Source organism: Xanthomonas sp. 3793 (assembly GCF_024806835.1).
Lineage (GTDB): Bacteria > Pseudomonadota > Gammaproteobacteria > Xanthomonadales > Xanthomonadaceae > Xanthomonas > Xanthomonas arboricola_F.
Genome location: NZ_JANTYU010000001.1, coordinates 114,731 through 172,401 on the forward strand (window position 1 = coordinate 114,731; position 57,671 = coordinate 172,401).

Annotated in this window: 44 protein-coding genes, 4 tRNA genes and 4 pseudogenes (2 of these 52 running past the window's edge); 32 read left to right on the top strand and 20 right to left on the bottom strand. The window is 64.0% G+C overall.

From position 1 onward, the window contains the following. Window positions 1-879, bottom strand: the 5' portion of a protein-coding gene (locus FHY18_RS00520; RefSeq protein ID WP_259149284.1) for an SDR family oxidoreductase. Its footprint begins 186 nt before the window's first position; only the first 879 of its 1,065 coding nucleotides appear in the window; its start codon is at window positions 877-879; its stop codon lies off the left edge, out of view. 382 nt (window positions 880-1,261) lie between these two features. Between FHY18_RS00520 and FHY18_RS00525 the strand changes: the two are divergent. The 13 genes and pseudogenes from FHY18_RS00525 to FHY18_RS00585 form a co-directional block, all read left to right on the top strand. Beyond that, window positions 1,262-3,793, top strand: a pseudogene (locus FHY18_RS00525) (DNA internalization-related competence protein ComEC/Rec2); the annotation flags it as partial. Beyond that, entirely contained in the window at window positions 3,687-4,349 is a 663-nt protein-coding gene (locus tag FHY18_RS00530) for a MotA/TolQ/ExbB proton channel family protein (protein ID WP_259149288.1), read from the top strand. The pseudogene FHY18_RS00525 and the gene FHY18_RS00530, both read left to right, overlap by 107 nt. 3 nt (window positions 4,350-4,352) lie before the next feature. Beyond that, window positions 4,353-4,808 carry a biopolymer transporter ExbD gene (locus tag FHY18_RS00535; protein WP_046964075.1) on the top strand — a complete coding sequence of 152 codons (456 nt, stop codon included), beginning with the start codon at window positions 4,353-4,355 and terminating at the stop codon, window positions 4,806-4,808. After that, entirely contained in the window at window positions 4,805-6,574 is a 1,770-nt protein-coding gene (msbA, locus tag FHY18_RS00540; RefSeq protein WP_259149292.1) for a lipid A export permease/ATP-binding protein MsbA, read from the top strand. The genes FHY18_RS00535 and msbA overlap by 4 nt, the downstream gene beginning before the upstream one ends. Then, complete coding sequence (lpxK, locus tag FHY18_RS00545; RefSeq protein ID WP_259149293.1) at window positions 6,571-7,608, top strand: tetraacyldisaccharide 4'-kinase; 1,038 nt, start codon at window positions 6,571-6,573, stop codon at window positions 7,606-7,608. Before msbA ends, lpxK begins: the two co-directional genes overlap by 4 nt. 343 nt (window positions 7,609-7,951) lie before the next feature. Beyond that, complete coding sequence (kdsB, locus tag FHY18_RS00550; RefSeq protein ID WP_259149295.1) at window positions 7,952-8,731, top strand: 3-deoxy-manno-octulosonate cytidylyltransferase; 780 nt, start codon at window positions 7,952-7,954, stop codon at window positions 8,729-8,731. Then, window positions 8,728-9,192 carry a low molecular weight protein-tyrosine-phosphatase gene (locus FHY18_RS00555; protein WP_259149297.1) on the top strand — a complete coding sequence of 155 codons (465 nt, stop codon included), beginning with the start codon at window positions 8,728-8,730 and terminating at the stop codon, window positions 9,190-9,192. The genes kdsB and FHY18_RS00555 overlap by 4 nt, the downstream gene beginning before the upstream one ends. Window positions 9,193-9,215: 23 nt before the next feature. Next, entirely contained in the window at window positions 9,216-10,634 is a 1,419-nt protein-coding gene (locus FHY18_RS00560) for a hypothetical protein (RefSeq protein ID WP_259149300.1), read from the top strand. Beyond that, window positions 10,631-12,487: an excinuclease ABC subunit UvrC gene (gene uvrC, locus FHY18_RS00565; RefSeq protein WP_259149303.1), complete on the top strand. Its 1,857-nt coding sequence runs from the start codon at window positions 10,631-10,633 to the stop codon at window positions 12,485-12,487. Before FHY18_RS00560 ends, uvrC begins: the two co-directional genes overlap by 4 nt. Then, on the top strand, window positions 12,487-13,119 hold the full coding sequence (pgsA, locus tag FHY18_RS00570; RefSeq protein ID WP_046964068.1) for a CDP-diacylglycerol--glycerol-3-phosphate 3-phosphatidyltransferase: 633 nt from the start codon (window positions 12,487-12,489) through the stop codon (window positions 13,117-13,119). Before uvrC ends, pgsA begins: the two co-directional genes overlap by 1 nt. A gap of 36 nt (window positions 13,120-13,155) precedes the next feature. Continuing rightward, window positions 13,156-13,231: transfer RNA gene (locus FHY18_RS00575), tRNA-Gly, on the top strand. 68 nt (window positions 13,232-13,299) lie between these two features. After that, window positions 13,300-13,373: transfer RNA gene (locus FHY18_RS00580), tRNA-Cys, on the top strand. A gap of 80 nt (window positions 13,374-13,453) precedes the next feature. Next, window positions 13,454-13,529, top strand: a tRNA-Gly gene (locus FHY18_RS00585). A gap of 649 nt (window positions 13,530-14,178) precedes the next feature. Here FHY18_RS00585 and FHY18_RS00590 read toward each other — a convergent pair. Then, a tRNA-Leu gene (locus FHY18_RS00590) sits at window positions 14,179-14,262 on the bottom strand. A 139-nt stretch (window positions 14,263-14,401) separates the two neighbouring features. Here FHY18_RS00590 and FHY18_RS00595 point away from each other — a divergent pair. Beyond that, a complete protein-coding gene (locus FHY18_RS00595) occupies window positions 14,402-15,694 on the top strand; it encodes a nucleotide sugar dehydrogenase (protein ID WP_259149307.1) in 1,293 nt (430 codons plus the stop codon). Here the strand turns inward: FHY18_RS00595 and FHY18_RS00600 are convergent. Together FHY18_RS00600 and FHY18_RS00605 are read right to left on the bottom strand one after the other, a co-directional pair. Next, a complete protein-coding gene (locus tag FHY18_RS00600; protein WP_259149310.1) occupies window positions 15,678-16,940 on the bottom strand; it encodes a TIGR03862 family flavoprotein in 1,263 nt (420 codons plus the stop codon). The two genes, FHY18_RS00595 and FHY18_RS00600, sit on opposite strands and share 17 nt — an antisense overlap. 11 nt (window positions 16,941-16,951) lie before the next feature. After that, window positions 16,952-17,383, bottom strand: a complete 432-nt coding sequence (locus FHY18_RS00605) for an FKBP-type peptidyl-prolyl cis-trans isomerase (protein WP_259149314.1) — start codon at window positions 17,381-17,383, stop codon at window positions 16,952-16,954. Window positions 17,384-17,442: 59 nt separating this feature from the next. Here FHY18_RS00605 and FHY18_RS00610 point away from each other — a divergent pair, with 59 nt between their 5' ends. The 3 genes from FHY18_RS00610 (at window position 17,443) to FHY18_RS00620 (ending at window position 19,592) form a co-directional block, all read left to right on the top strand. Continuing rightward, window positions 17,443-17,808 (top strand): DUF6164 family protein, encoded by a 366-nt coding sequence (locus FHY18_RS00610; protein WP_259149324.1) that lies wholly within the window; start codon window positions 17,443-17,445, stop codon window positions 17,806-17,808. A gap of 159 nt (window positions 17,809-17,967) precedes the next feature. Further along, window positions 17,968-18,729 carry a sulfurtransferase gene (locus FHY18_RS00615; protein WP_259149326.1) on the top strand — a complete coding sequence of 254 codons (762 nt, stop codon included), beginning with the start codon at window positions 17,968-17,970 and terminating at the stop codon, window positions 18,727-18,729. A 215-nt stretch (window positions 18,730-18,944) separates the two neighbouring features. Then, the gene (locus FHY18_RS00620) at window positions 18,945-19,592 is read left to right on the top strand and encodes a response regulator (RefSeq protein WP_104615660.1); all 648 of its coding nucleotides are present in this window, start codon (window positions 18,945-18,947) and stop codon (window positions 19,590-19,592) included. A gap of 440 nt (window positions 19,593-20,032) precedes the next feature. Here FHY18_RS00620 and FHY18_RS00625 read toward each other — a convergent pair whose 3' ends face one another. After that, window positions 20,033-23,773, bottom strand: coding sequence for an Rne/Rng family ribonuclease (locus FHY18_RS00625; RefSeq protein WP_259152440.1), 3,741 nt, complete (start codon window positions 23,771-23,773; stop codon window positions 20,033-20,035). A 411-nt stretch (window positions 23,774-24,184) separates the two neighbouring features. Here FHY18_RS00625 and FHY18_RS00630 point away from each other — a divergent pair, with 411 nt between their 5' ends. After that, the gene (locus FHY18_RS00630) at window positions 24,185-25,171 is read left to right on the top strand and encodes an RluA family pseudouridine synthase (RefSeq protein WP_039409108.1); all 987 of its coding nucleotides are present in this window, start codon (window positions 24,185-24,187) and stop codon (window positions 25,169-25,171) included. A gap of 165 nt (window positions 25,172-25,336) precedes the next feature. Here the strand turns inward: FHY18_RS00630 and FHY18_RS00635 are convergent, their stop codons facing one another. The 4 genes from FHY18_RS00635 to FHY18_RS00650 all read right to left on the bottom strand — a co-directional run bounded on the left by FHY18_RS00635 (window position 25,337) and on the right by FHY18_RS00650 (window position 29,277). Then, a complete protein-coding gene (locus FHY18_RS00635) occupies window positions 25,337-27,130 on the bottom strand; it encodes a DUF3300 domain-containing protein (protein ID WP_259149337.1) in 1,794 nt (597 codons plus the stop codon). A 329-nt stretch (window positions 27,131-27,459) separates the two neighbouring features. After that, complete coding sequence (gene zupT, locus FHY18_RS00640; RefSeq protein WP_259149339.1) at window positions 27,460-28,278, bottom strand: zinc transporter ZupT; 819 nt, start codon at window positions 28,276-28,278, stop codon at window positions 27,460-27,462. A 223-nt stretch (window positions 28,279-28,501) separates the two neighbouring features. Next, window positions 28,502-28,924 (bottom strand): energy transducer TonB, encoded by a 423-nt coding sequence (locus FHY18_RS00645; RefSeq protein WP_259149340.1) that lies wholly within the window; start codon window positions 28,922-28,924, stop codon window positions 28,502-28,504. Further along, entirely contained in the window at window positions 28,921-29,277 is a 357-nt protein-coding gene (locus FHY18_RS00650) for a 4a-hydroxytetrahydrobiopterin dehydratase (protein WP_259149342.1), read from the bottom strand. The genes FHY18_RS00645 and FHY18_RS00650 overlap by 4 nt, the downstream gene beginning before the upstream one ends. An 88-nt stretch (window positions 29,278-29,365) precedes the next feature. Between FHY18_RS00650 and FHY18_RS00655 the strand changes: the two genes are divergently transcribed. Further along, on the top strand, window positions 29,366-29,965 hold the full coding sequence (locus tag FHY18_RS00655) for an NfuA family Fe-S biogenesis protein (protein WP_228324774.1): 600 nt from the start codon (window positions 29,366-29,368) through the stop codon (window positions 29,963-29,965). A gap of 13 nt (window positions 29,966-29,978) precedes the next feature. Then, window positions 29,979-31,790, top strand: coding sequence for a transmembrane repetitive protein (locus FHY18_RS00660; protein ID WP_259149344.1), 1,812 nt, complete (start codon window positions 29,979-29,981; stop codon window positions 31,788-31,790). Window positions 31,791-31,972: 182 nt separating this feature from the next. Here the strand turns inward: FHY18_RS00660 and FHY18_RS00665 are convergent, their stop codons facing one another. Beyond that, a complete protein-coding gene (locus tag FHY18_RS00665) occupies window positions 31,973-32,842 on the bottom strand; it encodes an NmrA/HSCARG family protein (RefSeq protein ID WP_259149345.1) in 870 nt (289 codons plus the stop codon). Between the two features lie 160 nt (window positions 32,843-33,002). Between FHY18_RS00665 and FHY18_RS00670 the strand changes: the two genes are divergently transcribed. Together FHY18_RS00670 and FHY18_RS00675 are read left to right on the top strand one after the other, a co-directional pair. Beyond that, window positions 33,003-33,878: a LysR family transcriptional regulator gene (locus FHY18_RS00670; protein ID WP_259149346.1), complete on the top strand. Its 876-nt coding sequence runs from the start codon at window positions 33,003-33,005 to the stop codon at window positions 33,876-33,878. Window positions 33,879-34,111: 233 nt separating this feature from the next. Then, window positions 34,112-34,738 (top strand): SMI1/KNR4 family protein, encoded by a 627-nt coding sequence (locus FHY18_RS00675; protein WP_259149349.1) that lies wholly within the window; start codon window positions 34,112-34,114, stop codon window positions 34,736-34,738. A gap of 260 nt (window positions 34,739-34,998) precedes the next feature. Here FHY18_RS00675 and FHY18_RS00680 read toward each other — a convergent pair whose 3' ends face one another. The 4 genes and pseudogenes from FHY18_RS00680 to FHY18_RS00695 form a co-directional block, all read right to left on the bottom strand. Continuing rightward, entirely contained in the window at window positions 34,999-36,243 is a 1,245-nt protein-coding gene (locus tag FHY18_RS00680; protein ID WP_259149350.1) for a DUF418 domain-containing protein, read from the bottom strand. 26 nt (window positions 36,244-36,269) lie between these two features. Continuing rightward, the gene (locus FHY18_RS00685; RefSeq protein WP_053069772.1) at window positions 36,270-36,827 is read right to left on the bottom strand and encodes a TetR/AcrR family transcriptional regulator; all 558 of its coding nucleotides are present in this window, start codon (window positions 36,825-36,827) and stop codon (window positions 36,270-36,272) included. A gap of 660 nt (window positions 36,828-37,487) precedes the next feature. After that, window positions 37,488-38,105 (bottom strand): annotated as a pseudogene (locus tag FHY18_RS00690) (hypothetical protein); the annotation flags it as partial. Between the two features lie 388 nt (window positions 38,106-38,493). After that, window positions 38,494-39,348, bottom strand: a complete 855-nt coding sequence (locus tag FHY18_RS00695) for an SDR family NAD(P)-dependent oxidoreductase (protein ID WP_259149355.1) — start codon at window positions 39,346-39,348, stop codon at window positions 38,494-38,496. Between the two features lie 255 nt (window positions 39,349-39,603). Here FHY18_RS00695 and FHY18_RS00700 point away from each other — a divergent pair, with 255 nt between their 5' ends. The 7 genes from FHY18_RS00700 to FHY18_RS00730 all read left to right on the top strand — a co-directional run bounded on the left by FHY18_RS00700 (window position 39,604) and on the right by FHY18_RS00730 (window position 48,078). Then, entirely contained in the window at window positions 39,604-40,500 is an 897-nt protein-coding gene (locus FHY18_RS00700) for a LysR family transcriptional regulator (RefSeq protein ID WP_259149357.1), read from the top strand. A gap of 277 nt (window positions 40,501-40,777) precedes the next feature. Further along, window positions 40,778-41,827, top strand: a complete 1,050-nt coding sequence (locus FHY18_RS00705) for an aldo/keto reductase (RefSeq protein WP_259149359.1) — start codon at window positions 40,778-40,780, stop codon at window positions 41,825-41,827. A 56-nt stretch (window positions 41,828-41,883) separates the two neighbouring features. After that, window positions 41,884-43,011, top strand: coding sequence for an NADH-dependent flavin oxidoreductase (locus tag FHY18_RS00710; RefSeq protein WP_259149362.1), 1,128 nt, complete (start codon window positions 41,884-41,886; stop codon window positions 43,009-43,011). A 105-nt stretch (window positions 43,012-43,116) separates the two neighbouring features. After that, window positions 43,117-43,608 carry a (2Fe-2S)-binding protein gene (locus FHY18_RS00715; RefSeq protein WP_259149365.1) on the top strand — a complete coding sequence of 164 codons (492 nt, stop codon included), beginning with the start codon at window positions 43,117-43,119 and terminating at the stop codon, window positions 43,606-43,608. Then, window positions 43,605-44,600 carry a xanthine dehydrogenase family protein subunit M gene (locus FHY18_RS00720; RefSeq protein ID WP_259149366.1) on the top strand — a complete coding sequence of 332 codons (996 nt, stop codon included), beginning with the start codon at window positions 43,605-43,607 and terminating at the stop codon, window positions 44,598-44,600. Before FHY18_RS00715 ends, FHY18_RS00720 begins: the two co-directional genes overlap by 4 nt. After that, window positions 44,597-46,984, top strand: coding sequence for a xanthine dehydrogenase family protein molybdopterin-binding subunit (locus tag FHY18_RS00725; protein ID WP_259149368.1), 2,388 nt, complete (start codon window positions 44,597-44,599; stop codon window positions 46,982-46,984). Before FHY18_RS00720 ends, FHY18_RS00725 begins: the two co-directional genes overlap by 4 nt. Before the next feature lie 47 nt (window positions 46,985-47,031). Beyond that, window positions 47,032-48,078 carry an XdhC family protein gene (locus FHY18_RS00730; RefSeq protein WP_259149372.1) on the top strand — a complete coding sequence of 349 codons (1,047 nt, stop codon included), beginning with the start codon at window positions 47,032-47,034 and terminating at the stop codon, window positions 48,076-48,078. 136 nt (window positions 48,079-48,214) lie between these two features. On the opposite strand, the pseudogene FHY18_RS00735 reads toward FHY18_RS00730, so the two are convergent. Continuing rightward, window positions 48,215-48,709 (bottom strand): annotated as a pseudogene (locus FHY18_RS00735) (integrase core domain-containing protein); the annotation flags it as partial. A 298-nt stretch (window positions 48,710-49,007) separates the two neighbouring features. Between FHY18_RS00735 and FHY18_RS00740 the strand changes: the two are divergent. Beyond that, window positions 49,008-49,637 carry a lysozyme inhibitor LprI family protein gene (locus FHY18_RS00740; RefSeq protein WP_259149374.1) on the top strand — a complete coding sequence of 210 codons (630 nt, stop codon included), beginning with the start codon at window positions 49,008-49,010 and terminating at the stop codon, window positions 49,635-49,637. A gap of 24 nt (window positions 49,638-49,661) precedes the next feature. Beyond that, the gene (locus tag FHY18_RS00745; RefSeq protein WP_259149375.1) at window positions 49,662-52,034 is read left to right on the top strand and encodes a peptidoglycan-binding protein; all 2,373 of its coding nucleotides are present in this window, start codon (window positions 49,662-49,664) and stop codon (window positions 52,032-52,034) included. 283 nt (window positions 52,035-52,317) lie between these two features. Here the strand turns inward: FHY18_RS00745 and FHY18_RS00750 are convergent. The 3 genes and pseudogenes from FHY18_RS00750 to FHY18_RS00760 all read right to left on the bottom strand — a co-directional run. Further along, window positions 52,318-53,049, bottom strand: a pseudogene (locus FHY18_RS00750) (IS3 family transposase); the annotation flags it as partial. A 149-nt stretch (window positions 53,050-53,198) separates the two neighbouring features. Continuing rightward, window positions 53,199-54,191 carry an aldo/keto reductase gene (locus tag FHY18_RS00755; RefSeq protein ID WP_259149376.1) on the bottom strand — a complete coding sequence of 331 codons (993 nt, stop codon included), beginning with the start codon at window positions 54,189-54,191 and terminating at the stop codon, window positions 53,199-53,201. A 10-nt stretch (window positions 54,192-54,201) separates the two neighbouring features. Then, window positions 54,202-54,798 carry a flavodoxin gene (locus FHY18_RS00760; protein WP_259149378.1) on the bottom strand — a complete coding sequence of 199 codons (597 nt, stop codon included), beginning with the start codon at window positions 54,796-54,798 and terminating at the stop codon, window positions 54,202-54,204. A gap of 74 nt (window positions 54,799-54,872) precedes the next feature. On the opposite strand from FHY18_RS00760, the gene FHY18_RS00765 reads away from it, so the two are divergent. Beyond that, window positions 54,873-55,766 (top strand): LysR family transcriptional regulator, encoded by an 894-nt coding sequence (locus tag FHY18_RS00765; RefSeq protein ID WP_259149380.1) that lies wholly within the window; start codon window positions 54,873-54,875, stop codon window positions 55,764-55,766. Between the two features lie 3 nt (window positions 55,767-55,769). Here FHY18_RS00765 and FHY18_RS00770 read toward each other — a convergent pair whose 3' ends face one another. Both FHY18_RS00770 and FHY18_RS00775 read right to left on the bottom strand, forming a co-directional pair. Continuing rightward, window positions 55,770-56,780 carry an aldo/keto reductase gene (locus FHY18_RS00770; protein ID WP_259152441.1) on the bottom strand — a complete coding sequence of 337 codons (1,011 nt, stop codon included), beginning with the start codon at window positions 56,778-56,780 and terminating at the stop codon, window positions 55,770-55,772. A 155-nt stretch (window positions 56,781-56,935) separates the two neighbouring features. Beyond that, window positions 56,936-57,671, bottom strand: the 3' portion of a protein-coding gene (locus tag FHY18_RS00775; RefSeq protein ID WP_259149382.1) for a carboxymuconolactone decarboxylase family protein. 362 nt of this gene lie beyond the right edge of the window; the window shows 736 of its 1,098 coding nt (coding positions 363-1,098); the start codon falls outside the window, past its right edge; its stop codon occupies window positions 56,936-56,938.

A 57,671-nucleotide genomic window follows, 5' to 3' on the forward strand; every position in this document is an offset into this window, starting at 1 on the left:
ATTGTGCTGCGCGGCCAGCTCGGCCCACAGCTCTGGTGCGGTCTTGGTCAGGCGCGCCTCCAGTGGCTGCGGCGTGTCGGGGCAGGGGGCGGCATCGAGCTCGAAGAACGCCGCGATCTCGCCCCACATCCAGCGCCAGCGGAACACATCGCCATTGACGGTGTTGAAGGCCTGGTTGCGCGCTGCCGGGCTCAGTCCCGCCCAGGCCAGCTGACGGCCAAGCAGGCCAGCGTCGGTCAGGTCGGTAAGGCTGTTCCACTGCGCTTGCGAACCCGGGAACACGAATGGCTGCCCGGTGTGTTTGCACAGCGAGGCGTAGACCGCGAGCGTCACGCCCATGTTCATCGCATTGCTGCCGTTGGCCATGCCGATCATGGTGTGCGAGCGATGCACGCTCCACCCAAAGCCGTGCCGCTCGGCGTGCGCGAACAGCAGGTCTTCGAGCGTGTAGTAGAAGTTTTCGCCCGGCTGGCGCGGCTCGCTCTCGCGGAACGGCGTTTCGGCCTTGCCGCTACCGTAGTTCTCGAAGGCGCCCAGGTAATGCTTGGTGCCGGTGACCAGCGCCATGTGCTGCAGCGGCGCGTCGCTCAAGGCATCGCACAGGTGCCGCATCATTGCGCCATTGGCCTCGACGTTCTCGCGTTCGGTGTCGCGACGCGTCCAGGTACAGAAAAACACGTGGGTAATCGGCAGGCCACGCAACGCGTTGTTGGTGCTGTCGGCGTCCAGTAGATCGGCGGCGACGGGAATGACGCCGTCGTGCTGCAGCGGGCGGCGTGCCAGGCCGTAAACGGTCCAGCCATCGGCGACCAGCACGTTGGCCAGGTTGTAGCCGGAGATGCCGGTCACGCCGACAATCAATGCAATGCCTTTACGCATGTGGGGGAACTCCTCAAAAACAGCGTCGAACATAGTCGCTCGCTCATGAAATCGAGGCGAATGTGGCGCCGTGCGATCTGTTGGGGTGATCTGGCGATTGTTGCATCGGCCACGTTTCATCGTTCTACGCGGTTTTTTCGTGCGGCCCGACCGACGGGATGCGCGGGGACGATCGAGCTGACCGCCAGCTTCATCGCTGATGCTCCTGGCCGAAACCCGTTGGCAGCGTTGAGCATGCGCATCGAATCGCGGCATGCCGGTAACGCGCTACAGCAGATGCGGTCTCTTCTGACCGTGTTGTGCGCAAACCACCGCTGCCTCCAACCCACCGGTTTGTTTAGCGTTGCTCTTTGGATCAGGATGATCGGGATTGAGCGGCAACATGGATGTGTCAGGTCACGCAGCCCCGTCGCCGCGGCTTGCATCGGCAGTGCCTGTCGCAGGCGCGTTGCTGCTGGGCGTGGTCGTTTGTGCATGGTCGCCGGCGCTGTTGCCGCAGGCGCTGTATGCCGCCTGTCTGTTTGCGGGCGTGCTCGGCACTGCGCTCACCCTGTGGCTGCGTCCGCGGCCAGCGTGGTGGATGCTGGCACTTGCAACGGCGACGGTAGGCTTCGGGCTGACTGGCTGGCAAGTGGCCGAGACCTTGCAGTCGCAATTGCCGCCACGTGACGAAGCGCGCGAGATCAGCGTTCGCGGCCGCATTGTCGGGCTGCCGGTGGCCGAGCAACGGCGTACGCGGTTCCAGTTGCGCGTCGATCACGATCAAGCGCAGCCGGTGGCCCTGCGCGGCAAACTGTTGCAATTGGCCTGGTACGACTCCTTCGGTGCCGACCAGATCGGCCCGCGCGCCGCGCTGCGGGCGGGGGCACATTGGCAACTGCAGCTCAAGCTGCGTGCACCGCGCGGTCTTCGCAACCCGGGTGGGTTCGATGCCGAACGTCAGGCGTTGGCGCAGCGCATCGTCGCCACCGGGTATGTACGCGACCTCGGCGCTGCGCGCGAGGTTGTCGCTCCGCGTGGCGTGGATGCCTGGCGCGACCGGATGTCGCTGCGGATTGCTGCGCAGGTCTCCGGCCCTTCTGCGCCTTACCTGCGCGCCCTTGCACTGGGCGACACGCGTGGACTGGACGATGCGGCATGGGCGACCCTGCGCGCGACCGGGCTGAGCCATCTGATCGCCATCTCCGGATTCCATGTCGGCCTGGTTGCCGCGTTCTTTGCACTGATGGTGGCCGGGCTGTGGCGATGGCGGCCGGGTCTGGGTCTGGTGATGCCACGCGTGCATGCCGCAGCCATCGCCGCGCTGCTCGGCGCCGCTGCGTACGCGGTGGTTGCAGGATTGGCGCTGCCCACGGTACGCACTGTGCTGATGATCGCCGTCGTGGCACTGGCGCGGGTTGCGCGGCGACGCGCCACAACGGCGCAGATTCTTGCGCTGGCGCTGCTTGCAGTGCTGGCATGGGACCCATTGAGCGTGCTGGTGGCAGGCTTCTGGCTCAGTTTTGCCGGTGTCGCCTGGCTGGTGTGGTGCCTGCCCGCAGATGACCGCAGCCTCCTGCGCGGCTTCCTGTCTGCGCAGACCGTCGCCACCGTCGGCTTGCTGCCACTGACGGTCAGCTTGTTCGGGCAGGCATCGCTGGTGGGGCCGTTGGCCAATCTTGTCGCCATTCCCTGGTGGACCTTTGTCGTGGTGCCGCTGTGCCTGCTGGGAACAGCGCTTGAAGCGCTGCATGCCGGTGCGGGCGTCTGGGCATGGCAATTGGCCGGCTGGTGCTTCGCGTTGACCTGGCCGGGGTTCGTCTGGCTTGGGCAGACCACGGTGGCGTTGTGGTGGGTGCCCGAATCCGACGCGATTGCGCTGATTGCAGCGTTGCTGGGCGCGTTCTGGCTATTGCTGCCGCGAGGCACGCCGGGCAAGGCCGTTGCGATGCTGCTGTGGCTGCCGTTGCTATGGCCGGATCGTGCCTTGCCCGGCGCTGGCGAAGCCGACCTGCAGGTGTTGGATGTCGGGCAGGGTCTGGCAGTGCTGGTGCGCACGCAGCGGCATGCGCTGCTGTTCGACACCGGCCCCGCAGTGCGCGATGGGTTCGATGCCGGCGAGCGCGTGGTGCTGCCCGCCCTGCGTGCGCTCGGGGTGCGTCAGCTGGATGCGCTGGTGCTCAGTCATGCCGACGCCGACCATGCCGGCGGATACGCAGCGGTGCGCGCGGGTCTGCCGGTCGCGATGACGGCTGCACCGCCAGGGGCGCCGCTGGATGTCCGCTCGCGCTGCCAGGCCGGCCGTCAGTGGGAGTGGGATGGCGTGCGCTTTCGCTTTCTGCATCCAGCTGCGGATTTTCCGTATCTGCGCAACCAATCCAGCTGCGTGCTGCGGGTCGAGACGCTGCACGCCAGTGCGCTGTTGCCGGGCGACATCGACGAGCTCATCGAGCGTCGACTGATGCGCGAGCAGGTTGCGGGGCTGCGTGCGGAGGTGGTGGTGGTACCGCATCACGGCAGCGCAGACGGCTCGCACGCCGCTTTCATTGCCGCCACCGGAGCGCAGCTGGCGATGGTCTCCTCCGGGTATGGCAACCGTTTTGGCCATCCCCGCGCACAGGTGGTTCAGCGCTGGACGGGCAGCGGGGCCGAATTGCTCGACACTGCCCAGTCCGGTGCGATCAGGGTATGGCTAGGGGCGGACGGCCTGCAGCTGCGCGAGCGACGACGCTGGCAGCCGCGTCTTTGGGATGCTGCGGAACGGCGGCGGTCGACTGCTATCCTATCGGCCAGCGAATAGGCGGCCGCGTTGCCGGAGGAATCGAATCGTGTTGGAGCTGGTCAAGGCGGGCGGTTGGCCGATGGTGCCGTTGCTGTTGCTGGGTGTGATCGCCCTTGCGATCGTACTGGAGCGTCTGTGGGCCTTGCGCCGCAACGAAGTGACGCCGCCGGGGCTGGGCGAAGAAGTCCGTAACTGGGCCGCGCGCGGCAAGCTGGATCCCACCCACATCGAGTCGCTGCGGCGCAATTCGCCGCTGGGCGCGCTGCTGGCGGCGGCGCTGGATGTGCGCGGTCGTCCGCGCGATCTGGTACGTGAACGCATCGAAGATACCGGTCGCCATGTGGTGCACCGCATGGAGCGCTACCTGAACGCGCTGGGCACCATCGCCTCGGCCGGTCCGCTGCTGGGGTTGCTCGGCACGGTGGTCGGCATGATCCAGATGTTCCTGGGCATCCTCGATCACGGCGTGGGCGATGTGAACCAGCTGGCCGGCGGCATCGGCAAGGCGCTGGTGTGCACCGCCACCGGCATGATCATCGCAGTGCCCGCGTTGATGGCGCATCGCTTCTTCAAGGGGCGCATTGCCGGCTACATCATCGAGATGGAACAGGAAGCCACGCTGCTGCTGGACACCATGGATGGCCGCGCGGCACCTGTGGCGGCGGCGCCGGCAGCGCCGGGCAGCAAGCCCGTCATGGCAAAGGGCTGACGGATGCGCATCGGCAGCGACCGAAGCCAGGACGAGCCGCATATCGACCTGGTGCCATTGATTGACGTCATTCTCGTCCTCATCATCTTCTTCGTGGTGACCACGACCTTCGACGCACGCTCCACGTTGCAGCTGCAATTGCCCACCGCCAGCGACCAGAACACCAGCGCGCCGCCGCGCTCGCTCAGCGTGCTGGTCAATGCCGACGGGCATTACTTCATCAACGACCAGGAAGTCCTGCGCGCAGATGTGGAGTCGCTGAAGCAGACCATCGCCCAGATCGCCGGCGACGACCGCGAGCAGACGGTGCTGATGCGTGCCGATGCGCGTACGCCGTATCAGGCCGTTGTCACCGCGCAGGATGCGTTGGGGCAGCTCGGCTTCCGGCGTATCGCCATTGCGACCGCGCCCCAGACCGGCACTGCCGGCAAGACAAGCAAGAACGGAACCCGCCAGTGACCGCTATCAACGACCGCCCGGCGCCAGTCTCGTCCTGGCGCACGTACCGTCGCCTGTTGGGCTTCGCCAAGCCGTATCGGCTGTTGCTGATCGCCGCGCTGATTGCCGCGTTGGTCGAAGCGGCAGGCACCACCGGCTTCCTGGCGTTGATGAAGCCGATCACCGACGAGACCTTTATTTACAAGAACGCCGAAGTCAGCCGCTGGCTGCCGGTGCAGATCATCCTGCTGTTTGTGGTGCGTGGCGTTGCCGGCTATATCACCGACATGGCGATGGGCAAATCCGCGCGCAGCATTGCGCGCGATCTGCGCGTCAAGGTGATGTCCAAGTATCTGCGTCTGCCGGGCTCGCGCTTCGATTCCGAGCCGGTGCCATCGATGTTGATACGCCTGGGTTCGGATTCCGATCAAGTCGCACAGGCCGCGGTGGATGCGGTCAAGGTGATGATCCAGCAGTCGCTGCAGGTGATCGGCGCACTGGCGCTGATGCTGTGGCATAGCTGGCAGGTCACGCTCACCATCGTGGTACTGGCGCCGGTGCTGGCCTGGGTGATGGACAAGGTGGCGCGGCGCTATCGGCGCATCAGCCACAGCATCCAGGAAAGCGGTGCGCACCTGTTGCAGGCCGCCGACCAGACCTTGTCCAGTCACCAGGAGGTCAAGATCTACGGGGCCCAGCAGACCGAAATGGAGCGCTACGGGGCGCTGGCCGACCGCAACCTGCGCCTAGCGATGAAGGTCGAATCCACCCGCGGCATTTCCACCGCCACCGTGCAGATGATCGGCGCGATCGGGCTGTCGGCGCTGCTGTTCGTGGCCGGTGCGCAGGCCTTGGCCGGGCGCCTGACCGCGGGCGACTTCGTGGTGTTGATGACTTCGATGCTGACGATCATTCCAGGCCTCAAGCAGCTCACCAATGTGCAGAACATGGTCCAGCGCGGCCTGGCCTCGGCCGAGCGCCTGTTCTCGGTGCTCGACAGCCCGGACGAGCCGGATCAGGGCGCGGAGCCCTTGACCCGCGCGAAAGGCCTGATCGAGTTCCGCGATGTCACGGCCCGCTATCCAGGCCAGGTGAATCCGGCGCTGGCCGATGTCAGTTTTGTCGCGCAACCCGGCACAGTGACCGCGATCGTCGGCCGCTCCGGCAGCGGCAAATCCAGCCTGATCAAACTGATTCCGCGTTTTTATGAAGCCGAGGCCGGGCAGATCCTGCTCGATGGGCGTCCGGTACAGGCGTACGCCTTGGCGGACCTGCGTCGCCAGATCGCGCTGGTTGGCCAGCAGGTCATGCTGTTCGACGGCAGCATCGCCGACAACGTCGCCTATGGCGAAATGCGCACCGCAGATGCCGGCCAACTGGAGCGCGCGATCCTGGGCGCCAATGCGATGGAGTTCGTGGCGCAACTGCCCGAGGGCCTGCAATCGCACGTCGGCACCAAGGGCGGGCGGCTGTCCGGCGGGCAGCGGCAGCGTCTTGCGATCGCGCGTGCGATGCTCAAGGATGCGCCGATCCTGATCCTGGACGAAGCCACCGCCGCGCTGGACAACGAGTCGGAGCGACTGGTGCAGGACGCCTTGCACAAACTGATGCCGGACCGCACCACGCTGGTGATCGCGCACCGGCTGTCCACCATCGAGCATGCCGACCAGGTGCTGGTGATGGATCAGGGCCGCATCGTCGAGCGTGGTACCCACACCGAATTGCTGGCGCAGGGCGGGTTGTATTCGCACCTGCACGGCATGCAGTTTCGCGAACGGCAGGCATGAGCAAGCATGGCGCCCGTACGCCGGGCTATTGGTACGACAACGCGCCGATTCCGCTGCCTGCACGCGTACTGGCACCGATCTATGGCGCGGCCATCGCGCTGCGGCGTAGCCTGTACCGCCGCGGCTGGCGTAAACGGCATGGCGTGCCGGTGCCGGTGATCGTGGTCGGCAACGTCACGGCGGGGGGCACCGGCAAGACCCCCCTGACCATCGCACTGGTGTCCAAGCTGCAGGAAGCCGGCTGGACACCTGGCGTTGCTAGCCGTGGCTATGGCCGCGACGACTCCGGCACTGCACGATGGGTGGACGCAGACACGGCGGTGGCGCTCGGTGGCGACGAGCCGGTGTTGATCGCCTGGAAAACCGGCGCACGCGTGCGTGTGGACAGCGATCGCGTGGCCGCTGCGCGCGCGCTGGTCGAGGCCGGTTGCGACATCATCGTCTGCGATGACGGCTTGCAGCATTATCGGCTGGCACGCGACGTGGAAATCGAGGTGGTCGACGGTCAGCGCCGCTACGGCAATGGCCGCCTGCTACCGGCCGGGCCGCTGCGCGAACCGGCCGCGCGCGCGCGCGATTGCGATTTCCGCGTGGTCAATCTCGGGCAGGCCAGCGCCACCACTGCCGCACAGACCACGGACGATGCCGGTTTCGGCGAATGGCAGATGCGCCTGAGCATCGACAGCGTGCAGCCCATGGACGGCAAACGGGCGCAACCACTGAGCATGCTGGCCGGGCAGCGCGTGCATGCCGTGGCAGGTATCGCGCACCCCGAACGCTTCTTCGCCATGTTGCGCGCGCGCGGCATCGGAGTGGTGCCGCATGCCTTTCCCGATCATCACGTGTACCGCGCTGCAGATTTCAGTTTCGGCAGTCGTCTGCCGGTGTTGATGACCGAAAAGGACGCAGTGAAGTGCCGTCCTTTCGCCGATGAGTGGCTGTACAGCGTGCCGCTCAAGGCGGAGTTGCCGGCTGCATTCTGGGTGAGCCTGCTGGATCGGTTGGACAAGTTAGCCAGCCGGCAGAGCGTTTGATCCTGGCCGCTTGTTGCGCGTGCGTGTGCTGCCTGCGCACGTCTCGGTTGCACGTCATCCTGGAGGCTGGCTGGATGCGGGATACCGCTTTAAGCCGGGTCGCAATCGGTTTGCAGAGACACTTCGCCGGCGCGCCTGGCGCCGCTACATCGACGACCTCAGCGTTCTCTTACAGTCGCGCCAGCGACAGCCGTTACACGGCACAGGCGCCATGCTGTGCCACTGCAACTGTTGCGATCCGTCGCAACGTCTCGATCGACACGCAATGCTGCCGATCCAGGAACGCCACACCTGCTCGACCGTCCGGCCGCTCCAACACCCTTGCTGCAGAGAACGCGACCCCATGACCAACAACCCGTCTGCCGATTTCGTCGTCGCCATTCCGGCGCGTTATGCATCCACCCGTTTGCCGGGCAAGCCGCTGCAGTTGATAGGCGACCGCCCGATGATTCAGCACGTGGCCGAGCGGGCACTGGCCGCAGGCGCGCGCGAGGTCTGGGTGGCAACCGATGATGTACGGATTGCCGACGCGATCGAGGCACTGCCCGGCGTTCATGTCGCGATGACCGGCAGCGACCATGTTTCCGGCACCGATCGTCTGGCCGAATGCGCGCGTATCGCCGGCTGGGACACCGATGTGTGCGTGGTGAATCTGCAGGGTGACGAACCGTTTGCGCCGGCTGCGGGTATTCGCGCGGTCGCTGAGCTGCTACTGCGCTCAGGCGCGGAGATGGCGACGCTGGCCGCGCAGGTGGAGAGCGCACACGATCTGTTCGACCCCAATGTGGTCAAGCTGGTGCGCAGCGCAGGCGGGCACGCGCTGTATTTCAGCCGCGCGCCGATCCCCTGGCATCGCGACAGCTTCGCCAGCCAGCGCGACCGCTTGCCCGAGCACGGCCAATGGCTGCGCCATATCGGCATCTACGCCTATCGCGCCGGATTCCTGCAGCAATTCGCGGCGATGCCGCCCGGCCTGCTGGAGCGGATCGAATCGCTGGAACAGCTGCGCGCGATGGAAGCCGGTCATCGCATCGCCGTTGCGCTGACGCCCGAGCAGTTTCCGCCGGGCATCGATACGCCGGACGATCTGGCCCGGGCACAAGTGCGCGTGGCATCGGCATGAAGGTCCTGATCGTGTGCCTGGGCAATATCTGCCGCTCGCCGATGGGCGAGGGTGCCTTGCGCGCACGGCTGCATGAGGCACGCCTGTCGCGACGCATCGAGGTCGACTCGGCCGGCACCGGCGACTGGCACGCCGGCGATCCGCCAGACCCGCGTGCCATCGGTTGCGCGCGCGGCCATGGGGTGGATATCTCCGGCCTGCGCGCACGGCAGGTGCGCCAGGAGGATTTCGAACACTTCGACTGGCTGCTGTGCGCAGACGGCAACAATCTGCGCGATCTGCAGCGTCTGGCGCCGGCAGCGCGACGCGACAAGGTCGCCCTGTGGTTGCCGTGGGCCGGCGTGGACGCGCGTGACGAAATACCCGACCCGTACACCGGCGGCAGCAAGGAGTTCGAGCAGGTCTGGCAGCTGGTCGATACCGCGGCGCGACAGACGGTCGCCAGACTCACCCGCGGCTAATCACGCTTGGGCATAATTACGCCATGACTGCCCAGCTCACCCAGGAACTGCCGGAATTTCCCACCTGGCTCAATGCCAGGCCATCCACCTTGCAGGAGCATCGCGGCCGCGCGCTCGTGCTGGCGTTCGTCAATGCCAGCTCGGTGTGGTGCGCAGAGCGTCTTGCCGAGCTGGCGCAGTGGCAGGCGCGCAGCCCCGGGCGGCTGCAGGTGATCGTGGTGCAGACGCCGCGTTTCGATAGCGAACGCCTGCCGCAACGCTCGCTCAAGCAACTGCGCGGGCATGGCGTCAGTGCACCGATCCTGCTCGACAAGGACTGGGAAACCTGGCGCCGCTTCGGCATCGAGTCCTGGCCCACGCTGGTCCTGCTGGATGCCTATGGCCGCGAGCGCCAGCGTCTGGTGGGCGTCACCGGTGATCTGGACAAGGCCCTGGCCGCATTGTGCGAAGGCCAGCAACCGCCCTCCGACGCCGACCTGCAGGGCATCGCGGAGCGCGAACCCGAGCCGCGGCTGGCGCTGCGTTTTCCGACCGGGCTGGCCGCCACCGAAGACCGTCTGTATATCGCCGATACCGGGCATCACCGCGTGCTCGAATGCACGCACGGCGGCCGGGTGTTGCGGCAATTCGGCCACGGCAATGCCGATCTCATCGATGGCGGTACCGGCGAGGCGGCTTTTCGTCGCCCGCAGGGTCTGGCGCTGGAGCGCGATCAGCTGTACGTCGCCGACACCGGCAACCACGCGCTGCGGCGCATCAACCTGCGCAGCGGGCAGGTGGACACCTTGTGCGGCACCGGCCGCTCCGGCGAGCCTGTCGAGGGGCCGCTGGCGTTCGCCGGTGCGTCCGCCTTGAACTATCCGCAAGGGCTGGCCATTGCCGACAACCAGGTGTTGATCGCCATGGCCGGCGACAACCGGATCTGGAGTTACGACCTGGGGCGCGCCGCACTGAGCGCACGTGCCGGTACCGGCGCCCTCGAAATCCGCGATGGCAGCGGCCACCTCGCCGCATTCGCCCAGCCGGCCGGCTTGGCAGCCGTGCAGCAGGTCGCCTACGTCTGCGACGGGTTGGGTTCGTCGATTCGCACCATGCAGCTGCGCGGCGACCTGGTGCAGACACTGGTGGGCGGGCAGGGCATCTGGCAGTTCGGCGACGAAGACGGGCCACGCGGCACCGCACGCCTGCAGTTTCCGCAAGCCATCGCACTGGCGGCCGATTCGCCGCTGCTGTGGATTGCCGACACCGGTAACGGCCGCCTGCGTTGTCTGCGTCTGGGCGGCGGCGAACTGACCACGGTCGAGCTGCCGCGCCGTCTGCACGGCCCGGCAGGGTTGGCGGTTGCCGCCGGCGCAGTCTGGATTGCCGAAACCGACGCCCACGCCGTCTTGCGCTACGACCTTGCCAGCGGCGCACTGAGCGATATTGCGATAGAAGAATGAGCGCAAGGCCCAAAGCCGACTTCGATGGAAAGGCGTTTGCTGCGCAGCTGAGCACCGCACCCGGCGTTTATCGCATGTATGCGGCCGACGACACCTTGCTCTACGTCGGCAAGGCCGGTGCGTTGCGCAAGCGTGTCGGCAGCTATTTCAACGGTACGCCAAAGAACGCGCGGCTGACCTCGATGCTGTCGCAGGTCGCGCGCATGGACGTCACCGTGACCCGCAGCGAGGCCGAGGCGTTGCTGCTGGAAAACCAGCTGATCAAATCCTTGTCGCCGCGCTACAACGTGTCGTTGCGCGACGACAAGAGCTACCCGTATGTGCTGCTGACGCGCGAAGACTGGCCGCGTATCGCCCTGCACCGCGGCCCGCGTGCGGTGCAGGGGCGCTATTTCGGCCCCTACACCGGCGTGACCGGCGTGCGCGAAACGCTGAGCCTGATGCACAAGCTGTTCAAGCTGCGCAGTTGCGAAGACAGCGTGTTTCGCAACCGCTCGCGGCCCTGCCTGCAGTACCAGATCGGCCGCTGCAGCGGCCCGTGCGTGGATCTGGTGGCCGCGCCCGATTACGCCGAGTCGGTACGCCGCGCCACCATGTTCCTCGAAGGCAAGAGCGATCAGCTCGGCGAAGAGATCATGCAATCGATGCAGCAGGCCAGCGAAGCGCTCGAATTCGAGCGCGCCGCGCGTCTGCGCGATCTGCTGTCGTCGCTGCGCGGCATGCAGAACCGCCAGTACGTCGACGGCCGCGCCGCCGACCTGGACGTGCTGGCCTGCGCCACCCAGTCCAGTCAGGCCTGCGTGCTGCTGCTCAGTTTCCGCGACGGCCGCAATCTGGGTACGCGGTCGTTCTTTCCCAAGACCAACGGCGAAGACAGCGCCGACGAGATCCTGGCTGCGTTCGTCTCGCAGTACTACGCCGAACACTCGCCGCCGCGCGAGATCTTGCTGGATCGCGACATCCCCGATGCCGAACTGATCGAGGCTGCGCTCAGCGCCGCCGCCGAGCACAAGGTGGCGTTGAAGTGGAACGTGCGCGGCGAGCGCGCCGGCTACCTGCTGCTGGCCACGCGCAACGCGCAGCTGACCCTGGTCACCGAGCTCACCAGCCAGAGCGCACAGCACGCACGCAGCGAAGCGCTGCGCGAGATGCTGGGCCTGCCCGAGCAGGTCAAGCGCGTGGAGTGCTTCGACATCAGTCACACCATGGGCGAAGCCACGGTCGCGTCGTGTGTCGTGTTCGACGCCAGCGGCCCGGTACGCGGCCAATACCGCCGCTTCAATATTTCCGGCATTACGCCGGGCGACGATTACGCGGCGATGCACCAGGCGATCGAGCGGCGGTTTCGACGTGCAGTGGAAGAAAACGGCGTCCTCCCCGATGTGCTGCTGATCGACGGCGGTGCCGGTCAGCTGGCGCAGGCACAGGCTGCGCTGGCCGACCTGGGCGTGGAGAACGTCGTGCTGGTCGGCGTGGCCAAGGGCGAGGAGCGCAGGGCAGGGCACGAGGCGCTGATCATGGCCGATGGCCGCGAGTTGCGACCGGGCGCTGCATCGCCGGCACTGCAATTCATCCAGCAGGTGCGTGACGAAGCGCACCGCTTTGCGATCACCGGACACCGCGGGCGCCGCCAGAAAGCGCGCATGACCAGCAAGCTCGAGGACATTCCCGGCATCGGCCCGCGACGCCGCGCGAGCCTGCTCAAGCATTTCGGCGGCCTGGTCGGTCTCAAGGCGGCCGGCGAAGCCGAGATTGCGCGGGTAGACGGGGTCAATGCCGCACTTGCCGCACGAATCTACGCTAACCTGCATGGGCTGGCGCTCCCCGATGCGCCAGGCGAGTCGAGCCCGTAATGAAGTTGACCATCCCCACGTGGCTGACACTGCTGCGGATCCTGATGATCCCGGTGTTGGTCGTGGTGTTCTACCTGCCCTACACCTGGACGAACTTTGCCTCCGCCGGTGTGTTCGCGCTGGCTGCCATCACCGATTGGCTGGATGGCTGGGTTGCGCGGCGGTATCACCAGTATTCCGCATTCGGCGCGTTCCTCGATCCGGTCGCCGACAAATTGATGGTCGCAGTCGCCCTGTTTCTCATCGTGCAGGGCCATCCCACGCCGTGGATGGCGTTCTGGGCGGCGGTCATCGTGGGCCGCGAGATCGCAGTGTCCGCATTGCGTGAGTGGATGGCGGAGATCGGCCAGCGCGCCAAGGTGCGCGTTGCAGCGATCGGCAAGATCAAGACCACCGCGCAGATGGTCGCGCTGCTTTGCCTGCTGTATTCGGTCACTCCCGGGCAGATGCCCACGCACGAAATCTGGTTGGGCAATCTGATCTTCCGTGCCGGCTATTGGACATTGGCGATCGCCGCACTGCTGACCTTGTGGTCCGGTTTTCAGTATCTGCAGGCAGCATGGCCAAGTCTGCGCGCTGACGAAAAAGCGGCGATCAGCAACAAGCCGAAAAAAATCGAAAGCAACAGTTGACAGCTATCCTGTTCGCTGTAGAATTTCGCCTCCCAAGCGGGAATAGCTCAGTTGGTAGAGCGCAACCTTGCCAAGGTTGAGGTCGCGAGTTCGAGTCTCGTTTCCCGCTCCAGATTTAGACAAGGCCCCCTGTCCGAGGTCTCGTTGTTTCAAGGCAGGATGCCTTGGGTTTGATGTTTCGGCCTGGTGGTAGAGTGGTTATGCAGCGGACTGCAAATCCGCGTACGCCGGTTCAATTCCGGCCCAGGCCTCCATACTGCAGTCGCTTTTTTCGCGTCGGCAACGATGGCGGGACTAGCGCAACGAAGTGACAAGCTGTACAATTTAGTTTCACGCGGGAATAGCTCAGTTGGTAGAGCGCAACCTTGCCAAGGTTGAGGTCGCGAGTTCGAGTCTCGTTTCCCGCTCCAAATTCAGACCCCGGATATCCCGCGATATCCGGGGTCTTTGTTTTCCGTCATAGGAAGCTTTCTCCGGCGAGCATGCTGTCGTTGAACGTGGCTTGTGGCTGAGCAAGCTCTCTGCATGACGCCAGAGCCGAGAGCTCCCATGCAGATCCGCAAGCTTGTGCACGTTGCGGCGGTGTCTGCCATGCAGTGGACCAGACGCGCGCCGTGGCCTCGCGCCACTCTGCGTGCTGTGCACCAGCGATCGGGCGAGTGGGGGTGGCGAATCGAAGTTCTTGGCCCTACAGACTCCTCATTCGGCGGCAACTGGTGTTGCAGCAGCGGAGCTGTTCGCCGCACCGCCAATGCCATGGCTCGAATGCAGTCAGCCTCTCGTCTGCCGGCCCGAGTTTGGAGTGCCAGTGTCGACTGGCGTGTCGCGAGACGCCTGCAAGAGCATTTCGCAGACAAGCACTAAGATGGAAGCCGCGGGCAGGTTTCAGTCCGTAGACCATGCGCCACCGCTTGCCTGCGCAGTGGACATTGCACGCGTCGCCGTGATTGCAGGTGGTGGTGGTGGTGCTCGCGGACATGCCGACTGCATGAGTGGCAGGAAAGCGTCCTCAAAGACGCCATGTCATCGCATCTGGCAATGGATTTTCGTGCCAGCGTGTGCCCGGGGCGGGGGTCGAACCCGCATAGCCTTGCAGCTGAGGGATTTTAAGTCCCTTGCGTCTACCAATTTCGCCACCCGGGCATTGCGATAGCGTGCCTGATTGCGCGGCGATTGTGAATCTCCAGGCGACGATTCTTGCCAAGGCCCGGACATGCCGCGTGCGCTATGCTGCCGCCGCACAGCCGCGCGGTACCCACTGCGCGCGACCCAAAGGAACCGCATGTCCGGCAACACGCTTCTCCCACTGCTGCATTCGCGCATTGCCGTCATCGGGCTCGGCTACGTGGGCCTGCCGTTGGCAGTGGCGTTTGGCCAGCACCGCGACACCCTGGGTTTCGATATCGATGCGCAGCGGGTCGCGCAACTGCGCGACGGTCACGACGCCACATTGGAATTGGACGATGCCGAACTAGCGGCCGCAACACAGTTGCGCTACAGCGCAACTGCGGCTGACCTGGCGAGCTGCAGCATCTTCATCGTCACCGTGCCGACCCCGATCGACAGCTTCGAGCAGCCGGACCTGGAGCCGTTGCGCAGCGCCACGACCCTGATTGCCGCCGCGCTCAAGCCCGGCGATCTGGTGATCTACGAATCCACCGTGTATCCGGGCACCACCGAGGAAGTCTGCGTGCCGCTGCTCGAGGCTGCCTCCGGCCTGCGCTTCAACGAAGACTTTTTCTGCGGCTACAGCCCCGAGCGCGTCAACCCCGGCGATCGTCAGCGACGGCTGCGCGATATTCGCAAGATCACCTCCGGCTCGACGCCGCAGGCTGCAGAGACGGTCGATGCGCTGTATGCCGGCATCATCACGGCGGGCACGTGGCGCGCGTCGTCGATGCGCGTGGCCGAAGCGGCCAAGGTGGTCGAAAACATCCAGCGCGACGTCAATATCGCCTTGGTCAACGAGCTGGCGCTGATCTTCGACAAGCTCGGAATCGACACGCTCGATGTGCTCGAAGCCGCCGGCACCAAGTGGAATTTCCTGCCGTTCCGGCCTGGCCTGGTCGGCGGCCATTGCATCGGCGTGGACCCGTACTATCTGATGCACAAATCCGAAAGCGTGGGTTACCACCCGGACCTGATCCATACCGCGCGCCAGGTCAACAACCGCGTCGGCCGGCATGTCGCCGAGCGCGTCTGCGGCATGTTGGCGCTACGCGGCGTCACGCTGGCGCAGGCGCGGGTGTTGGTGCTGGGTGCCACCTTCAAGGAAAACTGCCCGGACCTGCGCAATAGCCGTGCCCTGGAATTGGTGCAGCTGTTGCAGGCGGCCGGCGTGCAGGTCGATACCTGCGACCCGTGGGCAGACCCGGAACAAGCCTTGCAGCATGGCGGCGTGCAGCTATGCGAGGCGCCGGACGAGGGCGCCTACGATGCGGTCGTGTTGGCAGTGGCGCACGCGCAGTATCGCGATTACGACGTAGCGCGCATCGCTGCGCTCGGCAAGCCGGGCGCGGTGGTGTACGACGTCAAGTCGGTGTGGCCGCGCGCGGCTGTCAGCGATCGCCTGTGACGCGATCGTGTCGACGGTGCAGCCAGTCGACGGCGCCAAGCGCGGCGCGTCGTCCGCTGGCAAAACATGCGGTCAACAGATAGCCGCCGGTTGGCGCTTCCCAGTCGAGCATTTCGCCCGCACAGAACACCCCAGGTAGCGCGCGCGCCATCAGCTGCGCGTCCAGCGCTTCCAGTCGCACGCCACCGGCCGAACTGATTGCCTCGGCGAGCGGGCGGGGCCTGAGCAGGCGCAGCGGCAGGTGCTTGAGCGTGCGTGCAACCCGCGCAAGATCGTCGCCGGCCTGCTTGCCCAGATGCTCGTACAGTAGCGCGGCCTTGACCCCTTCGATGCCGACCTGGCGACGCAACTGCTCGCTGAAACTGCGCCCCTTGCGCGGCAGGGACAAGTCGGCGCTTATCCGTTCCAAGGTCCGTCCCGGCACGAGATCCAGGCCGAGCTCCGCATGCCCATCGACATCGATCTGGTGGCGCAACTCGGCGGCGATTGCATAGATCAGGCTGCCTTCGATGCCGGTGTCGGTCGCGACGCATTCGCCCTGCAATGCATGCTGCACGCCGGCGCCATCGCGCCAGTGTGCGACGACCGGCTTGAGCGGCGCGCCTGCATGCCGTTGCACAAAATGCGCGCTCCAGTCGATATCGAAACCGCAGTTGGCGGGCACCAGCGGGGCGACGGCGATGCCGCGTTGCTGCAGCGTTGCCTGCCATTGGCCATCCGATCCAAGCTGCGGCCAACTGCCGCCACCCAGCGCCAGCACCACCGCATCGGCATGACAGGCGATGTCGCCTGCAGCCGTTGCGAACCGCAGTACGCCGTCGTCGCTCCAGCCCAGCCAGCGATGCTGCACATGGAAGTCGACGCCCTGGTCCTTGAGTCTGCGCACCCAGCCGCGCAGCAGCGGCGCAGCCTTGCGATCGATCGGGAACACACGCCCCGAGCTGCCGACATAGGTCTCCACGCCCAGGTCGCGTGCCCATCCGCGCAAGGCGTCAGCATCGAAGTCTTGCAGCCACGATGCCACCGCCGAGGTGCGCTCGCGGTAGCGCTGGGCGAACAGCGGCATCGGATCGGAATGGGTGAGATTCAGCCCGCCCTTGCCGGCGATCAGGAACTTGCGTCCCACCGAGCCCTTGGCCTCGTACAGATCGACCGCAATCCCGGCAGCGCATGCCACTTCAGCGGCCATGAGCCCCGCAGGTCCGCCGCCAATCACCGCCAGTCGCGGTCTGTTCGTGTCCATCATTGCTCAGGCACTCAGCGTGGCTGAACGCCGAGCAGTTCTACGTCGAACACCAACGATGCGCCGGGCGGAATCACGCCCCCTGCGCCATTGTCGCCATAACCGTAGTCGGGCGGGATCATCAAGGTGCGCTTGCCGCCCACACGCATGCCGGCAACGCCATCGTCCCAGCCGCGGATCACCTGATGCCCGCCCAGTACGAACTGGAAGGGTTCTGCGCGATCGAGCGAGCTGTCGAATTTCTTGCCGTGCTTGTCGGCAGCTTTTTCGTCGTACAGCCAGCCGCTGTAGTGCACGGTGACCATCGTACCCGGCGTGGCTTCAGCGCCGGTGCCGACGGTGCGGTCGATCCGTTCGAAGCTGGCAATGGTGCCGCCGGACGGCGGCAGGGCAGGTGCGCAGCCGACAAGCAACAGCGCGGCACAGAGCGTCAACAGAAGGCGCATGGGGTGATCCATGAAGGAAGGCGGCCATTATTGCATCTGGGTCCCGTTATCATCGCGCCATGGCCAAGCTGCTGCTCAATCTGCGTAATGTTCCCGACGACGAAGCCGACGAGGTGCGGGCGCTGCTGCGCGAGCACCTGGTGCAGATCTACGAAACCCGGCCCAGCAACTGGGGCATTTCCGCAGGCGGCATCTGGCTCAGCGACGATGCCGACTACCCGCGCGCCAGGGCGGTGCTGGATGCGTATCAGGCCCAGCGTGGCGCGCTGGCGCGGGCGCAGCGGCAGGAAGCGATCGCCGCGGGCACTGCAGAGACCTTTGTTGCATTGCTGCGCAGGCGACCGGTGTTCGTGATCGTCACGCTGGTGGGGATGCTGATCGTCGCATCGTTGGTGTTGCTGCCATTTCTGTTGCTGCGTGGCTGACGGCGCATCGCGCCGTGACCGGTAATGGGATCGGGGCTGGATACAGATATCCCTTGCCCCGGGGGCCTTGAGGCAGCGCGGTCGCTCTCACTGCCCGCAGGGCGATGGATCATCCGGCAGGCGCTCGCTACCCGGCGTCGGGCGCCTTAAAATACCCGGATGATCACCAATACTGCGGCGTACCAATTCGTCGCCATCCACGACCCGCAGCAGCTGGCCGACAGCGTGCTGCTGCACGCCGAACAGCAGTCGCTGAAGGGCTCTGTGCTGGTGGCCGAAGAGGGCATCAATCTCTTTCTGGCGGGCGAAGCCGAGCGGATCGGCGCGTTTTATCGCTGGCTGCAGGGCGACCCACGTTTTTCGCAGATGCGCATCAAGTACAGCCAGAGCGCGCAGCAGCCGTTTGCGCGGCTCAAGGTCAAGGTCAAGCCGGAGATCATCAGCTTCCGTCGCGACGATGCATCGCCGCTGCAAGGCCGTGCGCCGACAGTGACGCCTGCGGTGTTGCGCGAGTGGATGCGCAACGGGCGGGATGACCGGGGCCGCCCGCTGGTGTTGCTCGATACGCGCAACGCGCAGGAAGTGGCCTATGGCACGTTTCAGGGGGCGCTGACCCTGCCGATCGACAAGTTCACCGAGTTGCCCGCAGCACTTGAAACGCATCGCGCTGCATTGGCCGATGCCACGGTGGTGAGTTTTTGCACCGGCGGTATCCGTTGCGAGAAGGCGGCACTGTGGATGCAGGCCGATGGCATGGATAACGTCCTGCAGCTGGAAGGCGGAATCCTGGGCTATTTCGAAGAAGTCGGCGGCGAAGGCTACGACGGCCGCTGTTTCGTCTTCGATGAGCGCGTCGCACTCGATCCTGCGCTGCGTCCGCTGGTGGACGATGCGCGGACCGCCGAACCGGGAAAAGTCTGACCGGGCGCGACTGCATTGCCCGATGCAGCCGGTCTTGCCGGCGCTTGCATCATGCGACCACACTGCAGTGGCACATCGCGCGAAGTCAGCAGTGCTACATGCGAAAAGAGCGAGCTTTTCGCTCTAACTTGAATGTAATACGTCGCATCAAGCTTGCCCTGAATTATTCACGGAGCTAGGCTGCACCAGCCAGCCGCACAGCGAGGACAACAAGGATGACCATCAGAGTTTTTCTGATCGACGATCATGCACTCGTGCGTACCGGCATGAAGATGATCCTGTCCAAGGAAGTGGACGTCGATGTCGTGGGTGAGGCAGAGAGCGGCGAAGCGGCATTGCCGCAGATTCGTCAGCTCAAGCCGGATATCGTGCTGTGCGACCTGCATCTGCCCGGCGTCAGTGGGCTGGAAATCACCGAGCGCATCGTCAAGGGCGATTACGGCACGCGCGTGATCATCGTGTCGGTGCTGGAAGATGGTCCGCTGCCCAAGCGCCTGCTCGAAGCAGGCGCTTCCGGATATGTCGGCAAAGGCGGCGACGCACATGAGCTGTTACGCGCGGTACGCGAGGTTGCATTGGGGCGGCGCTACCTGGGCAACACGATTGCGCAGAATCTTGCGCTGTCCAATCTGGAAGGCGGTAGCTCGCCATTCGACGCGTTGTCGCCGCGCGAACTGGAGGTCGCCTTGTTGCTGACCCAAGGCCTGCGACAGGAAGACATCGCCAAGCGCCTGAATCTCAGTGCCAAGACGATCAATACGCACAAGGCGCGCTTGTTCGAAAAAGTCGGTATCCAGGACAACATCGCGCTGGCGCGCCTGGCCAATCAATACGGCCTGACCGACCCCGCTCGCACGATGTAGCGCTTTCCAGTCCCTGCATGCACCTTTGCGTGTTGCTTGAATATGGCTGAGCGATCTGTAGGGACCCGACCGCCCATTGGCGAACCTCCATACTTCTGCAGGTCGGCCAGTGCTGCTAGCGAGCAATGGCTGGCAGTCCTCAGACACCTGAGGCGGCGCATGGACGGGAGGATGTGTGCGAGTGGCGTGCGTCGCGCCTCACAGAGCATGCCAGCGTGCCGAGCCTGTCGCCGGCATAGGCACCTGCAACGAACGGGACCGACCTCGTGAGTACCCAGCAATCGACACGGCGTCGATTGGTCGCGCGGTCCTGGATTGCATCCAGGCGCTTCGCTGCTGTCGTGGTCAATCGCGCATAAAAACAAAGCGGCCCGAGGGCCGCCGTGTTTGACGCAGCTCTGGCCCAGGCATTCCGGGCCAGCGGAGAGGCGTTGCAACGATCAGTGATCGTTGCGCGGCTTGTCGGCGTCGTCTTCCTGCACGGATGCACCGCCGGCGTCAGCAGACGGTGCTGCAGACTTGACCGCTTCGGAGACGACCACGGCCGGCTTCGGCACGCCGGTTGTTGCCTGTTCCTGCACAGGGGCGGGTGCCTGCGGCGCTGCGGGCGGCGACTGCTCTGCAGCCTTGTGCGGTACCGGTGCTACGGCCGCCGAGGGAGCAGGTGCGGTGTCGGGCTTGGGAGCCAACGCGTCCAGCATGGTCGTCTGCACCGGCGCATACGGCTTGCGTACCGGAGCGGCTGGCGCCTCGTCCGATGCTGCGGCAGCCTGCGTCACCGAGGTAGTGGACGTCACGGTGACGTCTGCAGCAGGCTTGGCCGCATTGGACGGCTCGGCATCAGGCACCTTGGCAGTGACCACGGTGGCCTGTGGGGCCGACGGTGCCGTTGCTGCAGGCGCCTGCTGCCCAGCAACAGACGTTGCTGCTGCGGGCTTCACAGGCTCGCTATGCACTGCAGGCGTTGCAGCGATAGCCGGAACACTACGCGCCTGCGAATCGGCCGGCGGTACTGCAGCCGCAGTGTCGGTCGTTGCCTTCGGCACGGACTTGGTCTGCGTGTCGGTGGGCGTTTCGGCCGACGACACGCTCGGTGCGATCGGCTCGACTGGCTTGGTGACCGCGACCGGGGTGGCCGCTGCCGCTTCAGTGGTTGCCGTAGAGGTTGCAGCAGGTACGGCTGCCCCCGCGTGGTTGCCCGAGGTCGATGCAGTAGCAGCCGGCGCGACCTGTGACGTTGCGTCAGCAGTCGAGGCTTGCTTGACCACCGGTGCAGTTGCAGCCTCTGCAGCATTGGCTGGCGACGACGTGACCGCCGGAGCTGCAACTGTCGGCTGTGCCGCCGGGGTGGCTGCTACCTTCGCATCACCGCCTGCCTGAGCCGATGCGGCGGCAGCCGTTGCAGATGCCTGCTGTTCGAACGACGGTGCGGCGTTGGAGACCGGTGCGGTCGTCGACGTCGTTCCGCTGTCGGACTGCGTTTCTGCGCGTTCCTTCGGCACCGGGCGCGGTTTCACCGCTGCGGCAGCATTAGCCTCGGGCTTGATGCGGGCGGCCGGAGCCGGCGCATCATCGTCGAAGTCGAACTCCGGCTGGCCTGCACGCGGAGCGGCCGATGCAGCGTTCTGCGTGGCTGCATCGTCGCCCTCGTTGTCGCCATCGAGATCGCCGTCCGCATCACCGTCCAGATCGTCTGTTTCCAGACCATCGACGCTGCTGCCGCCTTCGCCGTTTGCACCGGCGCCACGACGACGCCGACGACCGCCACGACGACCGCGACGACGACGGCTTCCACCTTCGCCATTGGCCGCATCGTCGCCCGACGCGTCCTGGGTCTGGCCATCGGCACTCGCGTCGGTGCCGCGATCGGCAGTTGACTCGCTCACCACGACGTCGATCGGGTGGGCCTGCTTGGCTTCGTTCGCAATGGTCTGCGTGTCGGTCGCTGCAGCGGTGTCGGCAATGGCTGCGACGACCGTCGACGTGGTTGCGGTTGCTGCGGTCGATGTCAGGGTCTGCGCCGAAGCGGTGCCCTCATCCTGACGCGCGGGGCGCGGCTGCCGCTCGGACGGCACACCGTCCTGCTGCGCAGGCGCACGTGGTGGACGCGGCGTCTGGTTCTGCTGCTTGGGCTTTTGCTGCTGTTGTTGTTGCTTCGGTGCCTGCGCTTCGTTGCGCGGCGGCTTGGGCACCTGCACCTGTTGCTGGGCTTGCGCGCCAGCTTGTGCGGCCTGGCCGTTCTGGCCGTTGGCCGGCTGGCGGCGCTCATCGCGACGCTCCTTGTTGGCGCCGTTGCCATTGCCGCCATTGCCGCGCTGCTGGTTGCCGCCGTTGCCGTTACGGGCATCGCGACCATCGCGACGTTGGCCGCCGCGCTCGCCGCGCTCATTGCGGTTGTTGCGGCCTGCATCGTTCGGACGCGGACGCGGGGTCGACTCGGCTGCAGGGGCGACCGGCTCGACGCCACCGAAGATGCGCTTCAGCCAGCCGACCACGCCGGTGACCGGTGCCGGAATTGGCACGGTGACGACCGGCGCAGGCGCCGGAGTCGGCGCAACCGGGGCAGGGGCCTCTTCACGTACCGGAGCCGGCTGGCTCGGCTTGATCGAGGTGACCGCAGGCGCTGCCGGAATGTTCAACTGCGCCTTGGTCAGCGCATGCACCGGCAACTTGCGCGGGGTGCCGCGCTGGTAGCTCGGCTTGCCGCTGTCTTCGCCCAGCTCGTTCTCGCGCAGGCGCGTGACTTCGTAGTGCGGCGTGTGCAGCTGTTCGTCGGCGACGATGATGATCGGCGAGGCGTGGCGATTTTCGATTTCGCGCAGCGCGCTGCGCTTTTCGTTGAGCAGATAGTTGGCGATTTCCACCGGGGCCTGTACCAGCACCTGTCCGGTGTTTTCCTTCATGGCGTGCTCTTCGGCCACGCGGATGATCGACAGCGACAGCGATTCGACGCTGCGCATGCGGCCATGGCCATCGCAACGCGGGCACACGATCTGGCTGGATTCGCCCAGGCTCGGACGCAGGCGCTGGCGGCTCATTTCCATCAGGCCGAAGCGCGAGATGCGACCCAGCTGCACGCGCGCACGGTCGTACTTGAGCGCGTTCTGCAGCTTGTTCTCCACTTCGCGCTGGTGCTTGGACGAGGCCATGTCGATGAAGTCGATCACCACCAGGCCGCCGAGGTCGCGCAGGCGCAGCTGGCGCGCGACTTCTTCGGCCGCTTCCAGATTGGTCTGGAACGCGGTTTCCTCGATGTCGCTGCCCTTGGTGGCGCGCGAGGAGTTCACGTCGACCGCCGTCAACGCTTCGGTCTGATCGACCACGATCGAGCCGCCCGACGGCAGGCGCACGTTGCGCTCGTAGGCGCCTTCGATCTGCGATTCGATCTGGAAGCGGTTGAACAGCGGAATGTCGTCGGTGTAGTGCTTGAGCTTGCGCAGGCTCTGCGGCATGACCTGCTTCATGAATTCCTGCGCGTCGGCGTACAGCTCCGGCGTATCGACCAGGATCTCGCCGACGTCGGCGCGCAGGTAGTCGCGCAATGCGCGGATGATCAGGCGCGATTCCTGATAGATCAGGAACGCGGCCGGCTTGCTCAGCGCCGCCTCGGCGATCGCCTTCCAGGTCTGCAGCAGGTAATCCAGATCCCACTGCAGCTCTTCGGCGTCACGGCCGACACCGGCGGTGCGGATGATCACGCCCATGTCGTCGGGGATATCGAGCTTGTCCAGCGCTTCCTTCAGCGCGGCGCGGTCTTCGCCTTCGATCCGGCGCGAAACGCCACCGGCGCTCGGCGAATTGGGCATCAGCACCATGTAGCGGCCGGCCAGCGAAATGAACGTGGTCAGGGCGGCACCCTTGTTGCCACGCTCTTCCTTGTCGACCTGCACCACGATTTCCTGGCCTTCGCGCAGCAGCTCGCGAATGGTCGACTTGTTGTGGTCGACGCCGGCCTGGAAATAATCGCGGGAGATTTCCTTCAACGGCAGGAAGCCATGGCGCTCGGCGCCATAGTCCACGAACGCCGCCTCCAGAGAGGGCTCGAGCCGGGTGATACGGCCCTTGTAGATATTGGACTTCTTTTGTTCCTTGGACGGCTGTTCGATGTCGATGTCGTACAGGGTCTGGCCGTCCACAATCGCCACGCGCAGTTCTTCTGCCTGCGTTGCGTTGATCAGCATTCGCTTCATTGTTGCGTTCCTCACGCGCTCTACCGCGCGGAACGCCGTGACGTTTCGCCTCTGGAACAGCTTGTCGGCCCTTCGCGCAACGCGCGGACAGGCCTGACCAGGGTTTCCAGCGCTGCAACACCACGGCAGGCCGCGGGAGCGCTTGTCTTTAAGTTTTATAGGTGTTTCAGGGCCGGCAGCCGCGTCCGGACGGACCGGGACAGCGCACGGGACATGTTCAGCGCAACGGTCAAAAACCGCTGGCGATGGCCGGGCAGGCCGGTGAGCCGCTAACATGGCCGCCCCGGGGGCGGTGGTCGCGCACTGTGCCGGAATCATCGGAAGGCAGGCTTCTGGCCAATCAACTTCCAACGAAATCAAACCCTTATCTCGCTCGCCGAGTGTAACAGAATAAAGAGCCGGATGACCGACCCCCAGCCCCCCAAGCCGCCTGCCGACCGTGTGGGCGTGCGCATTCTCAAAGTTCCGGAAGACCGCGCTGGGCAGCGGCTGGACAATTTCCTGCTGGGACAGCTCAAGGGGGCGCCACGCAGCCTGATCTACAAGCTGGTCCGCAGCGGCCAGGTGCGGGTGAATGGCGGGCGTGCCAAGGCCGAGCGCAAGCTTGAAGGCGGCGAGGAAGTGCGTATTCCCCCGGTGCGCGTCAACGAGGAAGGCGACAAGGCTGCGCCGCCGTCCTCGTTCCTGGCGCGGCTGGAAGCGGCGATCGTGTTCGAGGACGCGCGCCTGTTGGCGCTCAACAAGCCATCCGGTGTGGCCAGTCATGGCGGCAGCGGCATCAGCTTTGGCGCGATCGAGACCTTGCGCGCACTCCGCCCGAACCAGACCCTGGAACTGGTGCACCGGCTCGATCGCGATACATCCGGCCTATTGATCGTGGCCAAGAAGCGCTCGGCGCTGACCGAGTTGCAGGCGCTGATGCGCGAGGACGACCGCGTCGAGGGGCGCGGCATTACCAAGCGCTACCTGACCTTGCTGGTGGGGCGGATGCCGGACGGCGTGATGACGGTGGACGCGCCGCTGCACATCGGCCTGCGCCAGGGCGGCGAGCGGCATGTGCAGGTCAATGCGATCGGCAAGCCGTCGCTGAGCCACTTCAAATTGCTCGAACGACGCGGCGGGCACTCGTATTGCGAAGTCCGCATCGAAACCGGCCGCACCCACCAGATTCGCGTGCATGCCCAGCATCTGGGTCACCCGGTGGCCGGCGACGATAAATATGGCGAGGCCGAGGTCAACAAGCGCCTACGCGACCAACTCGGGCTGAAGCGGCTGTTCCTGCATGCGGCCTCGCTGGAATTTGCTTTGGATGCCGGCAAGACGCCATACGTGCTGAGCGCGCCACTGGCGCCGGAGCTGGCCGAGGCGCTGGATCGGCTGGGGCGTTGACACAGTCATCACCGACTGCGCGGACTTTTTGCTTCAAGTGTCTGGCGCGTGATGACCATCGCTTGATGGGACGTGGCCGGCGCGGTCGTCTCGTCTTGGCGAGATCCCCAGCGCAGTGACCGTCACAGCTGGCCACTGCGCCGAAGGCCTGCCTGTCAGTGAGGTTTAGCTATCGTGGTGGTGGTCGCGATGCTGCGGTGCCTGCGCATGTGCAGGCGGTCGCTGCGTGCGCATTTGAGCCGGGTGGGCGGGAGCAGGGCGCGAAGGTGAAAAGAACACCAGGCGTTGCGTGTGCTGTTGCGGCTGTGGCTGCGTGATCGCCCGTGGCTGCTCGCGCGGCAGCAGTGGCTGCACACGTTCCATCTGTTGCGGCGGCGCCCAGGCCGCTTGCTGACGTGGCGCAGTCCGTTGCTGCGCATGTATCTGTTGAATCGCCATCTGCGTCGCCTCTGGCGCACGAGGAGGGACATTGCGTGGAGCGTGGCTGGCAAAGGCATCATGCGCAGTGAGTGCTGGAGGTGCTTGACGGGGCTGCTGGAACGTCGGGATGCGTGCTGCAACGCTGGTCTGGTGCACCTGCTGCAATTGTGCGATTCGCTCCTGTGCAACCACTGGCGCGGACATGCGTATGGCCGGACGCGCGCCCGAGGCAGGCACGGATGCAGGAAGGTTCGGTGCGCGTAACGTCGCCTGAGCCTGAGCCGACGCTGCAGCATGCGTTGCCACCGGACGGCCGGGCTGCAGCATCTGCCGCTCAAAATGCGGCACCGACAGATGCGCATAGTTGGGCGACCGTGGAGCGTTGGCGGGCGAGGGCGCCATGAGATTGGGGTGCTGCAAATTTGTGAGCGACTGCGCACCTGCCGTCGCGGCAGTCGGCAAGGCTGCGCGGTTGGGTACCAGCGCTGTCGGCGCCACTGCGGGGACGGGTGCAGATGCCGCAGCGCTAGTGGCTGCATACCGAAGATCCTGCCGCAAGTACGAGCGGGCGTCGATATAGGTGCTGCGGTTGTTGTTGATGATGGTGGTGCGCGGTGCATAGACGTGGTGCTGGTACACCACGTAATGCGGTGCGGCCGGCGGCGCGTTCCAGTCCACGCCCCAGCTGTTCCAGCCCCAGCGGTGCCACGCCGGTGCCGGTGCGGCCCAGCCGAACCACCCGTGGCGGTGCTCCAGCGCGCTGCCCACCAGCACGCCGATGCCAAACGACACCACCCCGGTGGTGACCACATCCCCCTGGTCGTACCAGCGCTCCGGGCGATAGCGATAGTCGCGATAGACATCGACCGGCGTGCCGTAGACCACGCCCGGATCGTAGCGCGGCACATACACCACGTTCGGGAGTGCCGGTTCGATGGTGATGACTTGCGACGGCGGGGCGACACGTCCGCCGTCCAGGATCGGGGTGACGACGACATGCCGCGCCACCTGGACCTGCTGTTGTGGCGTGCTGCGCAAATGGCCGCTGGCCTGAGCGCGCTGGCGCATGATTTGCACCGCATTGAGAACATCATTGGGGTCATGCGCGTACGCATCGCCCAGGGCGCGTGTCCAGTCGAGATTACCGGCCAGCTGGTCCACTACATCGGGGAAGGCGGTCAATGCCTTGATGCTGGGATCCCACGGTTGCGACACGGTGGCCTGAGCGCGGTCGGCAGCCGTCAAGCTGCGATTGCTGTGCAGCCAATCCTGTGCGGTAAGGACCTGATCCGGGTAAACCGACGCCGCCAGGGTCTGGGCCAACAGCTTGTCGGGAAACAGGGCGATCGGCGCAACCAGCCGATAGAGCTGATCGGCCGTCGGCGGGCTGTAAGCCGTCGCGATGGAGGCGGGCGGTTGGACGGTAGCTGTCGCGGTGGCTGACGGTGCGGTGCGTTGGCAGCCGACCAATGCCAACGCGCCGCTGGATGCGATTGCCAGCGCCCAGCCAAGGCGTCCCTGTGACCCTGTGCGTTGCATACGGCACCTCACTGTGTGCGCGTTGATGACGCGCGTACGATGCGCCGCACTCAGTGTCTGGAAGCTTTCTGAAATTGCGCCAGTCATGGCTGGGCAAGGCCGCGTTCAGCACGCCTGCGCGAGGACGGATTGCACGGCTGCAGAGCGTGCGCAAAACCGCCCTTGCGTCGCAACGCCCGGGCACTGGCAGGCGCATGCGTCACCCCGCCGCAGCGTGGGTCCGGGCCATGTCTGGCCGGGCCATGTCTGGATACAGTGTGTGGATACAGATAGCCTCAGCGCTCGACGCCGGCGACACCTGCCGTGGCACGCAATCGCCACACCACGCCTCAAGGCGCCGCGAAGCGGAACAGCACCAGGCTGATCGCCAAGGTGCCCATGCCCGAAACCAAACCGTAGACGGTCTCATGGCCTTTTGCGTAGCGCTTGGCCGCCGGCAGTAGTTCGTCCAGTGCCAGGAACACCATCACGCCGGAGATCAGTCCGAACACCGTGCCGAACACAGCCTCGGACAACACGTTGGACAGGGCCAGATAGCCGATGCCGGCGCCGATCGGTTCGGCCAGGCCGCTCAGCAGGCTGGCACCGAAGGCGTACAACTTGTTGCGCGTGGCGAAGTACACCGGCACCGCGATCGCGATGCCTTCGGGAATGTTGTGAATGGCGATGGCAAACGCCAGCGGCATGCCCACAGCCGGGCTTTCCAGCGTGGCGAAGAACGTCGCCAGTCCCTCGGGAAAATTGTGTGCAGTGATCGCGATGGCGGTCATCAGGCCGACGCGGCGGATGTAGGCGCGGTTGTCATCGCGGAATAGCGGGTCGTCGGTGGACAGGCTCTGGTGCGGATTGGGTACCAGGCGGTCGATCACCATGATCAACAGCATGCCGCCCAGAAAGGTCAGCGTGCCAAAGGTAAAGCCCAGCTTGTCGTTGTAGGCGTTGGAAAACGCAGCGATCGACTTGTTGAGGATCTCCGACAACGAGACGTACACCATCGCGCCACCGGCAAATGCCATCCCGAACGCCAACAGGCGCGGGTTGGGTTTTTTGGCGAACACCACCATCAGGCTGCCGAGGCCGGTGGCGAGTCCCGCGGCCAGGGTGACTGCCAGCGCGATCCAGACGTTGTGTGATGACACCTCAAGCATGCGACGCGACGACCTCGTGGAATGGGAGCGATCTTGCGGTCGTCAGCTCAATCACGCGACCACTGACGGCATGCCGGGATGACGAGGGCGTGGTGTCGAAGGCGACCGCGTGTTCAGGCGCAACCACCGACCAGTGCGATCGGTGTCGATCAGCGGCGCATCGCGGCAGCGAGCGGCTTGTCCGCCGTCGCTCACAGCCACAACGGCACGCTGACGATTACGCTCAGCCGCCGCGGCGTGCGCGTTCTTCGATGGCGAAGCATTCGTCCGGACGCGGTACCGGCGGCTTGAAGGCGACCGGCACCTGGATGGTCTGCGGCACCGCCTGGCCGTTGCGGGTGGCCGCCTTGAACTTCCATTCGCGCACGCGCTTTTGTGCGGCCTCGTCCAGCACCGGCTGGCCACTGCTCTGGGTCACCGCCACATCGGTAGGAGTGCCTTCGGTACCGACGACGACCCTGAGCACGGTGGTGCCACCGACCCCGGCGCAGGCCAGCTCCGGTGCGTACTCCGGCGGCGGCGTCTTCACTGCGGCCAGTTCGGTGGGGGCCACCGCCGGCGCGGAAGCCTGTTGCGGCGACTTGCCACAGCCGCTGAGGCCGGCCGCCAGGCACAGGCCGGCGAGGGCGGCGCGAGAAATGGTCATGCAGTGACTCCCAGATCGTAGAGTTGCGCGGTCTTGGCCGCGCAGATGAAGTCGTTTTCGCTCAGCCCGCCCACATCGTGGGTGGAATAACGCACCACCACCCGGTCGTAGTGCACGCCCAGGTCGGGGTGGTGATCCTCGCGATGGGCAATCCAGGCCAGCGCATTGACGAAGGCGAGGGTGCGGTAATAGTCCGCAAAGCGGAACGTGCGCGTGATGGCCGTGCCGGCCTCGGCCAGCTCCCAGCCGGGTACCTGCGGCAGCAGCTCGGCCAGGCGGGCCTCGCCAAGCTTGTGGTCGCTGCCCTTGCGCGGAAGGCAATGGGCCTGCTCCAGGGGAATCAGATCGGTCATGACGGTCTCGCAGGGGTGGCGGACGGCGCACCCACCAGGATCACGGTGTTCCATGAGCGAGGGCGCTTTGAGCGGTAGAATAACCCGCATGATCCAGATATCCGACAAAGCCCAAACCTATTTCCGCAAGCTCATCGAACGCGAAGGCGTGCCCGGCATGGGCGTGCGCCTGAGTGCGGTGGACCCGGGCACCCCTCGCGCGGACGCCAGGCTCGAGTTCGCAGAGCCTGCGGACCTGAGCGGCGACGAGTGGGCCATCGACTGCGACGGCTTCACGTTATATGTGGCCGCAGCCAGCGTGCCGTGGGTGGATGGTGCCGAGATCGACTACGTCACCCAGTCCACCGGCAACCAGCAACTGACCATCAAGGCGCCCAAGATCAAGGGCGAAGCGCCGGCCGATTCGGCGTCGATGGTGGAGCGCGTGCGCTGGGTGGTGGAAAACGAGATCAACCCGCAGCTGGCCTCTCACGGTGGACGTGTGGCCGTGCAGGAAGTCTCGGCCGACGGGGTGGTGCTGCTGCGCTTCGGTGGTGGCTGCCACGGCTGCGGCATGGCCGATGTCACGCTGAAGCAGGGCATCGAAAAGACCTTGATGGGACGCGTGCCCGGCGTGATCGCAGTCCGCGATGCCACCGACCACGCCACCGGCGACGCGCCCTACATTCCGCGCGACAGCGCGGCCTGATTCCGCATCACCGGTGACAACGGCTGCCGATCTGCTGCAGGCGCTGCGCGCGCGCATGCCGGGCAAGCTCATTCTGGATCGGCGCACCGGCCTGCCGTATGGCTGGGCCATCTGGATGCGTAATCGCGACGGCGCGGTGGCACCGTTCAACGACGACCAGGTGATGGATGTGCTGTTGGCACGTCCGTCCGTCGCGCCAAGCGAAGCTGCCGCAGCGCTATTGACGCCGTTCCAGGCATTTCGCAGCCTGTGGTGGCAGCATTGGGAGCCGCGCCCGACCGATCAGCGGCGCCAGCACTGGCTCGCGATGCTGGGCAGTTTGCTGATCCATCTCGGCTTCATTGCCCTGCTGATCTGGGTAGTCACCGTGCGCTGGGCGCCGGACGACACCAAACCCGGCGATGAATCGCGCGTGCGCATGACCTTTATCGGCGACGGCGCAGCGGAGCAGGGGGGCGGGCAGGCAGAACCTTCTGCGGCAGCACAGGCGGCGTCTGCCGACGCGGCTGCCGCGCAGCAGGCCGGTGCGGCGCCTGGAGAGCGGTCAGAGCCGACCACACCCTCGTCGGCACCGCCGCCTGCTGCTGCTGCGCCCGTCGACGCCACCAGCACTGCGCAGGCCCAGGACATCGCTCCCGAGCCGGTCCCCGCCGCTGCCAGCGAACCGGTGACACCCGACGTACCGCAAGTGACGGTGCAGGTACCGCCGGTGACCATCGAATCGCCGCTGCAGGTGACCGACACTGCGGTCGCCACCAACGAATTTGTGGTTCCTCCACCTCCCAGCATTACCGTGACGCCCCGGGCGATGACGCCGACGGCGCCGCAGGTTCAGGTGCGTCAACGCGAGATCCAGACGGTGACCGACCGGCCGCAGCTGCGCGAGTTGCAGCGTCCGGCTGCAGCCGTGGCCGTGCGACCTACCGACGCGCCTGCGGTGCGCGAGCGCGAAGTCGTGGTGCCGGACCGGCCGCAGGTTGCGGCACCGGTGATGCGTCCGAGGGAAGTCACTCCAAGCGTGCGTATGCCCGAGGTGGCAGTGCGCACCACGGAGTTGCCCAACGTGCCGGATCCAGTGCCGACGCCGGCGCCGGCGCCCATCGCGCCGCCCACGCCGGCTGCTGCAGCGACTGCCGCATCGCCCACGTCGGCAGCGAACGCTACTGTTCCGCAGCCGCCATCCGCTGCCTCCGTGTCGCAGACAGCGGCGTCCCCGGCAAAATCCCAGCAGTCCAGCAACAGCGCTGCTGCAGCCTCTTCGCCCTCCAGGCCGCCCTCCAATCCCGCCGCCGGTCCAGCGCCTGCGGACCGGAGCGGCGGTTGGGACGTCGCTGCCAATGCCGACGACTGGAGCAAATCCGACCGCAACCGTCGGGGGGAGACCACAGGCGGCAACGGCCAGCGCGATGGCGTGTTCAACAGCGACGGCAGCGTGCGGGTGGCGGGAGCGGGCGAGGCCGGCAAGGGAGCCGGCGATCGCGGGCCGCCCGGCAGCGACACCGACACCTGGACCCGCGACCAGATCGCCCAGGGCGGCACCTGGCTCAAGCGTCCGCCGTACGGCTATACGCCGACTTCGCTGGACAAGTACTGGATGCCGAACCAGTCGCTGTTGCAGGAATGGGTGCGCCGCGGCCTGAAGAAGATCGAGATCCCGATTCCTGGCACCACCACCAAGATCAGCTGCGTGGTGTCGCTGCTGCAGTTCGGCGGCGGCTGCGGCCTGAGCGACCCCAACCTCAACGATCAACCCGCCACCGCCAGGCCGCCGCCGGATGTGCCGTTCAAGCGCGAGTTGCAGGAAGACAACGGAGCGGTGCGGTGATGGCGAATGATCGCCTTGCCGGATGGCCGGCATCGACGACGGCCTGAGAGAGCAGGGCACTGTTCTTGCGCACTGCCGGTGACGTGCGGTGATGGTCTTGGTCCCGCAGCACACTGCATCGGCCGCGCAATCGTCGTGGCACAGCATGCGCGGTGAACCCGCGCGTGCAGCGTAAACCGCACTCACGTTGTCGCGATGGCTTCGCGAACGAAGTGCTCGTAGGTCCGCAGCGGGCGACCCAGGACGGCTTCCAGGTTCTGCGTAGCGTTGTCATCCGCCCGCATGCCAATGGTCTGGATACCGGCCAGCATCAGGCGCAGGTCGTAGGCCAGCCATGAGGGGCTGTACGCCGCCATTTGCGTTTCGAAGGCCGCCACATCGTCGCCGGCGTAGGCGATCTCGCGCCCGAGGGCCGCGCTCCAGATCTGCGCTGCAGATGTACCTGTGACGGCCTGCGGGCCAACCAGATCGAGCGTGAGGCGCGGTAGTGGGCCGGTAGCGCGGTCGCGTCGCAGCAACTCGGCTACGGCGATGTCGGCGATATCGCGGGCATCGATCATGGCCACACCTGCTGCGCCGATCGGCATTGGATAGATGCCGTAGTCCTGGATGGTCTGCCGGATCAGGGTGTCGTTCTGCATGAAGTAGGCAGGACGCAAAATCGTGGCCGGAATATCCAGGCTTTCGATCATGCGTTCGACAGTGTGCTTGCCGGTGAAGTGGGGCACGTTGGTGTACTTGTCGGCATGAATCACCGATAGATACACGATGCGCTCGATCCCGGCTTCCTGGGCCAGATTCAAGGCGATCAACGCCTGCGTCACTTCGTCGGGGGTAACGGCGTTCAACAGGAACAGGGTGCGCACCGATGCCAGTGCCGCGCGCATCGAGCCCACATCGGTAAGGTCGGCGGCGACCTCGGTGACACCCCTGGGGAAGTTGCGCTTGCCCGGCTGGCGAACCAGCGCCTTGACCTGTGCACCTGCAGTGGCAAGGCCTTCGGTGACCAACGTACCGACGGTGCCGGTGGCACCGATAACGAGAATGCTCATGGTGAATCTCCTGCTGTGGATGAAGGACGAACAGTGCGGATGCGCTGCTGGGGTGTTGCCGGCGCATCGCGTTGGCGTTGCGGTGAACAGACTCTATGTCGTTGCGCATCCGATACGAAGACTCCAGAATTCAGACACCTGGTTTCAAATGTGAAACACCATGGATCTGAATGCACTGATCGATTTTTCGCTGGTCGCAGCAAACCAGGGCCTGGGCAAGGCCAGCCGTGCCAGTGGTCGGTCGAAGGCGACGCTGTCGCGCCGTATCGCCGAACTTGAGGAACAACTCGGCGTGCGGCTTGTGGAGCGCAGCGCACGCGGGCTCAGGCTGACCGAAGCCGGGCAGGTGCTGATGGATCGCACCGAAGCACCGTTGAACGAAGTGGCCGAGGCGATGGCTGCTGCACGCGAGGGACTGTCCACGCCGCGCGGCAGGTTGCGGGTGGCGGCGCCAGTCCTGTTTTCTCAACTGGCGATGGGGCGACTTGGTGCCGAGTTCTGTGCTGCCTATCCGGAGATCACGCTGGAGGTGGTGGCCGAAGACCGCATCGTCGACCTGGTCGAAGAGCAGTTCGATGCGGCCATCCGGATCAATCCCGATCCGGATAGCCGCCTGGTCGGCAGGTGCTTCGCGAAGGATCGGCTGGTTGTCGTGGCAGCACCAAGCATCGCAATGCCGTGCGCTGGTGCAGTGACACAGGTGCCCGGTGTGGTGACGACGAATTTCCAGCCGACCACCTGGTCGCTCGACGGCGGCCGCCTGATGCTCGAGCCCATACCGAAGCTTCGGTTCTCCTCGCTATTGATGGTGCGCGATGCGGTCGTTGCCGGCGCCGGCGTGGCGCTGATTCCACAGTCGATTGCAGGCACTCAACTTGCACGCGGCGCGTTGGTGCAATGGGGAACGATCCCGGGCATGGAACCATCGCTTTGGGTCTTGCATACCTCCAGGCGACTGGCTGCACCGAAGGTGCGGGCCTTCGTCGATTTCATGTGCGCCCGATATCCGGATGCGGCACTGGTGCTGGATGCGTAAACAGGGCAACGTCCATGGGGCAGGGTAGTTGCGCCGTGCATTGCCGAGTTCTCGCTACTGATTCATGCGCTTGACGTGTACCGCATGCCCGCCAAGTCAACGGTTAGCTGGTGTCAGCAGCTTCAATGAAAAGCGATGACCGGACCGATTGAACCCGGCCGCCGCTAGCCAACGCAGCGGCCAATACGCGCGCGCTACACTCGTGAGTCGTTGAAGGAACAAGGTGCACCGTGATGCTTGAAGGGATTCGCGCACAGTTACGACGCATAGCGCCCGACATCGCCAACGCGCTGCTACCTCCGGCCAGCGAAGTACAACTTGCCGCCCTGGAATCGGCGCTTGGCCAACCAGTGCCCGCGGACATGGCAGCGCTGTACCGCGAAAGCGCGGGACTGGACCCCGATGCAACAGCCAACTTTGCGCGCGCACTTTCATTGATGAGCGTGGATGAAGTGCTGGATGCGGTGAAGCGCGATCAGAACACCGAATCCGTGGCAGCGCGCTTTGCGGACCAAGGAATTCGGCCGGTGATGACGATGGGCCGGCAGCGCATTGTCATCGGGACCGATTTTGCCCGATGCCAAGTGTGTGTCGACCTGATTCCAGAGGTTGGCGGTACTCCTGGGCAAATTGTCTTTCTCGACAGCGAGCATGCTGTTGCGTTGCTGCTGGCGCCCTCGATGAGCGAATTTGCCCAAGAATTCGAGAGCGACTTGGCCGAAGGCAAATACACGCTGGCAGCCGATGCACTGGAAGACGGCGTGCAGTGGTTGCACGCGACACGCGAGATCGATGTCTGCAACTGGTACAGCTCACCGACGTGGGCTTATGTGGGGCGGTTGGTGGGTGAAGTTTCTTAGCCTTCTGTGGCCTGGCTCTGGATGTGCTCTTACATAATATACATTATGCGAAATGGAACGTTTACGCTATTCTGCACTCTAGCGGCCTGTCTGTCGGTTTTTTTAAAAGCGCCCAATTTAGTCGGCCCTGGGAGATCTGCCTGCTCTCAGTCAAAGAAAGCTGCGTAGCGACGCGCTCATGGCGCTAAATCCGCCCGCACACCCCCACGCCGACAGGCGCAAAAACACGGCGCTAATGCCGCGACGCGGCATCACCCACGCTACCGGCTTCGGGCCTGTTCAGCCTCCGCCCCGGCCGCTGCGAGCGCCGGCGGGCGCTGGCGAATGGCGCCGTAGCTCAATCGCCGCCACAGCCACTCCACCGGGCCGATGCTGAAGCGCGCCAACCACCAGCGGCTGCTGATCACCTGCATAGCGAACAGCAGCACGCCCAGCGCCAGCGCCAGGTCGAGCGGCATCCGCCCGTACTGGCCCAGACCGAAGCCGTAGAAGATCCATGTGCAGACCAGCGACTGCAGCAGGTATTGGGTCAGCGCCATGCGACCGAGCGGCGCGAACACACCCAGCCACACGCGCCAGCGCGATCGCTGCAGCAGCAACAGGATGCCGGCCGCGTAGCCCAGAGTCAGCGCGAACTTGGCGAGGAAGAATGTCGCCTTGATCAAGACCCGCAGCGGCTGCAGTGCAAGCTGATTCACCCAGGCATGCAGCGCCTCCTGCGGCACCGCGTTGGCCACCAGCCCGAAGCTGAAGCAGAGCACGAAGACCTGCTGCAGCCGCCGCCGATGCGCGTCCGGCGCCGAAAGCCATCCGCCCTTCCATGCCGCAACGCCGACGATGAAGAACGGCGCCAGGATGACGAAGCGATCGGCGATACGCATCGGGCCGATCACATGCAGCGTTTCCCACCATCGGTATTGCAGGGCGTCGAGCCACCCACCTTGCCCGTAATGCTGGAGACCAAGGGTGTAGGTTTGCGCCGGCGGCAGATCCGTTGCAAGCGCCAGCATCAGCCCGGCAATCACCGCCGAGACGATCAGCACCACCGGGATCGCCCACAGCACCCGGCCGGCCGACAGCCGCAGGAAGGGCAGAACCATCAAGCTGATCAGTGCGTAGTCGAGCAGGATGTCGACGTTCCACAACAAGAACGTGTGCGCGCTGCCCAGCATGGCGAGCACCGCGCTGCGACGCAGCGCAAACGGCCAGGGCGACTGACCTTTGTCGGACGCACGATCGGCCTGGATGGCGAGCCCGGCACCGAACAGGATCGACAGCAGCGCCGCCGCCTTGTTCTCCAACAGCACCCTAACGAGGTCGCCGGCCAAGCCACCGAAGTCTCCCAGCGGATAGGCGACCCCGGCTTGCCGCGCCAAATCGGCACCGCAGAAGTAACCGATATTGACCAGCAGCACGCCGAACAAGGCCAGACCGCGCAGCACATCCAACTGCAACAACCGTTCGCCGCGAGCGACCGGGTCTTGCGACACAACTTTCGTAGACATAACTACTCTTTCAGTAAGACACTGACTCAGTTCGCCGGCGCGATGCCGAGCACTCGCGCCGCCATGTTTTTTGCCCGCGTGGCGGGGGTCGGATTTCCTTCGCGAACTGCGGTGACCACGGCCCCGTCGAACAGCAGCATGAGATCGCCGGCCGCGCTTTCGTCCAGCCCGGCCGCTCGCAACAAACGGGCGAAGTAGGCCTCGAAGCGGTGCTTGTGCGCAGCCGCAGCCCGATGCAGTGCGTGGCTGGGCGGCGGCGTCTCGGCGATGGTGTTGAGGAAGGCGCAACCGCGGTAGTCGGGGCTGGCCAGGCGCATCGCCAAGGCGTCGAACACTGCCAGCGGCCGCAGATTTGCATCGGGCGCCAAGCGCTCGACCTCCTGCTCGAACCAGGCGCAGAGTCGTTCGTCGCGCCGCTCCAGCACTGCCAACGCCAGACCTTCCTTCGACCGGAAGTGCCGATAGAAGCTCATGCGGGCGACTTCCGCAGTGCTGATGATGGCGTCCACGCCGACCGCCTGAATCCCCTGCCGATAGAAGAGATTGGTGGCGACATCCAGGATGCGCTCGCGAACCTTGCTCATGATCACTCGGGCGGTGGATTTGCCGCAGATGATATAGACCGATCGGTATCATTTCAAGTCGAGCGCAGGCCCACGACATCGCCGGGAGCAGGCGTGGCATCGCGTTTGGCTTGGCTGGCCCGGCGCCTGAACTCAGGCGGGTGCCGTGCTGGCGGCAAGGTCCAGGACTTGGCGTGGATCGTGCTGATCCTAGCCATCACGGAGTACGCGGGGCCGGGCCAAACGTTTGATCGGTGTGCTACTGCCCTTCGTGGCCGGAAGGGATGCTCGAGTTGCGAAGCGATCAGTAGGAACCTCCCGAATTTCCTTTTCTCGGGCGAGGTCTTGCAGCACTTTTTTGAACTTCCTCTTCTGGCCGGAAGCGGAAATCCGCCACACCCTACCCCCGATAAACATCCCTCATCGCAGTCCTGTTCTCTGCATGCCTTACGGCATATTTAGCCGAAATTTTAAGGGATCAGATCTAAAAAGGAGCTTCATCGCGTAGGCGACGACACGCATGCAACACGCTCCTGATTCGGGGGCACCGATCGCCCGCTTCACGCGCCCACGAGCCGCTCCTCCTGGCTTAGCCAGTAAAGGCGATTAGTACCCAGGGTTCCCTCTCCAGCTGCGCACCCGCACTTTGAAACCCGGACCCGCCTCCCTCTCTCCGGGCGCTTTGTCCGCGAATGGGGCGTAGACCGCAAAGACGTTCTCGGCCCCGTCTTGGCCAAGCCCGCACGTGACCTTGTCGACCCGCTGCAGCAACGGATCTTCGGTCTGCATGTAGAGCGAGATGGTGACGTTCTTGCTCTCTTCTTCGTTCCATCAGCTGCTGCATCGTCGGACCAATGAGGCCTTCGGCCTACTTGGTGCGCTGGGTGCCAGCTCCACTGCCTGGAGATTGTTCTCTTGGGCATTGGGGTCGACACCCGCGGCCCTTTAGCGATGCAGAAGCTCGCTATGCTCTATCGGCGCCACGGGGAACCTCAATGGCTGCCAGGGTTTCCTAGACACGCTCCAGCGAGGGCTGGCGCATCTGGTTGTTGAGTCCCAACTCCACCGCCAGGTTGCCAACGGCCACCCCGTCCCTGCCCGCCCATTGCCCGACGTCGTTTCGCTGGTAGAGATGGCCGTTATGGCCCTGGACCTAGCCGGGCTTGGCCCAGGCGCTCTCCACTGCTTCCGGCACTGCCACACCATAGTCCTGTCACCGCTGGGCTGCACGGTTCTCAAGGTAGGCTGGGGCTCGCAAACACCCTGGTCGCTTGCACCCACCACGCCGGTCTTGACCCGTATTGTCTCCATTGCTGCCGACGATGTGCGCCTGGGCACCATCTTCGTCATGCAGATTGGCATCACGGAAATCTCCTCGCTGACGCAGACTGCAGCCAATGAACAGCATGTCAGCAAGGGCGATGAGCTGGGCTAGTTCAACTACGGTGGCTCAACGCCTTGCCTTGTGTTCGAGAAAAGCGTGCCACTGGACTTCGTCACCCTGCAACCGAACCAGACGATTGACGTCAATGCATAGCTTGGAGGCTAAACACGCCTTTCTGACGCTGCCCTCGTTGACATGCTTGCCTAGCGCGCATCAAGGCGCACGCTACAAAAGTAGCGTGTCGCGCTGACCCTTGACGAACATTGAGGCGTCGCACTGCGGTAAAAGCACCAAATGATCTGCTCAGTCTTGCGCAGCTGTATCGAAGGACAGCGATCTAGACAAGGCGCGCTGCGCATCGATTTGCGTTTGAACAGCTTTCAATTTGGACTCGATCATTTCCATAGCGTCGGCACCTGCAACGAAGCGTAGTGGCAACTCATCTGAGTCAGACAACTGCACCAACGCTGAGGCGAGCTTTGCCGGATCGCCTCCCTGTTGGCCGTTCATGCCCTTCCATGCGGCAATCGTCTGGGCCGTACGGTCGGCGTAGTCATCAATCGACAACTCGGGCCAGATCGTCGAAGCCTCCTCGACCAGTAGCTCTGTACGGAAGAAGCCGGGCTCCACCGCCATCACATCGATGCCATACGGCGTGACGTCATAACGCAGCGATTCCAGCCAACCTTCAAGCGCGAACTTCGACGCCGCATACGCCGCACAGAACTCCATACCAATAAAGGCGGCGGTGGAGGTAACAGTAATCACCTGGCCGCTGCGCTGCTTGCGCATGATCGGCAAAATTGCGCGCGTTACGTTCAAGGGACCGAAGAAGTTCGTCTCCATCTGCCTGCGAAATTGAGCGTCACTGATTTCTTCGAAGTAACCGGCATAGAAGTTGCCCGCATTGTTCACCAGCACATCAATGCCGCCGAAGCGATCGGCCGCAACCTGCACTGCAGCATGGGCGGCATTGGCATCAGTGATATCGAGCGGGACGACAAACAGATTATCGTGCGATCCGATCGCCTTTATTACATTATCCGCGTCACGCCCCGTCGCAACGACGCGATGTCCGGCATTCAGAGCTTGCCGGGCGATATGGGTGCCGAGTCCCCGGCTTGTGCCAGTGACGAACCAAACCCTCTTGTCGCTCATGATTTCAATCTCTGTGTATTGTCCGGATGGCACCTGTGCATGCGCACAGGCGTTTTGAAGGTGTGGGCTGTAGAGCTCCGTCAGCCCGCTTCGTGTGGCGCGCCTACTGAGGCATCTGTCGTTTTTGCTATACGCACTTGCTGGTTGCCATAAGCACCTGCTGACAACGAGGGACTCATGGCGTGCACCATATCGCAGCACTAATTGATTTATTAGTCCGTATAATTGGCATGTACCTATAAACAGGATTTATGAATGCGCCGAGATAACGTGAATGACTTCCTGGCCTTCATTGCAGTCGCGCGGGAACAGAGCTTCACCAGAGCGGCCGCCCAACTGGGTGTCTCGCAGTCGGCACTGAGCTATACGGTTCGAACGCTCGAGGCACGTCTAGGCTTGACCTTGCTTACGCGTACCACGCGCAGTGTGTCGGTCACCGAGGCTGGCGAGCGCCTGCTCAACCGTATCGGCCCGCATTTCGACGAAATCGAAATCGAAATCGCCGCGCTCAGCAGCATGCGCGACAAGCCGGCGGGTACCGTGCGTATCACCACCGTCGAACACGCTGCCGAAACCATTCTGTGGCCCAGGCTTGCGCCAATGCTGCGCGAGTACCCCGACATCAACATTGAAATCATCAGCGAGTACGCGCTGAGAGACATCGTGTCCGACCGCTATGACGCAGGCGTGCGGCTGGGCGAGCAGGTCGACAAGGATATGATTTCGGTGCCGCTGAACCGCGACTTTCGTTTCGCCGTGGTCGGTTCGCCCGCCTACTTCGCCAGCAGAAAACGGCCCGTCAGTCCCAACGATCTCACCCAGCACAGCTGTCTGAGGCTGCGTCTGCCTACCCATGGAGGGACTTACGCGTGGGAGTTCTACAAGGGCGGACGGGAGTTGAAAGTACGCATCGACGGCCGCGCCACCTTCAGTTCATTGCGGATGATGCATCAGGCTGCACTGGACGGCCTGGGCATGGCCTATCTTCCGGAAGATCAGGTTGCCGCTGACCTCAAGGAGGGCACCCTGGTGCAGGTTCTCGGTGCGTGGTCGCCACCACGGCCGGCATATCACCTGTATTACCCGAGCCGCCGGCAGCACTCGCCTGCCTTCGCCCTGGTGCTCGAAGCGCTTCGCTACCGCCGGCCCTGACCTCTCTGTTGCCGGGTCCAGGGCCGGCAATGGGTCAGTGCGCTGAACTAAGAAATAAAACTTCTAAGCGCATTCGAAATTAACCATCTAGTCTCTTAATTGCTAACGCCCTATCGTCGTCCGACACATCTCCTCAGGATGTCAGCGATCGAGAGCCGAACCCGACTGGGCACGTGTTTTGAGTACGCCACATCGCCGTCTCCATGGTCGCGACATCCTGACATTTTGCGCAACGAGTTCTCACTCACATGCGTGTATCTGATCAGGAATCCAGACGATGAAGTATCGCAAGCTCGGAAACTCAGGCCTTTCCGTTTCAAACCTGATCCTGGGGACCATGGGGTTTGGAACTGAAACCCCCGAGAAAGAAGCATTCGCCATCCTCGACGCGTTTCTCGAAGCAGGCGGCAACATGATCGATACCGCCGACGTGTATGGCGGCGGCGCCTCGGAAGAACTTCTCGGTCGCTGGCGGGCAAGCCGCGCAGACATCACACGTCGTTTGGTTGTCGCCACAAAGGCGCGATTTGGCACCGGGCCCGACGTCAACGATGTAGGCACATCGCGTGCGCATCTGCATCGCGCACTGAACACGTCGCTGCGTCGTTTGGGCGTAGAGGTGATTGATCTTTATCAAATGCATGGGTGGGATCCCCTCACACCGGTCGAAGAAACGCTTGGCTTCCTCGATGCCGCTGCGCGTGCCGGCAAGATCCACTATATCGGCCTGTCGAACTTTACCGGCTGGCAACTTCAGCTGGTGCTCTCCACCGCCCGCGCGATGGGACTGCAGCTGCCGATTACGCTGCAGCAGCAATACAGCCTGATTTATCGGGAGATCGAATACGAGGTTATTCCTGCCGCCCTGCATAACCAGATCGGCCTGCTGCCCTGGTCGCCACTCGCGGCCGGCTTTTTGAGCGGGAAATACACCCGCGGCATTACCTCGGGGGATTGTGGCCGCCTGGCCTCCGACAATCCCATGACCCGGTATCAAGCAAGGCAGCTCGACAACGACGACAGCAAGTGGGCAACGCTGGCTGCGGTCAAGCAAATCGCCGAAGAGCTGGGTGTCACGCCCAGCCAGGTGGCGCTGAGCTGGGTGATCAATCAACCCTCGGTGACCGCTCCGGTGATCGGCGCTCGCACACTGGAGCAGCTGCAGGACAACCTGGCAGCGGCAGACCTGGTGCTCGCTGCGGATGCGACAGCACGGCTGAATGCCGTGAGCGCGCCGATACCGGATGACTATCCCTACGGGCGTTTCGGTTCGCTACAGCGCGATCGCTATGTCGATTCAAGCGAGCAGGCGCTTCGAGAACTCTGACCTTCAAGCTCGCACACAAACAGTCCTGAACCTTTGCAAATGGTGGTACTTTTGTCATGAATTCAACTGCGCTTCTGCAACCTTTCTCGCTCGGCAACGGTGTCGTGCTGCGCAATCGCATCGCGATGGCACCCATGACCACATGGGCCGGCAATGCCGACGGCACGGTCTCCGATGCCGAAGAGGCTTATTACCGGCGACGCGTGCGGGGCGTGGGACTGGTCATTACCGGTTGCACGCACGTGCAGGAAAACGGAATCGGTTTCACCGACGAGTTCGCCGCCTATGACGACCGTTTCATTCCAAGCCTGAGGCGGCTTGCAGCCGCTGCCAAGAGCGGGGGAGCGCCGGCCATCCTGCAAATCTTCCATGCGGGTGTCAAAACCAGTCCCGAGCTCGTTTCCGACATTGTTGCCGCAAGCGCCGTTGCCGGCGACGCCGGTCCTTCAGCCCCTGCGGTCATGCCACGCGCGCTTGCCGAAGAGGAAATAGACGCGGTCATTCGTGCGTTTGGCGATGCAACCCGGCGTGCCATCGAGGCAGGCTTCGACGGTGTCGAACTGCATGGCGCGCACGGGTTCCTGCTGCAGAATTTCCTGTCCCCCCACTTCAATCGTCGCACCGACCGCTGGGGTGGCTCGCTCGATCGCCGCATGCGCTTTCCGGTCGCCGTGGTCGAGGCCGTTCATGCTGCCATCTCCGCGCATGCCACCACGCCATTTGTGCTCGGCTATCGCGTCACCGTCGACGAGCCGCATGCGGACGGCCTACGCATGGCGGAATCGCTCGCGCTGGTCGATCGCTTGATCGACGTCGGTATTGATTATCTGCATGTGTCACTTGGGAATGCGCTCGAAGCGCGTCCGATCGACGCGCCCGACGGACCGCGGGTCATCGAAATCCTGCGCGATCGTTTGGCCGGCCGTGTGCCGCTCATTGCAGCAGGCCAGGTCAGGACACCGGAGCAGGCCGAAGACGCGATTGCGGCAGGCGTGTCTGTGGTCGCGGTTGGCCAGGGATTGGTGATGAATCCCGACTGGGTCGACTTTGCGACAGGCAATGCACAGGGCGAAGTTGCTTTCGATCTGGCCGCTTCCGACGTGCAGCCTCTTGCCATCCCCGCCAAGCTTTGGGCGGTGATCGCGCAAACGCCAGGATGGTTCAACGTTCGAAAGGCCGCCTGAGTTCCGTCGAAACGTCTTTGGCTGGCAGGCAATGGAGATGCAGGCACGCCTGCAAGCCTGGTGTTCATGCCCGATCCGTTACTCCCACCTTCGAAAGGACATGCGATGTCAGCCACCCTTCCCTTGACGCTCGACATCAATGGTCAGCGTCATCAACTGCGTGTCGACGTGCGTACAACACTGCTCGACGTGCTGCGTGAACATGCCGGCCTACCTGGAACCAAGAAGGGCTGCGATCATGGGCAGTGCGGGGCGTGCACGGTACATCTCGATGGCGAACGCGTCTTAAGTTGCCTTACCTTGGCAGCGCAGGCCATGGGTCGTCAGGTGACGACAATCGAGGGCTTGCAGGGGCCCGATGGCGTGATGCACGCAGTCCAGAGCGCCTTCATCGAGCACGACGCCTTTCAGTGCGGTTACTGCACGCCTGGTCAGATCATGTCGGCTGTGGCCTGCATCCGTGAGGGGCATGCACGCACCGACGGCGAGATTCGCGAGTACATGAGCGGCAACCTCTGCCGCTGTGGCGCGTATCCGCATATCGTTGCGGCAGTACGCGACGCAGCCAGCCGCCTCGAGAACGAGGCCGCACGATGAGAACGTTCGACTACCTGCGCGCAGAAGATGCCGCCACTGCCATTGTCGAAGGCAGTAAACCGGATACGAAATTCCTCGCAGGGGGAACCACCCTGCTGGATCTGATGAAACTCAATGTCGAGCGCCCTGCACGCCTGGTCGATCTCACCAGACTGCAGGGCCTGGACGCCATCACAGTCACGGCCGATGTCATTCGTATTGGCGCGCTTGCCAGGATGAGCGGGGTTGCCGATCACCCAGACATCAAGCAGCTCGCTCCTGTTCTCTCCGAGAGCCTGTGGCGTGCCGCATCGGCGCAATTGCGCAACATGGCCTCCATTGGCGGCAACCTGATGCAGCGCACGCGCTGCACCTACTTCCGCGACCCCGGCGCCTATGCAAACTGCAATAAGCGCAACCCAGGCTCCGGGTGCGCTGCGATGGACGGCGTGAACCGTAATCATGCCGTGCTTGGAACCAGCGATGCCTGCATTGCCATCTACCCAGGCGATTTTGCGGTGTCGCTGGTGGCGTTCGATGCGGTGGTGCTTGTGCGAGGATCCACCACCGAACGGCGCATAGCAGTGGACGACTTCTTTCTGCTGCCAGGGCAAACACCGCATCTTGAGCATGCAGTACGTCCGGGCGAGCTCATCGTCGGGATTGAGATTCCACGTTCGCCTGCGCTAAAACGCTCGCACTATCTCAAGGTGCGTGATCGCGCTTCCTATGAATTTGCCGCAGCCAGCGCAGCGGTCGGGATTGAATTGGAGGCCGACAATCGGACCATTCGCGAAGCGCGCGTCGCAGTGGGGGGCGTGGCCACCAAGCCCTGGCGGTTGCGCAATGTCGAAGCCTTGCTCAAAGGCCGCACGTTCGACGAGAAAACGCTGCGTACCGCCGCTGCCGCCTCCGTCAGTGATGCGAAAGCGCGTGGGCATAACGCGTTCAAGGTCGCTCTGACGCCCAGCGTGGTGGCACGCGCCATGATGCAGATAGGAGACATCGCATGACGCACAAGACCGAGCTGGAACTTGACCGCCGCACCTTCATCAAACTTGGCGTGGGCGCAGCGACGGTTGCCGCAACCGGGGTTGGCCTGACCGGCGAGGACGGCGCAGCGCGTGTGCCAGCCAAGACGGAAGCAGAATCGTCGCTGGGTGCGCGTCCGTCGCGCGCCGAGGGCCCGTTGAAGGTTACCGGCAACGCCCGCTATGCGATCGAACAACCGTTGCCGAACCTGGCCTATGGCGTCACCGTGCAATCCACCCGCCCTGCAGGGCGGGTTGTCAGCATCGACACAGCTGCCGCCCTGGCATTGCCTGGCGTCATTGATATCTACACCCCACAGCACCCATTGAAGCTCAACAAGCCCACCGTTTACAGCAAGGGCGGCGGTGCAACCGAGGAGTTCACGCCGCTGCAGGACGAGGTGATCCGATTCAACGGCATGCATCTCGCGTTGGTGGTTGCAGAAACCTTCGAACAGGCAACCGAAGCGGCAGGCTTGCTCAAGATCGATTACGAAGACGCCACTCCCATTCTCGACCTCGACGATCCCAGGGCCACGGCGCAAGTTATCGATGCGATGGGAGCGGCGTGGGGCGATGCAGCGGCGGCACTTGCCAATGCCGAGGTCAAGCTTGATGTCACCTACACGACGGCCCGCGAATACAACGTGCCGCTGGAGCCACATGCCTGCATCGCGTCGTGGGAGGATGGCCAGATCACCGTCTGGGAACCCAGTCAGTGGGTGGGAGGTGCGCGGCGCGTGGTGTCGGAGTGGCTCGGGATCGCGATCGAAAAGGTGCGGGTCATCTCGCCGTATGTAGGCGGCGGGTTCGGCTCCAAGATCGGCGCGCATCCGCATGTGGGCCTGGCGTGCGCGGCCTCGCGGCAGCTGGGAAGGCCCATCAAGGTCTCGCTGACGCGGCCCCAGACCTTTACCGGCCTGGGCGGGCGCCCTGCGACGCGTCAGACACTGTCCATAGGCGCATCCAAGGAAGGAAAAATCAGCGCGATCGTTCACGAAAGCTGGAACGAGACGGCGATCGACGAGGCGCATGTGGAGGCCTGCAACAACGTCACCAAGATCATGTACGCCACGCCGAATTTTTCGTCCCGTCTGAGCGTGGTGCCGGTGCACACCGTCATGCCTGGATGGAAACGTGGCCCCGGCGAAAATCCAAGCGCCTATGCGCTGGAAAGTGCGATGGACGAGCTGGCCTACGCGCTGGGCATGGACCCGATTACGCTGCGCCTGGCCAATTGGGCCGACATGGATCCCAGCAGCAGCTTGCCTTGGACCACACGACAACTGCGCGAAGCCTATGCGGCTGGTGCGGAGGCTATCGGTTGGTGGAAGCGCAACCCGAAACCGCGCTCTATGCGCGAAGGGCGCGAGCTGATCGGCTATGGCATGGCGGCGGGCGCCTATCCGATGATCCGCACCGCGAGTGAAGCCAGGATCGTGTTGCACGACAGCGGAAAGATCGAAGTGCTCAGTGCCGGTACCGACATCGGCACGGGAACCTATACCATCCTTGCACAAACCGCGGCCACTGCCCTGGGCGTACCTGCAGCAAACGTGACGGTGCGCTTGGGCGACACCGTTCTACCCCGCTCGGCACTCGCCGGTGGGTCTCAACAGGCCAACAACCTGGCCGGCGCAGTCGACCGAGCAGCGCGAAATGCGCGCGCACTCTTGCTGTCGCTTGCGGCAACCGACCCGCGCTCGCCGTTGGCGGGCTCGAAGCTGGCCGAGCTGGTTTACAAGGATGGCTACATCCGGCCGGCACGCCGCCGCAGTGGCGGTATCGCAGTTGCCGATCTGCTCAAAGCGGTCGGAAAGAGCAGCTTGGAGATCGAAGGCAATACGTTTGCGGCCAATGCCACCGAGCAAATGAAGAACGAGGCGGACCGCAGTTTCGCGCAACTGAAAACTGCGCTGGAAGGCGGCGTCTCGGCACATAGTTGGTGCGCGCAGTTTGTCGAGGTCCGCGTTGATGAGGATTTCGGCACGATCCGCGTCAAGCGCATGGTTTCGGCGTTCGACAGCGGGCGGATCTTCAACCCGAAACTGGCGGAGAGCCAGTGGATCGGCGGGATGATCATGGGTCTTGGACAGGCGCTTCTCGAAGAAGGACATATCGACCAGCGCGACGGCCGCACCGTCAACGCGAACTTTGCCGACTATGCGGTGCCGGTCAATGCAGATGTGCCTGACGTGCAGGTTATCTCTGTCGGCGTTCCCGACCTGCAGGCAAGTGCGCTCGGTGGCAAAGGTGTGGGCGAGATCGGCGTTGTCGGGATCGCGCCGGCAATCGGCAATGCCGTTTTTCATGCGACCGGAAAACGCATTCGCAGCCTGCCGATCACGCTGGAGAAGCTTGCTTGATGAGCACGACCTTTTCGACCACCAGACTTTCGCAACCGGTTTGATTGATGAACCGGCCCGTTCTGATCAAGACCGACGTTGCGGCATCAGCGCCTATCCACGGTGATTGGCGCGCCTGCAGCGACCGCAGCGCTGGCGCTCAGGCAACTGTACTTACGGCAGCGCACTCCAGCATGAAGGACGGTGTGCCAGCTGCACTTGCTGTCGTACTCGAAACCGAAGGCTCGGTCTATGCCAAGCGAGGCTCGCTTGCGCTGTTCGGATCGGGTAGGCAAGTCGGATGGCTGAGCGGTGGTTGTCTGGAACCTGCCCTGCTCTCATGTGGCGAGCTGACGGTTGAGACCGACACGTTGCGTCTACTGGAGATCGATAATCTGGATGACAGCGCGTTGTTCTCCGGTGGCGCCACCGGTTGCCGCGGTCGTCAACTGGTGGCGCTATTTCCATTGAGCGCTGCTGCTTGCTTGCACGATGCAATCGACACATGGTACGCGGGCGGCGCCCCGATCGATTTGACCGTTATGGCATCAGGCGAAATACGCATTAGCTGTGCAGCGCACATCTGCGAACGAACGCTTTCTGCAGTGCTCCCAGAGAATGTCCACCTGTCGTCCTGCTGGAAAGTTCGGATTGCGCCACCACCGCGCGCATTGCTGCTTGGCGCAGGTCCCGAGGCAATCTATCTCTCTACAATGTTGGGAAACCTGGGCTGGCATGCCAAATGCAGAGAACCCAGAGCGACATGGCGAGACCGCAGCGGGACCAGTGCGATCGACGCATCGGTGCCCATCTCGGACCTGATGACGGATTTTTCTCCAGATGCGGTGCTGTTGATGCACCACAACTTCGAACTTGATCTGGAATCACTCCAGGCATTGGCAGCCTCCCCTTGCGACTTTATCGGCCTGCTTGGACCTGTACGCCGTCGAAAAGATCTGCTCAAATTTCTTGAGCCAGCGATCTTCCCAAACCTGATGCCGAGATTGAGATCTCCCGTGGGCTTGCGTTTAGGGAGCTCGGGTCCGGCTGGGATCGCGTTGAGCATCTGCGCAGAACTGGAAGAATGGCGTTCTGGGCGTTTCCAGTCGAAGTGATCGCCTTGCGTCGAATTTGGTGTGATGCCACCAGCGCCATATCGAAGATTGGCGGGATAACCGTGTCCACTGAGCCGCCCCCGACAGCAGAGCCATCAGTTGGTAGCGATCTCGACCTTGTGACCTTCTCCCCGCGTTAGGCCTTCGCAGAACTGGAAAATTCGGCCTTGAGTGGGGAAGTGAATCGGGCGGCGAACTCGGCCGGCGGGACATCGCCGATCGATGAGTGCGTCCGGAAATGATTGTAATCGACCCTCCAGTTTTCGATCTTCTCACGGGCGTCGTCGAGCGACAGGAACCAGTGCGTGTTGAGGCACTCATCCCGGAAGCTGCCATTGAAAGACTCGATAAAGGGGTTGTCGGTCGGTTTGCCGGGCCGGGAATAATCCATGGTCACCGCGTTGTCGTAGGCCCAGCGATCCATCACCATCGATGTGAACTCGCTACCATTGTCGTTCTGGAGGCGCTGCGGCAGCTTGCGTTCGTGTCGCAGTCGTTCCATCACGGCCACCACGTCTTCGCCCTTGAGTTGCTGATCCACTTCGATGGCCAGACTTTCCTTGGTGAAGTTGCCCACAACGGTCAAGGCCCGGAAGCGACGTCCGTCGAATAACGCATCAGCCACGAAATCAGATCATGTCCCTGATCGTAACTTACGCGGCCTCGATGCAGGGGGCTGCAGGTAATTGCTTAGATATCAATCGATTGCACGGAGACACGAACTAACGAGATCCACAGCTCTCCGAACCAGTCATCCCAACACGGGCGCTTGCTCTAAAAGATCGTTGACTCGCTTAGAGAGTTGCTCCTCACCAACTTAACATAGATCCCCTACAATTCACCGAACGCAACCACGGAAAGACAGAACCCTGTCTGTGAAGCCGAGGCGTTCCGTGCCAATCGCTAACAAGTTTCAAGGAGACAGACAGATGCAGGAATTGAAGGCACGTACTCCTCTCAACCGCGCGATGGACTGCACGCGTCGCTGGTCCGTGCTTGCCCTGAGCGTGATGCTGACGGCATGCCAAGCTCCGCACACGGAATCGGCTGCGATTTCGGAGCCGCAAGCGGCGAGCGCACCAGCCGCCACGACTAAAACCCCTGCCCCGTCGCAGGCTTCTGCACCGGAGGCGGTAGTCTCTGCCGCCGAACAGGACGCGTCACCGAAAACGGCTGCCGATGCACCCGTCACCGATGAGGAAGGAAATCCTTATCGGCCGGATGATTCGTACAATCGGGCCAACCTGCGCCCAGAGTTCAAGAAGTGCGCGGCCGCCAGCGATGCGGTGACATCGGCGATGCAGGCATGCGCAGACGAAGAATTCCTTTGGCAGCAGAAACGTATGCGTGCTGCGCTCGCGACCATCGACGCGGGTCCGGATAGCGAATTCAAGGACAAGCTGGGTGACGAGCAGGACGCCTACATGCGTGACACCAATCGCTACTGCCAATTCGACGCCGCCACACAGGGTCAAGGTCAAATGCTGGACGCTCAATCCTGCCGCATCAACCGTTACGCCAACCGTGCCGATGCACTTGAGGCGTTGATTTCGAAGTAATCCCATCGCAAAGGAGTGCAGAAAATGGATGTAGTTGATCAAGCGAAGCAGAAGATGGACAGCTGGCATATTGGCCAGACCTCGGCGCATCGTGAATCCGGCGGGCGTGGTCCAGGTACCGTGTCGACCGGCGTGGGCGATCATGGCGGTATCTCGTATGGCACCTACCAGTTCTCGACCAACACGGGTGGTGCCGCGGAGTACGTCGCGGCGTCAGCGTACCGCAGCCGGTTCGCCGGCCTACAGCCAGGCACTCCGGAGTTTGGTGCGAAGTGGCAGGAAGTGGCGGCTGCTGATCCTGGAGGTTTCGCCAAGGACCAGCATGACTTCATTCAGACCCTTTACTACGACAAGCAGATGCAGCGCTTGCAGGATGTGGGCATTGACCTGTCCGGCCGCGGCGCGGCAGTTCAGGATGCGCTGTGGAGCACGTCGGTCCAGTACCGGGATCTGACCCGTTCGGTGTTTCAGACAGGGCTCAGGGAGGCCTACGGAGAAAACTACAACCTTGCACAGCTGACTGACGAGCAGATCATCCGCGCCGCGCAGGACTACAAGGTCGGCCACATCGAGACCAACTTCAAGAGTTCCCCTGACTGGTGGCCAGGGCTGCGCGATCGTGCGGTCTCTGAGAAGGGCGATCTGGTGGCACTGGCGCGCTACGACGCAGTCAATCGCAATCCTGAGCCGTATCGGGGCAAGGACTACCAGCAAGCATTCGGTGAGCAAGAACCGCAGCAGTCGCGCGGCCGTACGCGTGCCAACCCCATGGCCGACGGAATGCTGGTGTCGGGTGAGCGTGGTGCTGAGGTGGAAGCGCTGCAGAACAAGCTGATCCAGGCCGGTTACACCGGCAAGAACGGCCAGCCGCTGTCGCCTGACAAGCACTACGGGTCCAACACCGAGTACGCCGTGCGCGAGTTCCAGAAAGCCAACGGCCTGACAGAGGACGGCAAGGCTGGCAAAGACACGCTTGATGCGCTGGACAATGCAGTGCGCCAGCAGAGCAATGTAGGGCCGGTATCCGTTGGACCTACTGAACACCGCGCTCCCCCGCCTGCAGCACCGTCCGCACCCGTGCAGCAACAAACCGCACCGGTGCGTGACTTTTCTTCCGGCGAGCGCATCCGGGTGGTCGAGCCGCTTGGGAGCGCCGACAACAATGCCAATCGGACCATCCGACATGGCACTTCGGGCGAAGATGCCTTCCGCGACCTGCAGATCCACCACCCCAAAGCCAACCGCGAGGCCGTGCGCACGGGCAATGCTGCGCTCGCCGACCGCGCTTCGGGAATGGTTGAAGGGGAGCTGGAAACCGTCCGCACCAGTGGCGACCGTAATGGCATTCCACTGGTTCATAAGGACCTGATCCTGACCGATCAGGAATGGCGTCGCGACGTGATGATCCCCAATCCAGTCGCTGGCTATGTGGAAGTCAATGAGAACAAGTGGAACTCCATCAGCATCTGGAGCCATCCGGCAGGTCACCCGGAGCGCGAACTGCTCGGCCAGGTGCTGCATGGTGAGCGCGGTAGCTCGCCATACAAGTCCGGCGACTATGTCGAGTACGGTGCACCGTTGATCAAGCAATCCGACGCTGGTTCGCCGGGTGCGGTGCATGCCCATATAGAGCTGGAGCCGGACCAGTACCGCAAGTACCTGGGCGACATGCTCAACGACCGTCTGACCCTGGACCGTAATGCACCCACCCGGACAGTGCCTTCGCAGAACGCCATGGCCGACGGCATGCTCACCAAGACCGAGCGCGGCGATGAGGTCAAGGCAATGCAGGAAAAACTGGCCGGTCTTGGCTATCAAGGCAAGGACGGCAAGCCGCTCTCCACCACCGGCTACTTCGGAGATGACACCTTCGCGGCGGTTCAGGCATTCCAACGTGCCAATGGGATGAACGACGACGGCAAAGCCGGCAACAAGACGCTTGCTGCATTGGACGCTATGGTAGCGGAGAAGCAGCAGCCCAAGGCCGAGCCAAGCATGCGTGATGCATCGAACCTGGACAACGCATGCTTCGAGCAGGCGGTCGGCAAGCTGCAGGTCATGGAAAAGCAGCGTGCGCAAGCCGGCATGCGTCCGGTATTCAGCGACGATGAGCAGATCGAGCGTGCAGCGGGTCAGCTGGTGGTCGCGACCAAGGCCGCCGGAATGGACCGAATTGATTCTGTGGTCGCTCGACTGGACGGCTCCGGCGTGTTCGCGGTGCAGGGTGAGATGACCGACCCGGCTGCACGCCGCGCTTTGGTCGAACACAGCCAGGCGATCTCGCAGACCGTGGAGGCCAGCACCCGCCAAGCGGAGCAGGCCAATACGCAGTCTCAGAATCAGCAGAGCCAGAACCAGCACCGCGAGCAGGAACAGAATCGCGCACGCGGAATGTAAGCCGCAGCGAGCTGCCGGTGGCCGCTAATGCGCTACCGGCAGGCCGCAACGCCTTGCGGATTGGCGATAGCTTCCCCGCACGCTCTTATCGCTGGTGCGTTGGTTAGGCCCTGTGCAAGAGCCGCCAATCGTAGGGTTGACGCAACGATCCGCGATGTGGAGCGTTGGGAATCTTCCCTTCGTCGACATTGCCGGTTGCGCCCTTCCCCACAAGCATAGCGACCTGGGTGACTTCACCGTTGCTTCGATAAAGAGCAATCGGTGTAAGTTGCTGCACCGGCGTACGGAACTCAACGGGCGTTAGTCTGCCCAGGCTATCGTGCGGGATCTGTTGGTTGTAATCGGCCAGCCAGTGTTCGGGCTGTTCGCGGACCTCGCTCAGCGTGCGGAAGATATGTATGTCCAGCACGCCGCACCTGTAGCTGCCGTTGAAGCGTTCGATGAAACCGTTTTGCATCGGACGCCCCGGCTCGATGAAATCCAATGCGATGCCTTTGCGCTCGGCCCACTCGGCCAAGGCTAACGCGACAAATTCCGGTCCGTTGTCCAGGCGAAGCTTAGCGGGATAGCCGCGCCAGGCTGCGATGCGTTCCAAGGTGCGGATGACGCGGGCGGCCAGAAGATTCAAGTCCACTTCGATTGCCAAGGCTTCCCGACTGAAATCGTCGATGACATTGAACGTGCGGAAGCGTCGATCATCCCATAGCGCATCGGACATGAAGTCGATCGACCATCCGGCATTGGGGCAAGCTCCGCATGCCAACGGTTGTGGATAGCGCGTAGGGAGCCTACGCCTGCTGCGACGACGCTGATTGAGCTTCATCAGGCAATACACGCGCCAAACCCTCTTGTGATTCCACACATGTCCGCGACGGCGGATGATCTGAAACAGCTTCCCAAAACCACGCTCGGGAAAGCGCTCGGCCAATTCGGACAACAGCGCAATGACCTCCTCGTCGCGATCGGGACGACGCCGATAGCGCGCTGTCGAGCGCGCCACGCCAAGCGCTGAGCAAGGAGGCTGACAGCTGCCCTTCCCTATCCACGATAACGATCCCTAAGCCTAGAGATCGGATAGCAGCTCCCTGCCCTACCCTGTGCGACAAGGTCCGCTTTAGGCCAGGAGCGGACCTTCGCCGAGCCCACCCACCGACCAGCGATCGCTCACTTGCCGGTCATCTTCAATGCCGATTCTGGCAAGCGCGCGCCGCTGATACTGATCTGGGCCATGTCCGCATTGATACGCGCCAGGTCTGCCTCATCTAGCACCAGATCCACGGCACCCAGATTCTCATCCAGCCGATGAAGCTTGGTCGTGCCCGGAATCGGCGCGATCCACGATCGCTGGGCCAGCAGCCAAGCCAGTGCCACCTCAGCAGGCGTGGCACCCTTCTCTGCAGCCATCGCCTTCACCACTTCAACCAGTGCCATGTTGGCCCGGCGCGCTTCCGCAGAGAAGCGCGGCACCGCATTACGAAAATCCGTTGCATCGAATTGCGTGTTCTCGTCGATCTTGCCGGCCAGAAACCCCGCGCCCAGCGGGCTGAAGGGGACGAAGCCAATGCTCAGCTCTTCAAGCAAAGGAAGCAGCTCCTCCTCCGGCTCACGCCAGAACAGGGAGTACTCGCTCTGCACAGCCGTCAGCGGCTGCACGGTGTGTGCCCTGCGGATCGTCTGCACGCCCGCTTCGGATAAGCCGAAATGCGCAACCTTGCCTTCCGCAATGAGGGTCTTCACCGTCTCGGCAACATCCTCGATGGGCACCGCCGGGTCAACGCGATGCTGGTACAGAAGGTCGATGCGTTCGGTGCGAAGCCGCTTAAGGCTGGCCTCGACGGCTGCGCGGATGTGTGCGGGCTGGCTATTGGTACCTGCGCCGCGAGCACCGGTCAGCGGGTCGATGTCAAAGCCGAACTTGGTGGCGATCACCACATGGTCACGAACCGGCGCCAGTGCCTCGCCCACCAGTTCTTCGTTGACAAAGGGGCCGTAGGCTTCGGCGGTGTCGAAGTGGGTGATGCCGCGCTCCACCGCCGTGCGGATCAGCGCAATCATTTCCTGCTTGTCTGCGGCCGGGCCATACGCAGCGCTCATGCCCATGCAGCCCAGGCCGAGGGCAGAAACTTCAAGGCCTTGTCCAAGGGTACGCATCTTCATGGTCGACTCCTCATCGTGCAGTGTGCGGAGCGGTCAACCAGGCGTTGACACTCTCCATGGTGTTACGTTCCTGATCGGCCTGCATCACGAATGCATCCAGGATGCGGGCGTTGGGTGCGTGGCTGGCGACTACGCGCAGGCTGCTGCCCACGCCGAAGCCGCCGTGGGTGATGAATGGCACGATCGTCCTGCCCCTCATGTCGTGCTGCGACAACAGCGATCGAATGATCGGCGGCGCAGTCTCGCCCCAGATTGGAAAGCCCAGGTAGACGGTGTCATAGCGATCAATGCCGGCAATGCGGGTGCGCAGCGCCGGCTCTACCCCGTCGTCGCGCTCTTGCCGCGCCTTGGCCACCGTTTCCAGATAGTCCGCCGGGTAGTCCACGGCAGGCTGTATCTCGAACAGGTCGCTGGGCATGCTGCGATGAATGAGCCCGGCAACGACCCGGGTGTTGCCCGAGCGCGAGAACCAGGCAACCAGCGTCCTTGTGTTTGATCGACCCGCTGCCGCGCCCTCCTGCGGCTCCGCAGCAGAGCATCCCAGCGGCAGCGACGCCAGGGCGGCAACGACTGCCCGGCGACCGTGATCAGGGGTTGGAATCGTCATGGCGCCAATCTACGCCCCCGAAACACATTCTTGCAGAGGCATAATCGGATATCGCTTATACCTGGAGCGCATCAATGAGCGTAGAGAACTACGACCAGTTGGCCATGTTCGTCCTGGTGGCGCGGGAGCGCAGCTTTACCCGTGCTGCCGCCCAGTTGGGCATATCCCAGCCTGCCCTGAGCAGATCGATGCGTCAGCTGGAAGAGCGCTTGGGTGTGCGCCTGCTTGCCCGGACCACGCGCAGTGTTTCGCCCACCGAGGCCGGAGAACAGCTGCTGCGGGTGATTTCACCGCGCTTCGAGGAAATCGACACGGAGTTGGCGCAGCTCAACGCTTACCGCGACAAGCCCGCCGGTCGCCTCCGCATCACAGCGGGTGAGCATGCTGCGCTCACCGTGATGCAACCGGTGCTGGGCAAGCTATTGCCAGCCAATCCCGACCTGAACATCGAGGTGATCGTCGACTACGGACTGACCGACATCGTGGCCGAGTGCTTCGACGCCGGTATCCGTATGGGCGAGCAGGTGACCAAGGATATGATCGCCGTGCGCGTTGGACCGGACCTGCGCATGGCAGTCGTCGGATCGCCTGCCTATTTCCGCCACCATCCAAAGCCGAAGTCACCGCACGACCTCACCCGGCACAACTGCATCACCATTCGCCTGCCGACCCACGGCGGGATTTTCGCGTGGGAGTTCGAAAAGAAGGGCCAGGAACTGAAAGTGCGGGTGGAAGGCCAGCTGGTGTTCAACAACATCGCTCTGCGCCTGGGCGCCGCACTGGAGGGGCTGGGGCTTGCCTACATGCCCGAAGATCTGGTGCGCGCCCACGTGCAGTCAGGCGCCCTGGTCCACGTCCTGCAGGACTGGTGCCCCTCCTTCCCTGGCTACCACCTGTACTACCCCAGTCGCAGACAATCATCACCTGCGTTCACCGTGCTGCGTGATGCGCTGCGCTATCGGGGTTGAGCGCTACCGCAACGGCGCCTCTACGTCGCTGTAGGCCTGCACCGCTGGCGGAAGGCGCTCGCCCTGCACTGCCACCGCCGCAACTGCAGCGTGGAGCTCCCGCAGCTCACCTGCGCCGAAGATCACCTCGCCGGCGCCCAGGTTGTCCAGCAGATGGGCCATCTGCGTGGTACCGGGAATCGGCACGATCCAAGACTGCTGTGCCATCAGCCAGGCCAGTGCGATCTGTGCAGGCGTAGCCTGCTTTCGCGCGGCCCACTCTCTGAGCAGGCGCACCAATGCCAGGTTGTGTTGGATGTTCTGCGGGCTGAAGCGCGTTTCGATGCCGTGGATGTCACCGTCGGCAAACCGTGTCCTGGCGTCGATCGCACCGGTCAGAAAGCCTACGCCCAGTGGGCTCCACGGCACGAATCCGATGCCCAGCTCGGCGCACGCAGCAAGTACATTCTTTTCTGGTCCGCGCCAGAGCATCGAGTACTCGCTCTGCACAGCGGTCACCGGCAGCGCAGCGTGCGCGCGGCGAAGCGTCTTCAGGCCCATCTCGCACAGGCCCCAATGCAGCACCTTGCCATCGGTCATCAGGTCCTGGATCGCACCGGCCACGTCTTCGATCGGCACCTGCGGGTCCACGCGGTGCTGGTACAGCAGGTCGATGCGGTCGGTACCTAGCCGCTTGAGCATGCCCTCTACCGCTTGCTTGATATGCGCGGGCCTGCTGATCAGGCCCGGGCCACGGGCACCGGTTTCCAGGTCGATGTTCCAGCCGAACTTGGTGGCGATCACCACTTCGTTGCGGAACGAGGCAACGCCTTCTCCCAGGATCCGTTCCACTTCATGCGGGCCATAGGCCTCGGCTGCATCGTAGAACGTCAGCCCGCGATCGAACGCAGCACGGATGATGCGGTGCATCTCGGTGCGCGAGGGGATGGTGGTCTGGTAGGTGCGGCTCATGTTCTGCACGCCCAACCCGATACTGGAAACCTGCAGCTTTCCCAGCATGCGGCGGCCGTCCATTTTCGGCGCCGCAGCTGCGGGGAAAGCGTTTGCCGTGGAAGTGGCCAGCGCGCCGGCCAGCGGCAGCGCCGCCAACGTAGCCGCGCCCTTCAAAAGCGAGCGGCGTTGGGCGTTGGTAGGCAGGGTGTTCATTGCGGTCTCCATGTAGGGCGCTGTCAGGGCCCGGGTGCCGGGGTCTGTTCCAGTGCCTGCAATGCGCGAGTGGATGCGGCCGCGTAGCCGCTGTGGTGCAGCAGTTGGGCCAGGTGCTGCAACTGTGCGCGGCTAAGGCCCACGCGCTGGCTGGCCGCCATGTGCGAGCGCAGCTGCGCCTCCACGCCGGGCATCGCCGCCAGCGCGCCCACCGTCGCCAGTTCACGGCTCTGCCAGTCCAGGTTGTCGCGCTCGAAGATGTCACCGAACAGATGCGTCTGCAGGTACTGGTTGATTATGGGGGCGAAGTCCATGACCGGCCCGGTCACCGGGGCGCCGGAGATCCGGGTCTGGTTGGCGGTGCCCACCGCGCGCAGTGCGTCGCCCACGGGAACCTCCCCTGTGGGCGGCTGCCCGGGTGCGGTGGCGATACCCTGCGCCTCACGTGCGCGCAGCACCCTCATCAATTCGCCCAAGGCATTGAGGCTCTTTGGGAACCCCGCATAGGCATACAGCTGCACGAGCACTTCCTTTGTCTCGCTCAGCGTCAGGCCAGCATCCAGGCCCCGGCGCAACGCCGCGTTGAGCTGGAGCATGTCGCTGCTGGCCGCGGCGGCCGCAATCAGCGGGATCGCCTGCTGCCTGGACGAAAGCGGCCCGACAACGGGAGCGTCGATGCTTGCTGACGCCTGGCGATACGTGTCATCGCTGACCTGCTCCAGCCAGGCCACCGATTTGCCGTCTGCCACACCGGTCACC

Bases quoted from the DNA above. Each gene is read 5' to 3' on its own strand.
- FHY18_RS00715 (WP_259149365.1), top strand. From the start codon at position 43,117: ATGTCAGCCACCCTTCCCTTGACGCTCGACATCAATGGTCAGCGTCAT.
- FHY18_RS00760 (WP_259149378.1), bottom strand. From the start codon at position 54,798: ATGACGATTCCAACCCCTGATCACGGTCGCCGGGCAGTCGTTGCCGCC.
- pgsA (WP_046964068.1), top strand. From the start codon at position 12,487: ATGAAGTTGACCATCCCCACGTGGCTGACACTGCTGCGGATCCTGATG.
- FHY18_RS00635 (WP_259149337.1), bottom strand. From the start codon at position 27,130: ATGCAACGCACAGGGTCACAGGGACGCCTTGGCTGGGCGCTGGCAATC.
- FHY18_RS00655 (WP_228324774.1), top strand. From the start codon at position 29,366: ATGATCCAGATATCCGACAAAGCCCAAACCTATTTCCGCAAGCTCATC.
- FHY18_RS00770 (WP_259152441.1), bottom strand. From the start codon at position 56,780: ATGGACGGCCGCCGCATGCTGGGAAAGCTGCAGGTTTCCAGTATCGGG.
- zupT (WP_259149339.1), bottom strand. From the start codon at position 28,278: ATGCTTGAGGTGTCATCACACAACGTCTGGATCGCGCTGGCAGTCACC.
- FHY18_RS00600 (WP_259149310.1), bottom strand. From the start codon at position 16,940: ATGATGGACACGAACAGACCGCGACTGGCGGTGATTGGCGGCGGACCT.
- FHY18_RS00625 (WP_259152440.1), bottom strand. From the start codon at position 23,773: ATGCTGATCAACGCAACGCAGGCAGAAGAACTGCGCGTGGCGATTGTG.
- FHY18_RS00595 (WP_259149307.1), top strand. From the start codon at position 14,402: ATGTCCGGCAACACGCTTCTCCCACTGCTGCATTCGCGCATTGCCGTC.
- FHY18_RS00650 (WP_259149342.1), bottom strand. From the start codon at position 29,277: ATGACCGATCTGATTCCCCTGGAGCAGGCCCATTGCCTTCCGCGCAAG.
- FHY18_RS00695 (WP_259149355.1), bottom strand. From the start codon at position 39,348: ATGAGCGACAAGAGGGTTTGGTTCGTCACTGGCACAAGCCGGGGACTC.
- FHY18_RS00685 (WP_053069772.1), bottom strand. From the start codon at position 36,827: ATGAGCAAGGTTCGCGAGCGCATCCTGGATGTCGCCACCAATCTCTTC.
- uvrC (WP_259149303.1), top strand. From the start codon at position 10,631: ATGAGCGCAAGGCCCAAAGCCGACTTCGATGGAAAGGCGTTTGCTGCG.
- FHY18_RS00765 (WP_259149380.1), top strand. From the start codon at position 54,873: ATGAGCGTAGAGAACTACGACCAGTTGGCCATGTTCGTCCTGGTGGCG.
- FHY18_RS00665 (WP_259149345.1), bottom strand. From the start codon at position 32,842: ATGAGCATTCTCGTTATCGGTGCCACCGGCACCGTCGGTACGTTGGTC.
- FHY18_RS00535 (WP_046964075.1), top strand. From the start codon at position 4,353: ATGCGCATCGGCAGCGACCGAAGCCAGGACGAGCCGCATATCGACCTG.
- kdsB (WP_259149295.1), top strand. From the start codon at position 7,952: ATGACCAACAACCCGTCTGCCGATTTCGTCGTCGCCATTCCGGCGCGT.
- FHY18_RS00700 (WP_259149357.1), top strand. From the start codon at position 39,604: ATGCGCCGAGATAACGTGAATGACTTCCTGGCCTTCATTGCAGTCGCG.
- FHY18_RS00560 (WP_259149300.1), top strand. From the start codon at position 9,216: ATGACTGCCCAGCTCACCCAGGAACTGCCGGAATTTCCCACCTGGCTC.
- FHY18_RS00710 (WP_259149362.1), top strand. From the start codon at position 41,884: ATGAATTCAACTGCGCTTCTGCAACCTTTCTCGCTCGGCAACGGTGTC.
- FHY18_RS00605 (WP_259149314.1), bottom strand. From the start codon at position 17,383: ATGCGCCTTCTGTTGACGCTCTGTGCCGCGCTGTTGCTTGTCGGCTGC.
- FHY18_RS00675 (WP_259149349.1), top strand. From the start codon at position 34,112: ATGCTTGAAGGGATTCGCGCACAGTTACGACGCATAGCGCCCGACATC.
- lpxK (WP_259149293.1), top strand. From the start codon at position 6,571: ATGAGCAAGCATGGCGCCCGTACGCCGGGCTATTGGTACGACAACGCG.
- FHY18_RS00680 (WP_259149350.1), bottom strand. From the start codon at position 36,243: ATGTCTACGAAAGTTGTGTCGCAAGACCCGGTCGCTCGCGGCGAACGG.
- FHY18_RS00720 (WP_259149366.1), top strand. From the start codon at position 43,605: ATGAGAACGTTCGACTACCTGCGCGCAGAAGATGCCGCCACTGCCATT.
- FHY18_RS00725 (WP_259149368.1), top strand. From the start codon at position 44,597: ATGACGCACAAGACCGAGCTGGAACTTGACCGCCGCACCTTCATCAAA.
- FHY18_RS00555 (WP_259149297.1), top strand. From the start codon at position 8,728: ATGAAGGTCCTGATCGTGTGCCTGGGCAATATCTGCCGCTCGCCGATG.
- FHY18_RS00730 (WP_259149372.1), top strand. From the start codon at position 47,032: ATGAACCGGCCCGTTCTGATCAAGACCGACGTTGCGGCATCAGCGCCT.
- FHY18_RS00705 (WP_259149359.1), top strand. From the start codon at position 40,778: ATGAAGTATCGCAAGCTCGGAAACTCAGGCCTTTCCGTTTCAAACCTG.
- FHY18_RS00645 (WP_259149340.1), bottom strand. From the start codon at position 28,924: ATGACCATTTCTCGCGCCGCCCTCGCCGGCCTGTGCCTGGCGGCCGGC.
- FHY18_RS00630 (WP_039409108.1), top strand. From the start codon at position 24,185: ATGACCGACCCCCAGCCCCCCAAGCCGCCTGCCGACCGTGTGGGCGTG.
- FHY18_RS00620 (WP_104615660.1), top strand. From the start codon at position 18,945: ATGACCATCAGAGTTTTTCTGATCGACGATCATGCACTCGTGCGTACC.
- FHY18_RS00615 (WP_259149326.1), top strand. From the start codon at position 17,968: ATGATCACCAATACTGCGGCGTACCAATTCGTCGCCATCCACGACCCG.
- FHY18_RS00670 (WP_259149346.1), top strand. From the start codon at position 33,003: ATGGATCTGAATGCACTGATCGATTTTTCGCTGGTCGCAGCAAACCAG.
- FHY18_RS00610 (WP_259149324.1), top strand. From the start codon at position 17,443: ATGGCCAAGCTGCTGCTCAATCTGCGTAATGTTCCCGACGACGAAGCC.
- FHY18_RS00755 (WP_259149376.1), bottom strand. From the start codon at position 54,191: ATGAAGATGCGTACCCTTGGACAAGGCCTTGAAGTTTCTGCCCTCGGC.
- FHY18_RS00740 (WP_259149374.1), top strand. From the start codon at position 49,008: ATGCAGGAATTGAAGGCACGTACTCCTCTCAACCGCGCGATGGACTGC.
- FHY18_RS00745 (WP_259149375.1), top strand. From the start codon at position 49,662: ATGGATGTAGTTGATCAAGCGAAGCAGAAGATGGACAGCTGGCATATT.